The following is a 57,671-nucleotide window of genomic DNA, read 5'->3' as shown; positions in this document are numbered from 1 at the left end:
AAATCCGCGCTAACAACGCCAGTACCAAAACTGTCATCTAGAGCAGCCTGTAACTCAGTTTTAAAGCTTGCTTCATCTGTAACTGTTCCAATAGTAACAGTTTTTGTCATACCATCTTTTGTCATAAGGAAAGATTTTCCTGAAAAATCCGTAGAGTAATCTGTACTATACGTACCATTCAAAGAACCTGTTACTGAGGCATTACTCTCAAATGTCTGGCTAGTTGCCAATTGAGTAATACTGTCAATGGTAATGCTTCCTGAACTTGTGACACTACTGCTTGCAGTTACTGTATAAGCACTAGATGAAGTACTTGCTGCTATCGTATTAAATAAACTTTCGCTTGTAAAATTCGATCCAGACAGAACATCCAGATAAGAACTTTGAAATTCCTTTAATGCCGTGGTAACCGATTGATATGCAGTTTGTTTCCACTCCAACAGTTGCAATTTCTGCTCTTGTTTGGTAATTTTTTGTTGTGTAGCAAGCGTCAAGCTATTAACTATTTCTTCTGTGTCCAGTCCGGACATTAGTCCAGCAATCCCTGTTTTAGCAGATAGAGTCGTTAAAGAAGAGGATGTTGAAGAACTTACTGAATTTGTAGACATTTTAATCCCTCCAAACTTTATTAAAACATCGAAATGACAATTTCCGATATTACATTCTTTTTCTAAACTATTTATCGGACAAAGCCAGATTTTCTTTAATGTCTTAAGAAAGTTTTAAATTTCCTTCTGATAAATGGATGGCTTAACATACTTGAAGGAGTGGGTCACTGCCGACAGTGATTCACTTTGTCCGATAAAGAAGTATCCGCCCGGTTCCAGGGCATCATAATACTTTTTAACGATCTGATTTTTGGTCGGGATATCAAAATAGATCATAACATTACGGCAGAATATCGCCTGAAAAGGTTTTTTGAAACGAAACGGATCTAAAAGATTAAACTTTCGATATGCCACCCCTTGTCGAAGCGACTCAGAAACAATCATATGCTCTTCGTCATAGTCGTTAAAATATTTTCTGATCCATTCTTTGGGAACCTTTGAAAGTTCTTCGTTCGAATAAACTCCTTTTTTGGCAGTTGTTAAAACTTTTTCCGAAATATCTGAAGCCAAAATAGTAGAATCCCAGGAGGATAGCTTAGTACCCAGGTAGTCTCTGGTGATCATGGCCAGGGTATAGGGTTCCTGTCCTGACGAACAACCAGCAGACCAGACCCTTAAGTCTTTCGACTTAAGGGTGTTTTCGATCCAGGGCAATACCGTTTTTTTGTAAAACTCAAAATGTTCATTTTCCCTTAAAAAATAAGTGTGATTAGTCGTTAGTTTATTAATCAGGGTACTGATCTCGTCGGTTTTTTTATCGGTCTTTACAAAGTCCAGGTAGTCCATAAAATTTTCAAATCCCAAGGTCGAGATATGATGACTTAACCGACCTTCAATCAAATGTTTCTTTTTTCGCAGATCCACTCCATAGTTATCGTAAACATAGGCAGTGATCGCCTGAAACTCATTTTCCTTTAATTTTATCACAAATGCCCTCCGGATCAATAATGATCGACAATACTTGGCACATCAATAATTAGACTGATACTGCCATTTCCAAGAATGGTACAGCCAGCAATTCCGGACTGATCTCCAATATAACGCATCAGGTAACGAGGAATGGCTTTGACAACGATCTGATGTTTTTTAATCAGGTCATCCATAAAGAGGCAGGCCAGGGTTTCGCCAGAATCCACAAGCATCAGGATACCATCTTCAATTGGATAAGGTTCTTCCAGAGTATGGAAAACATTATGGAGTCTGATCAGCGGGTAACATACTCCACGAATCATAACCATCTCATTGTTGTCCGGATCTTTAATCAGCTGATCCTGAGTAATCTTGAAAGATTCTCGAATATTGCTAATCGGGATTTCATAAATTTCTTCGCCAACTTTGACTTCCATGCCGGAAATAATTGAAAGGGTTAAGGGGATTTTTAAGAATATATTAGTTCCGGATCCCTTTTCACTTTCAATGGAAATAGAACCGCCAACTTTTTCAATATTCTTCTTAACCACATCCATGCCCACACCACGACCTGAGAACTCAGTAACCTGTTCTTTTGTGGAAAAGCCCGGTGCCATAATTAAGCTGAGGATTTCTTTTTCCGAGTATTCTTCTTCCGGTTTAACCAGGATTCGTTTTTCCCTGGCTTTTTCCAGTATCTTTTGAGGATCCAACCCTTTTCCATCGTCAGAAACAGAAATGACAATGTCTCCACCGACGTTTTGAGCTGAAAGAATGACTTTTCCCACTGGATTTTTACCAGCCGCAATTCGCTCTTCCTTGCTTTCCAGGCCATGATCCATGGCGTTACGCACCAAGTGCATTAACGGATCCGCAATCCCGTCAATGATCGTTTTGTCAACTTCAGTACTCTCACCCATCGTTATAAACTCAACTTCTTTTTTAAGTTTCTTGCCGACATCACGAACAATTCGCTGCATCTTCTTAAAAGTTCCAGCGATCGGGATCATTCGGATTGACATGACGATATCCTGAAGTTCATCAGTTAATTTCTGCAATTGTACTGAAGCTTTTTCATAAACTTCGTCTTTGATGCTATCAACCTGAACACTGCCAAACACCATGGATTCTGTTATAACGATTTCGCCAATTAAGTTGAGTAACGAATCCAATTTGTTAAGATCAACACTGATCAGATTCTGGACTGCTGCTTTCTGAGTATTTTTCTGGTTGGCTTCGGCAGCTTTCTTCTGTTCTTTTTTGGGCTTTGCATCTTCACTTTCTGGTTCTGCTACCGGCTTTTTATCGTCTTCTGTCTCTGGCAGTTTATCGATAAAGCTAACCGTTTCTACTGATAAAATACTATGTGCTGCTGATTCCACCCGTTCCTGACTGCATCGGGTTTCCAGGGAACAGAAAAATCCGTTCTTAAGAATAGTCCCAGCCGCATCAGCATTATCATTAAGCTTTTCCGGAATCGTTTTTAAAACCCTTCCTAATGAGCTTAACTTATTCACCAGCATAAAAGCACGGATGTTTTCCATCTGGCTGTCCAGGGCGAATCGCACATGAAGATGGAAGACCTGCATATCCCCATCACAGCCGTTCTTACCGCCTTCGACTTTTTCTTCCTGGGTAGCCATTTCTTCAAGTTCCATCATCACTTCGGTTTCAATATCAGCTACATCCAAATCAACTTCAAGAATCAGGTCTATTTCTTCCACCACTTCTTCTGCCACAGTTTCAGTTTTCTCAACTTCGACTGGCTGATTTTCAGCTTTATTAACAGGCTCACCATTTAAAGCTGCCAGGAAGCGATCAATTTCTTCGATCAACTCAGGATTTTCTTCTGATAGCTCTTCATTATTTCTGATTTTTTCCACTTCATCTTTCAGGTAACTGGAAAAATTTAGAACCAGATCCATCAGATCTTCAAAAAGACTCTCATCAACACCATTTTCACGAATGGCAAAAAACAAATCTTCCAGTTTGTGAGCAGCATGCGCCAGGGTTTCAAACTCCATCATGGCCGAAGACCCTTTGACCGTGTGCATAATTCGGAAAATTTCGTTGATATCTTCCGGGGTTAGCTCTTCATTTTCTTCAGACTGAAGCAAAATTTCATCCAATTGATCCAGCAGGGTTTCGGATTCAAAAATATACATTTCTAAAATTGAATCATTTCCAGAATCATAACTACTCATCTTAACCATCCTTTTTTCTTACAAATTTTAAATTCACTTAAGTATTCAGTTGTGACATACAGGCTGACAGAACCAGATTGTGCTTCTGCCAGACAGACTGAAGCTAAACATGAATTTTTATTCTGACCGGTAAATCCGCTAGACGGACTTAATGCCTTTATACCCGTATCAATAAAAGCAGATCGGATGTCTTATGAGGGATATACCCATTTTAATCGTAAAATCGCCTCTATAGACTGCAAAATTTCAAAAAACTGAGTTAAAAGTCTGCTTTCCTGAATTTTATTTATTCTGTTCTATTATAGCTTTAATTGATGAGGAATTCAACACCTGAAAATATTGCATCTGCCCTTCAAATCAAGTATAATTTGTTTAAAGTCGGCCTGAATGATAATCAGTCCGGGAAAAATGATATTACGTCAGGAAAGGACTGTCCCTTGGTCGATAGTATAAAAATTACCTCCACCCCTCAAACCCCCAAAGTAACCGATATGCCGGCTAAATCCGGTGGTAGTGATGCAATCTTTGATATCCTTAATCCGGAGATTAATATTAAAGTCGAAAATTTAGGGAGTGATGCCTCAAAAGATAGTTTCAAAGAGGCCCTAATGCAAAATCTCCAGCGGGAGATTTTAAAACCACTCAAGAACAGTACAACTCTTGAAGCAGACACCTTGCGAAAACTGGTGCTGATGGCCAAACTTTTTGAAAGCAGTGCCGGTGCCATCCCCAAAGAGCTCTTAAACGGGATTTTTAAGGATACTCAGGATCTTCTGAGTGAACTCCTGCTGCGCGATAAAACCGAAACAATTTTTAAAGGATCTTTTTTTGACAGTTTACGCACCCTGGCAAAACTTGATGGCTATCCCCAATTAAAAGACTCAATTGTCTCCGTTTTAAAATATTTTGATGCCTATGTCAACAAAGATCAGAGTTTCAAAGCTATTCTCAGCGAGACCATAAAACTGATGGATTCGATGCCTAAAAGTCAGCAGGACGCACTTGCCTCGCAGCTTTCCAAGATATCAATCCTGCTTTCCAGCCAAAATGGTGGCCCTAACTCTCTAAACAGCCATCAGAATCTGATTGAACGTCTGGAATCACTGATCAAAGGACCAAACATTTCCAGTCTGAATAATAATGAATTTTCATCACAATTAGATAAGATTTTAAAGAATGAAACCATCCCCACTCTGGGTAATTTGCTTCGCTCCCCAAACACCAGTGAAAAACAGTATCAGGCGATTAACTCTTTGTTAAACCAAATCGTTCGTTATGATAAAGGGAGTGCTGAAAATCTGGAGTCGGCCATTTTGCGCCTGGCAGATGCCTTAAAACCCTTATCAAACCTGTCAGATACTGAAATAATGGAAATGAAAAACCAGGTGTTCAATCATGCCAAAGAAGCTGAACTGCTGTTTGGTCGGCTCAGCACCTCCCGTTCTCCTGGTATGGATGGGGATCAGATTACCGATAAAAGCGAAGTCGCGCAACTGCTGGAAAAAGCGTTGAGCGATTCTACCCCTTCTAAGCTTCAGGTTACTGCCCAGGCTCTGCTGGAAACCCTTGTGCGTAATGAAAGTCCAGTTTTTCCACTGATGCATTTTCTCATCCCTTTTCGCTTTATGGATAACGATACCTATGGAGAATTCTTTATTGATAAAGATCCGGAATCCGGTGAAGATGGCGGCGGTGAACAGTCCACTGATATATTCTTTACAATTCAGTCTGACCGCTACGGGTCTTTTGAAGTCTTTATGAAGGTTCGCAGTGAAGTGATCCAAATGGAAGTCAAATCACCGGCACCACTGGTTGAAGTATTAGAGCACAATCAGGATAAAATCAGAAATATTATCGAAGAACAGGGATTTCGCCTGTCAAATTATTCAGTGGATGAATTCAAAGAAAGCCAGAGTATCTTAAAACGATTCCCTAAACTGGCTTTAAGAAAGGTGGGCTTAGATGTCAGAATCTGATAATACCATTATAAATCGTGAAGAACCGCTTAAAGTTGCTGCCATCCGCTACGATCCGGACAAGAACAACGCGCCCGTCATCGTCGCTGCCGGCACCGGACCCATCGCCCAGAATATTCTAAGAATCGCCGAAGAAAATGGCATCTCCGTCTATCATGATGACAGCGCCGCCACACTTCTTTCAAAGCTTGAATTGGGACAGGAAGTCCCACCGGAACTCTATCAGGTCGTGGTCAATATCTATGTCGCCCTGCTTAATATGGCTGAAGACAACGATCTTACGGAAAAACTGTTTAAATAAAACAAAGCCATTTCTGAACCCAAAAAGGATGCCTGAAATGGCTTTTATTTTTCATTTAAATTTATTTATCTCTTCACTCAAGACTATCAGATTATTTAAGTTCCGCTTTTTTCTGATAATAAACAGCAAAAACTTTGGCATTCAGCTCCTGTTGTTCAGCAAAGCTTAATAAGCGGCATCGGTTGATCACTGACATTTGACCATTAAACATGACATAGGTGTTTTCCAGCTCATCCAGTGTTTTTCCCGGAATCGAGAGCTGGGACACAATTTCATCGGTCATCAGATACAATCTTTTTTTAATCTCTGCATCTGATAGCTTCTGATCAAGGCTTAAAACGGGTTTTTTAATAAGCTTTACTTCCTTACTATGCTGAGCCTCTTCTGCTGTTTTTATTGGCTGGTCATCTTGTTCTGAACTAACATTTTTAGCCGGCTCCATTTTTTTCTCTTCTTTTAAATACTCTTCTTTAGTTAAACGCATGGTATTTCTCGCTTTCAAACATACTTTCGCTTTTATTATATAAAATTTAACAGGCAGTGTCTACGACTTTTAGGGCTTAATTACATTTATTTTAAATCCAAAATGATTTTAAACAACTAAAGCGGGTATGTATAAAATGTTTAGATATTTTTAAGGAGGAACTATTATGACAGAAATTATTCAGTTAGGGGCTATGGCTCCCGATTTTCAATTACCGAATCAGGAAGGTGATCTTATCAGTCTCAAACAATTCACCGGAAAAAAAGTCCTTTTATCCTTTCATCCCCTTGCTTTTACTTCGGTTTGTACCGACCAGATGCGTTCTTTAGACCGTAATGTGGACCGCTTTACAGAATACAACACCATTGTCCTGGGAATGAGTGTTGATCCCCAGCCCAGTAAATCCGTTTGGGCAAAAGCTCTAAGTTTAAAACACATGAGTGTTTTATCGGATTTTAATCCCTTAGGACAAGTCGCTCAGGATTATGGAGTTTTTAGCTTTGAACACGGAGCTTCCAAACGCGCTAATATTTTGATCAATGAAAATGGCATGGTTATCTGGACCAAAAAATATGCCATCAAAACCTTGCCCTCTGTTGATGAAATCCTGGGAAAGCTAAAATAAATATATACTTATATCTGAGTAAAAAATTTTATACAAACTATCTCGGTAAGCCGGACGATCGCCAATTGTTCGGCTTACCGTTTAAATCTTTATATTCTTGTAAATGGCAAAATAATTATTATTCGCAAACCTGTCTTTCTGATTGTGTTATAATTAAAGCAGCATTTCCCCAGACTAAATAATAGAGGATAAAATGGAAATAAATACAGAACTTTTAGAGAAATACTGGAATGATTTTAATCAAAGCGGAGTAATTAACAAAGGTGTGCGACCAATTATTGGTGATGCCTGGCTCCGATGTCAAAAAAACAGAATCAATCCAGAGGAAGGGATCGGCACAAGACTTAGTGAGAGAGCCTTTGCTCAAACCATAAAAAAGAATCAGCTTCTCATCGATATTTCAGAATCGATTATCCGTCAACTTTATGAAACGCTGCAAAATTCAGATTCAATCATCTTTATCTGTGATCGCAGCGGTTGCATTCTGGATGCTTACCACGATCTTACTCTGGAAGTCCCGATGAGCCAGGCCCGGCTGATTCCCGGCTATCGCTGGCTGGAATCGGAAAACGGTCTGACTTCAATGGATTTAACTATCAGACTCAACCAACCAGTGCAGGTTGTTGGACCTGAGCATTACTGTAAAAATCATCACGAAGCCGTCGGCTCATCTGCACCTATTCACGATGAAAACGGGGTTATCATCGGCAGTGTAAATCTGGTCAGTTTTTTGCACCAATATACCAAACATTCTTTGAGTGTGGTTACCGCCGGAGCAGCTTTAATAGAAAATCAACTGCATTTAAAAGCAACCCTCAACTTATTTGAAAAAGTTTTTCATTCTATGGCCGAAGGGATGATTCTCTTAAATCATCAACTGCAAATTGAAAGAATTAATGAAAACGCCAAAAGAATATTAAAGCTAAGTGATCGTGAGCTTGCAGAGTTCAATGCTTCTGAAATCCTCAGAGAAGTATCCTTTAAAAAGTGTGAAGTTGGTAAAAGTATTAACCTCAACTTTTTTCTTAAAGGAAGAATTATTCACTGCTTTGGTGAGATCGATTGTGTCCAGATCGATCAGGATAAATGTTATTTTTCAATTATTTTTAAAGCCGTAAAAACCATTAATAAAATGATCAATCGGATGACCGGAAATATGGCTTTCTATACTTTTGACGATATGATTACAGAAAACGAAACTATGCAGAACCTGATTCGCTACGCCCAAAAAACGGCTAACATCGACAGTTCGGTTCTGATCACCGGTCCCAGTGGAACAGGTAAGGAGCTTTTTGCCCAGTCCATTCATAATCACAGTAAAAGAAGCAGCGGTCCTTTTATTGCCATCAATTGCGCAGCACTTCCTGCTGATCTGGTGGAAAGTGAAATCTTCGGATATGAAACCGGAGCCTTTACCGGGGCGAAAAAAGAAGGCAAACCCGGTAAATTTGAACTGGCTGATGGCGGGACACTTTTTTTAGATGAAATTGGGGAACTGCCTTTGAGTATCCAATCCAAACTATTAAGAATTTTAGATTCCCACCGGATCACTCGTTTGGGCGGTAAAAGTGAAAAGGAATTCGATGTTAAAATTATTGTTGCCACCAATCGGGATCTGGAAAAAGAAGTGGAGAATAAGAACTTCCGCCTGGATTTATTCTATCGAATCAATATGAGCACCCTCAAACTCCCTGCTTTAGCACAACGTAAAGAGGATATTCTCCCCCTGGCAACTCATTTTCTCAATAAACTGAATTCAGAAAACGAAAAATTAATTGACTCCATGGATCAGGGATTTCTAAACTATCTGCTTAATCATCCATGGGAGGGCAATATCAGACAATTACAGAATGTTATCTCAAGGGCTTATTTTCAATGTGAAGGAGGCATCCTGACGATTAACGCTCTGCCTGAACTGCCTTTCACTAATAAAGCTAACGCTATTCAACCGGAGGATCTGCTAAATCCCAGAGAAGCACTGGAAAAAAAATTAATTATCGAAACGCTTGCTGCAAAAAAAGGCAATGTTACCGAATCAGCCAAAACTTTGAATATGGCTAAATCGACCTTGTATCGCAAATTAAAAGCCTACGATATTAATATACAGAGAGACTTCCGTTCAAATTAACAGTTATATTGTTAAAATCGCAACAAGCTTGTAAACCGTTTCAGTTTGAAACGTTCGTTTCATTCCGTGTTTTAGAATCGTCCGTTTGATTCTCACTGCCACTATCAGAACGCTGAAAATCAGCGTTTTTTTTCGTGTAAATAGTTGGCACACATCTTGCTTTATATTCTATACAAGAATTAGGTAATTGCGAAATGAAAACAAAAATGAAAAAAATGAGAAAGTAGAGCATGAAGAGAGCTGATTAAAAAAGTATGACAAAAAAAGCAGGAAGCGTTGCAAAAAAAAGGCGCAAAAATAAAAGCCTGAGAAAAGCCTGAAAAAAACTTTATTTTAGCAGTTAGGCAATCAGTTTTTTAAGACTGCGGATGTATTGAAGCTGATGAATGTTGTCAGCAAGAATGACAGTAATCAGCTGGGTAATGCCAGCCAGGAGCAGATCCGCGCGAAGCGTCCGAGCATTTCTTGTTTTGCGACCGGCAACACAGAAAGAATCTTTGAAATGATTGAGTGACTGTTCAACAACACCGCGAATTTTATAGATTTGCTGCCACTCGTCAGTACCCCGAAGCGTACCTGGGTAAGCTCTAAGGTTTTTTTCAGGGTAAACATAGAACATCCGGCCACAGGAAGAAGGTGTGCAGGGTTTTTCGCAGAAACACTGACGTTTGGATTTACCGGATTGCTGCCTGACCCATCGGGTTTTGGGACAGGTAAATTTAAAGCGGACGAGACCATTTTTACGCCTGGTTTTACCTTCCGGTTTCATGGGAAGTGAAGGGTTGTCCGGACAACAGGGGATACCATGCTCATTAACCGGGCAATCGGAATAAGAAAGGGAGCCCCGCGAATTGAGGGGAATGAAGGCTTTTTCAAACTTTAAATCAGTCAGCAGCGAGTGATAAATGACTGAGCTGTCAAAAGCGGCATCACCAATAAAAAGTTTGGGAACAATCAGCGGATGCTTTTTAAAAAAGTCGGAAAGAACAGGAATAAGTGCTTTGGTATCATGGAGCGACTTGTCCTCGTCGGGAGAATCAGACTTTTTCTCAACAGCAATATCAGGATGATCAACCAGAAAGTTGGCATCATAAAAAGAGATATCCCGGACAATGCCAAGGCCGTTGGTGATCATGCCGAATTTATAGACATAACAGAAATGACCGTTGATATAAAGCTGTTTAATAGAAGAATTGGCTTTAGCGTGGGTGGGCATGGCGCCATAGGCGGCCTTGTAGGGATCATAGGAATCATTCAGCTGATGGGTTTTCTTGAAAGCTTTGAGCTGTTTGATGATTTTATTGGCAAATTTGGGATTATTTTCAGTAACATAGGCTTCAATTCCCGAAGTATCAAAGATGGTCATCATGGCCTTATGAGCATCGATCTTTTGGCAGATTGGTTCAGTTACATCAACAAGTTGATGAAAAAACGATTGTAAGTCCGGAAGATAATCTTGCTTGAAGCGAGTCAGCTGGGATGCGTGGGGAACTCTGCTGAAACCGCAGAAATCCCTTAATTCGCTGGAAAACTTGAGAAAAGTGATCAGCAGGGTGTCAGTGGGAATGGAAAAAATTCGCTGCAGAATGAATGCCCAAAGAATGGAACAAAGCTCAAAATCACGGTGTCGCCCATTACAAGCATAGTAATGACTGTAAAAAGAATGTGGAACCAGAGCATGAAGGTCAAGTTTTTCTTCCAGCAGTGAAAGAAAGTGATGTTTGTCCTGTTCAAAAAAATGAGTGCAATCAGCATAAATTTCAGCAAACGAAAGCTGTTTTTGTGGTAAAATATCCATATATAACTCCTTTCAGGATGATGGATTGTTGTGGTTGTAACTCAATTTTATCATAATCTGGTGAGGAGTTATATTTTTTTATGTTAAAAATATCCCGCTATTATGCGGGTTATGGCATTTCGCAAATGCCTATATACAAGAATAACTAGGAGGTGAAAGAATGGCCTATCAAATAACTGACCGCTGTATTGGCTGTCAGCTGTGTGCAAAAAATTGTCCAGTAATGGCCATTACCGGCGATAAGAAGAAACAGCATGTTATCAATGAAAAACGCTGTATTGAATGTGGCGTCTGTCAGAAAGGTTGTCCTAAAAGTGCGATTCTTGATGAAAAGGGTCAGGCTGGGGAAAAAATCCCTAAAGCACAGTGGAAAAACCGGTTGTAGACCGCAAACTCTGCAGTGCCTGCGGCGTTTGTGCAGATGTCTGCATCTTTGATGCAATAAAAATTAGTTATCCGCGATTTAAAGGTGATTTAAAAGTTTATGCCAAACTCGAAGAACCCAATAAATGCGTTGGCTGTAATCAGTGTGCCGTAAATTGTCCACTCGGTGCTATCAAGATGGAGGTAAAACAATGAATGGCGTAAATTACATAAGCATCGATCTAAGTACTCGCCAGGTCAAGACTGTTCTGATTCGAAGAGACTTAGTCAAAAACTACTTAGGCGGAAAAGCTCTGGCAGCTAAACTCTTATACGACCTTCTGCCAGAAGGAACTGATCCTTTAGCTGAAGAAAGTATTCTGATTGTTAACACCGGACTGATGAACAATACCGGCGCCCCATCTTCCAGCCGCTTTAATATGACCTTTAAAAATGTGCTGACCGGTGGGATTGCCTCGTCGAACTGCGGTGGTCAATTTGGTGTTATGCTCAAAAAAGCCGGTGTCGATGGTCTGATTATCACTGGAAAAAGTAAAAAACCCTGTCTGATCACTATTCTAGATGGTGAAGTCATTATTCAGGATGCCAAACTTTTATGGGGCCTTGACGCCGAAACGGTTCAGGAGAGCCTGCCTAAAAATTATGGTAAACTGGTAATCGGTCCGGCTGGTGAAAACCTGGTCAAATATGCCGCTGCCGTCTCCGGAGAACGGGTAGCCGGACGTTGTGGCGCTGGAGCTGTAATGGGTTCTAAAAACTTGAAGGGCATCGTTGCCTACGGGTCAAAAAAAACTGAAATAAAGGACCCTGAAGGCTTTAAAGAATATACAAAAAAATGGGTGGCCTTTTCTAAAAATCATCCCATGACCGGAGAAGCTCTAGGCTTGTACGGCTCTGCCGGATTAGTAAACAAGGCCAATATGTCCGGGGCTCTGCCGACCAGAAATTTCCAAAAGGGTCAATGGGAAAAAGCTGACGCAATTTCTGGTGAAACCTTGGCTGATACACTTTTAGTCAGAAACAGCGGCTGCATCTCCTGCCCTATTCGCTGCGAACGACGGGTAATCGTTAATAATAAAGAAGTAAAAGGACCGGAATTTGAAACGCTGGGGCTGTTTGGATCAAACATTGAAAATGATGACCTGCAGCTGATTAACGAAATCAATTATCAGGCTGATATTCTGGGAATGGATACCATCTCCTTAGCTGGTACCATCGCCTTTGCCATGGAACTTTATGAAAAAGGACTGGCCGATTTTGGTCTGCGTTTTGGCAAAACCGATAATCTGCTCGAAGTGATCGAAAAAATAGCCAAACGGGAAAAACCCTACGATGAGCTGGCCGATGGGACTCTGCGTCTGAGTCAGAAATATGGCGGATCAGATTTTGCAATCCATGCCAAGGGTCTGGAGCTGGCCTCCTATGAACCCCGTAAATCTGTGGGTATGGGCCTGGGTTATGCCACCTCCAACCGGGGTGGATGTCATTTAAACGGCGGTTACCTGGCACTGATGGAATCCATCGGGGTTGTGAGTATGGGACAGACTACTACAGAAGGAAAGGCTGAGCTCACGGTATTTTTACAAAATGCTATGGAAGCTGTTTCATCAGCGGGTTTCTGCCTATTCGGCCTGCAATCAATGATCCCCAAGCTCATGTTTGATCTGGGACCTTCACATCCAGTTACCGGTATAACCGGAAAAGCAATGGGGGGTGCTCGCGGTGTGTTGAGAAATATCTGGCCGATGATGCCAAACGCTCTGCCGATCAACTCAATGTTCTTAATTCCCCAGGCCAAAGCCGTTGAACTGGCTACTGGTCTCAAAATGACTACCGGTGAGTTCCTGCAAATTGGAGAGCGTGCCTACAACATCGAGCGGCTCTTCAATTTAAGAGAGGGCTTAAGCCATAAAGACGACAGCTTACCCAAACGTTTAACCGATGAGATTCAGGATCCTGATGACCCGAATTCCAAAGTCGATCTCGATACCATGCTGCCGCTTTATTATCAGACCCGAGGCTGGACTAAAGACGGCGTTCCAGCTGAAAAAACACTGAAGCGGCTGGCAATTGGATAATGGTCCTGGTTGAATACAAAGGGGAGCTGGCAAAATTGACCGGAAAATCTGAGGAAAGTCTCTCTGCCACCTCCCTTGAGGGATTGCTTCTCATGATTAAGAAGAACTACTCAAAAGAAGTCTATCAAACGGCAAAGCGATGTCATATAACCATCAACGGAAAAATCAGCCACCAAAAATTAATTGGCAGACTTTTACTAAATGAAAATGATCGGGTCGTATTTTTCCCGGTCTGCAGCGGCGGCTGAAACAAATAATAAGGAGAATATAATGGAATTAAAAAAATTGGCTTATCGAAGTACACATGTTGTTATGAAAGGGGCTATGGCGGTTATTAAAATGCCAACGCCCTCAGTTTTATCGGGACCGGGAATGATCAAACGCTTTCCGGAAGTCATCAAAGCCTGTAAAGTTGACCATGTTCTGATTGTCACTGACAAACCCTTAATGAACCTGGGCCTTCTTGATACTTTTATGGAAGCTCTGAAAAACGCGGATATTCATTACACCGTATTTGATGGCGTTCAACCAAATCCAACTTTTGAAAATATTGAAGATGGTCTGGCAATCTACAAAAACAATCATTGTAATGGAATTGTCGCTTTCGGCGGCGGCTCTTCAATGGATTGCGCTAAAATCATTGGCGCCCGGATGACCAACAAGAAGTCTATTGAAAAAATGAAAGGCCTGTTTAAACTTACCAAAAAGCTGCCGCCATTTTTTGCTGTTCCAACCACTGCCGGTACCGGATCTGAGGCCACGATTGCAGCTGTTATCACTAACTCTGCCAATCATGAAAAATTTGCGATTAACGATCCTAAACTGGTCCCCATTGCCGCCTGCCTGGATCCGGAACTGACAATTGGTTTGCCAAACTTCTTAACCGCTCATACCGGAATGGATGCCCTGACCCACGCGGTTGAAGCTTATAATGGCTGGTATGACACACCTTTTGTAAAAGAAAAAGCCCTGAATGCCACCAAGATCATCCTAAATGATCTGGAAAAAGTATATGCCGATGGAACAAACCTTGAACTGCGTGAAAATATGCTAAAAGCTTCCTTTGATGCAGGGGTTGCCTTTACCAGGGCTTATGTCGGTTACGTCCACGCCATTGCCCATAACCTGGGTGGTCTATATGGTGTCCCTCACGGCTTTGCCAACGCCGTAATCCTCCCCCATGTACTGGATTTCTCCAAAAACAAAATCGAAAAGAAACTGTCTGAACTGGCTGTTTATTCCGGACTTGGTCATTTGGAAGAAGGAGAAAACGTTCTGGCCAGCCGATTTATTAATAAAGTAAAAGAAATGAATCGTAATATGGATATACCAGAAACCATTGATAAACTTAAACCAGAGGACATCGGGTTTTTAACCGAACGCATCTTAAAAGAAGGAAACCCTACCTATCCAGTACCTAAAATCATGGATTATGATGACTGTTATTCCATGCTAGAAGATCTGGTTACCCCAATCAGTTATCAGGCATAAATTGAAAATAAAAGGAGAAAAAAACATGAAAAGTTCAAATAATAAGAAATTTTTGGGTGGTCTCTTGGTTGGTTCAATTATCGGCGCAGTTCTTGGCGGAATCTGTGTTTCCAAGGGGAACCATGAAGTGGTTGACAATGCTAAAACATTAGTGGCATCGGTGACCGATGGACTTAATGATTATAAGGAAACGATTGATCGCAAGATTCAAGAAATTGAGAAAGACGAAAGCAATAAAAACTAAATCTTAGTGTCCATCTTGTTTTTATCAGCAATAGAGCTGGCTAAATAGATCACAGAATTTATTGCTCCTCATGCATTTAACAAGCATCAAGCATAGTAAATACTTTTCATATACAAAAATGAGAAGTATTTACTTTTATTTTATCATCGTCTATTTAAAGACATCAATATTAACAATTTAAGTTGAAAAAGTTGTTTAACTATCCGAGGATTTTATGGTATTATTATAATGTACAATAATTTTTAAGATAGGTGGTAGCAATGCGCGTTAAGTTAGATAAAGATGTAGATATTCAGGATGCTTTCGATATTCTTTATAATGTTGTCCCCGATAAGGATTCAAAAGAGGCTTTAGATGATGTGTTGGCCCTGGTCAACTCACTTTTGAGGGAAACAATGCGGATTACTCGGTATGATCCGGATATCAAATGCAATTACAGAAGAAAATAATGGTGAGTTATTTCAATAAAGCCAGAAAAGATTACAGGCAGGTGAAGCTTATCAAGAGCTAAGACCTGCCTGATTATTATCTTTATGGTTATATATTGGTGATCGGTACCCTAGCTAAACAATCTATCTTTAAAACGATTGAATTAACCCCTGTACCATTTCCGTATTGATATTATTACTCTGCGCCAGCATTGAGGACGAAGCCTGTACAAGGATATTCGCCTTTGTAAGCGTCATCATCTCCTTAGCCATATCAACATCAGCAATACGACTTTCTGAAGCCCGGAGGTTTTCGGATGTATTATCTACATTGTTGATTATATGTTCAAGACCATTCTGATAAGCGCCATACTTTGATCTTTCTTTCAATACAATGCCAATTGCCTTATCTATGGTGTCAATTGCACCGTTTGCAGCCATTCTTGTAGATAGGTTCAAGTCGCTTACCCCTAATTTCAACGTTCGCACATCAGACAATTCAACTTTAAACTCATTGCCTGAATTAGCACCTGTTTGAAGTATTATATCATATATTCTAGACAAAGATGGTAATGTTGAAGGCTCTGAAATTCCATAGAATGTATTCAGGTCAATTGTAGAACCAGAAACCAGATTGCGTTCATTCCACATCACCGCATAACCACTATCTCCAACAACTTGACCAGTATCTGTCCATGTATACGCTCCCCCCGATATCAGAGTATTGGCCAATCCTTAGCTCATCTGGTTGTAGTACAATACCCGCTCCTGAAATCACCCCATTAGCCTGTATAGCTAATCCTTCGTCATTATATACTGTGAACTCTTCGGGCAAACCTGCACCTGAAAATGATTCTTCAACGGTGATTGTGTTGCCATCAACAATGAACGGGGCTGTATCATTGGCTACTCCATCAATGGCTTTAATGATTTCCTCTACTTCAATCTGAATCATTTCTCTATCAGAATCATTAAGCGTATCATTCGATGATTGAATTACTAATTCTCTTAACCTTTGTAGATATGGTTCATTAATGACCGATAACCCACCTTCAGCGGTTTGCACTAACGATATCCCGTCCTGAGCATTCCGACTAGCCTGATTAAGTCCCCTGATTTGAGAACTCATCTTTTCACTGATCGCCAACCCAGCCGCATTATCTTTAGCGCTGTTTATTCTGAGTCCACTTGACAATTTTGCCAGCGAGTCAGACTGAGCAATGGTGTTTAATTTTAGTTTTCTATAGGTAGTTTCCCCCACCAATGAATTCAATCTCACTGACAAATCCTCCTGAAGTAAAATGCTATAATCTTAGCAGATTATAGCAGAAAAAATAACCACCTACAATATGTGACAACAAGTGTGGCAAGTTTTTTTAACTATTGAAAAAATCCTGGCTACTATGTCAGTCATTGAAAACTAAAATAAAAGCTATACCATCCTAAAGCCTCTAAAATCTGTATTCTTTTTATGATATAAATCTTCTAAAATTTGCCTATTTCTTTCCCTTAGATTATCTATATAATTTTCCAGTAAAACCGAATTTGCCCAATATAGACATTCGTAAAACTCTTCATCCGTCATATCAGTGAAATTACATGTAAGCAGATCTGAGTTCCGATGCTTAACTTCGTAAAAATCCTCAATGTTTTTGATTAATCCCTTTTCTATTGCCAAATTATATAAATCTGTCCCAGGGTATGGCGTAACTGGTCTAATTGTTCGTAATTGAGCATGATCATCATATTTTAGTAAGAATTCAACATCTTTTTCGATTACACTTCGATTCTCACCTAAATTACCAAAAATAATGTTTAATCCAGGGCTGATACCTGCTTCAATTGTATTTTCTATTCCTTTTATGATCATCTCGGTTGTCAAGTTCTTATGCATTAACTTAAGGCATTTGTCATCCATAGACTCAATTCCATAGTTAATAAAAACACACCCCGCTTCTTTCATCAGTACAAGCATTTTTTTGTCTTTAGAAGCAAAGTTGAGTCGCCCGTTACAATACCATTTTATCTTGATACCCTCTTTTAATAACGCTTCGCAGAATTCATAGATTCTGGGAATTGATGACATTAATAACTCATCCCAGAAAATAATATAAGAGACATGAAACTTCTCAACTAAAAACTTTATTTCTACAATGATTGAACTAGCTGATCTTGGTCGAAATCCCTGATCCATACGATAACAGAAATTGCACTTAAAAGGGCAACCGCGCCCACTTAACATCACCATTGATCGATCTTTTCTTGCTTTGTTAGGAGCTGGGTACAAAACATATTGTTCCATCTCAAATAAATCATATGCCGGTATACCTATTTGATCGATATTTTTTATTGGTTCTCGTCTTTCCGTTTGTATAAATTGGCCTTTTTTATCAACATAAGCAATCCCTTTTATCGTTGCGAAATCTATATTTTCATCTTTTAGTTTATTCAAAAGTTCAACAGTAGTTTCTTCACCTTCGCCTAAAACAACAAAATCAGCATTAAATCGTCTTAAGAAAAACTCAGGTTCCGGTGATGGTAAATGACCACCTAAAATAATCGTTGGCTTATTTTTAACTTTATTTATTGCTTCAAGATTTCTCTTTATCATATCATACTGAAAATAGCCACCGCATGCACCTAAACCAACAATATCAAAAATATTGTTATTTATATAGTCGGTTAAATGCTCTGGTGGATAGTGATAGACATCCTGTTGATATATCTCAACCGCATGTCCTGCATCTCTGATTGCAGCTGCCAAATAGCCAAGTCCCAAAGGGAAATATGCTATGCTATTATCATTATCATATGAAATCAATAATACTTTCATGGTAACCCCCTTTCATTATCCTACATTTCTCAGTTATTCTTTTACAATATAACTTGGTGTTAAAGAAAATTTAAATTTTCTTATTTTTACATTTTTCTCTTTAAAGAATTCATCTACAGCTTTTGTTTCACCTGGAAAAACTCCGTAATCGTCCAGCACCAATATCCCACCTTTTACAATTCTTGGCCATAAATTTTCCAAAACAGTGACTGCCGGCTCATATATATCAGTGTCCAAATTAACTAATGATATTTTTAAATAAGGATTGTTTTTAATATATTCAGGAATTGTTTCAGTAATATCGCCCTTTATTAATTCAATATTCTGATCCACTCCTTTTTTATTCAAGACTTCAAATAATTGATTTTCTGATATTGATTCTTCACCTGCAGCTAGAATAAAATTATCTCGAAATGCTTCGTCATCTTTGAAATTCGTCTCAGGAAACTTACCAAAGATATCAAAACCAATAATTTTTCTGGAATCATTGCACTCGAATAAATCCCGGAAACTTGCAAATCGTATTAAACTTGCTCCTTTAAAAACACCACATTCAATGATTGCTCCGGGCAATTCCTGGGTTAATTTAAAAAGCTCATAATGAGCAAGCATCTTTCCAATTCTGCTATTATCACAAGATAATATAAAATTATTTTCATACTCAAATCGTTTTTCATACTCTGGTAATTTAATCAAAACTCCCCTTCACTTTCTGTTATATAATTTAAATAAAATATTTAAATAACAATTACACGTCAGATTTTCTGGCAATTATTACAAGTGTATCAGCACTTAAATTTTCTTTTAGAGTCTTTTTATAATAATTTTCCAACCAATTTAGCGGCCCTTCTAATTCAAATGAGGGTTTGTCAAATTGAGGAGTGCCCTCAATCATCCAGTTAAATGCATTTTCAATACTGTACCTCTGGTTAGTAAACGCATCAACTATTACGTACCCGGCATTTTTAAGTACCATTTTAAGCGTATTTACGTCATAATAGACAAGATGTGCTCTTTGCCAATAAAAGTCATTATACTCTTTCGATACTCGAAGCATATTATCACTTAGATTTGGCACTTCTATCAGCAATAAACTGCTTTCTTTCATATACCTATTCTTAATTTTTTCCAAAAACTGGTTCGGCTCAGAAATATGTTCCAACACCTGAAACATGCAAATTAAGTCGTACATTTTTTCAGAAATTTCTTGTACAGAATCTTCAGTAGTATTGATTAAAAGATTCGTATCTCTTATCTTATTTTTACAAATTGAATTAGCAATCTCCCTGCGCTCAGCACTAATTTCAATTCCTTCTATGTCATAATCCCTTTTGCTTAAATAATCAACAAAAAAGCCGTATCCACAACCAATCTCAAGAATTGTCTCGATCTTATGCATTTTTTTTTCGATTTCTAAAATATAATTATAGCGCCGTTCCAAATCAGGAATTGCATTTTCTCTTAGTTTTTCAATTGAAAAATCCGGGATAATACTTTTCATCTGTTTATCTTTATCATAATACTCCTGATCTTCCGATACATCAGGAATTTTGTCCAACTGGACGATTCCGCAATTACAACATTTTACTACTTTATAGCTTTTTGAATCTCTTAATTCTTGTGCAATGGGCTCAAACTCAACTCCATTACAATATATACATTTAAAACCCATATTAATTACCTCTTATAAACTACTGAATCTCAATTATTCCTGATTATTTAATATAATATCAATGAATTCACGAACCGCTCCGCTTCCGCCATTTACATTAGTAATATAATCAGCATGGCTTCTTACCTCTTCATTTGCATCTCTAACCGCGCAGCTGAATCCCACTTTTTTGATTACTTCCAAGTCATTAAGATCATCACCAATATAGGCTATTTCATCGAAAGTTAAGGCTAATTTATCACATATTTCATTTAGGACAGCAAGTTTATTTTTAATACCTGTATAGATTAAATCCATCTTCAGTTTTTTTGCTCTTTTATATGCTGATGATGAATTCTCACCTGTAATCATCCCAGTGTAATATCCCTTTTCACACAACAACTGAAAGCCCATTCCGTCGCGAGTATTGAATTTTTTTAACTCATCACCATTTTCAGAATAGTACATACCACCATCGGTCAAAACGCCATCACAATCGGTGATAACGCACCTAATATTTTTTAACTTTTCTAAAAAATTATCAGATTCTGAAGTTCTTGCTTTAAGTAAGTTTTCAACTATAATCCAATCACTTATTTCATCAATTTCAAAATATGAGTCTTCAGACATTTCCACCATTGCGATATTTCCAGAAAGCCTGGATTTGGATTCGATTAACAATTCTTTCGAAGTGATATAGAAGGCTCCATTCTCCACATAAAAGCCATCAAATTCCTGACGTCGCGGTCTTGAAACAGGATCATAATTAAGAGGATTGGCAAAACTATTTTCATTTTTTTCCCAAAAAAAGCGCTTCTGTTTAACGACTGAGAGAACACTATCATATTTCTCTTCTGAAAATACTTGTATTCCTTGTCTCAATTCATTTTCGGCTAACAATGGCGATGTCGCCTGAATTAATATTATATTTTCAAACTCATATTCTTCAGCAAATTCAATCATCACAGATTCTGTACTGGCCGTATCAGTTGAAACCTTTTCCGAACGTCCGACGACCAGAACTTTTGAATGGTTATATTCACTGACAACCTGCTTAATTTCTTGATCATCTGTTGAAATAACCACACGATCAATTTCTTCAATATTAATTGCTGCATCTATTACCCAATAGATCAATGGTCGTCCATTAATCTTTTTTATGTTTTTAAAAGGGATCGACTTACTACCGCCTCTTGCCGGAATAAAAGCAATCGTTTTGCCTAAATCTATCATTTTTTGTTCTCTCATTCTAAGCTCTGTATTTCAGTTTTTTTCTTTGAACTTTTTCTATGTCTAGAATTTCTTTCTTTTTATAAGATAAGGCTTTTTCTGTATCCGTCAATTCTTTTTTGAGTTTTTTGATTTCTTCAGGTTCCAATGAAGCTGCATGGTCTGTTCCTTTCCATGTACGATCCAAGGTATAATGTCTTTCAATTGTTGTCGCCCCTAATGTAAGTGCTGCAATATCAATCGCTGTACCTAAGTGATGTCCGGAAAAACCTATTTCCTTTACTTGATTTCCATATTCATTTTTCAAGCGGACAATTTCATATAAACTGACGTCTTCGAAGGGTACAGGATAGCCGGATGTGCAGGCGTAAATTACCAGATCTTTATTTCTTTTATTCTTACTAAATAAATCAACAATTTCTTTTTCCTCTTTTTGCGTTGTCATGCCAAAAGATAAGTGTATTTCACCCTGATAGTTTTTGCAGAGCCATTCAAGCATTTCAAAATGATTATTCGATGCTGAGGGAATTTTTATCAACTCCGGCTTAATTGATGCTATTTCTTGAGCCGATGTCAAATCCCAAACTGAGCTACTATAGACTATTCCGTATTCATCGCACCATTTTTTCAGCTGAATGTGCTCTTGTAAATCAAATTCTAGAAATTCACGATGCGCTCCATAGGTGTCACCATATGAATTAACCGGATTAGGATGGGGAGCATTATACTGCTCTGCAGACAAAAGTTCTCTATTATTTCTCTTTTGAAACTTAATAACATCAGCTTTACAATAAATTGCTGCTATCTGAATCAGTTCTTTAGCAATCTCCAATTCACCTTTATGATTACAACCTGCTTCTGCAATTAATCTTACTTTATTATTATTTCTCATATTGTTCCCTTTCTATTCACTTAAATGCGTCAAAGAATAAATTAATAAGTATTATCATATCTGATGATATCATCCTCGCCGAAATACTCGCCAAGTTGAACTTCTGCTACCATTAAAGCCGTTTGGTCTGAGTTATTTTTGAGTTTGTGTTTGCAACCTTTGGGAATAAATATAAAACTACCGGCTTCAATTTTTTTCCTGGAGGTACCTATTATCACTTCTCCAGTACCACTAATAACTACCCAGTATTCTTCTCGTTTCTGATGTTCCTGCAAACTCAATTCATGCAAAGGCTTAACATTTAAAATTTTAGACTGAGCATATGAATTTAAAAAAGTTGTTTTATAGAATCCCCATGGTCGATCATAAATTTCATGCTCAAGCAAAAGATCATCCAGATCCAAAAAAGAGAAATCCCAATCAAACTCAATGTCTCCCAATAATAGAACATGCATGTTCTTTTTTGTAATAATATTTATTAGTTCCCCGCGCTTGTTGATAATCGGCAGAAACTCAACTCTCGTTTTCTTGAATAGTTCGATTGCTTTGCTGAAATCATCCTGATTGGATAATGTTTTAAAATTCTTATTATAAATAGAACAGACCTTATCAACGGTAGTCAACCCATTAATAAATGCTCTACGCAAATCACCATCAGTCAATGTTCCTAGAACTTTATTGGATTGATCAGTAATTACTAAAAAGCCTTTTCTGTTGTCATCTATTTTTTTTAGAGCTTTTTCAATATTTTCATGTTCTTCCAGGATATAATTGTCTAATTTCATAGCAAAACTCCTTCACAATTCATTAGCTTAAATCCATACTGATAAATGATTCTAACCTTATTTAACATATGTCTACGTCATATAAATATTTATACATATATTATTGCAAAACTACTATCATTCATCTGAGAATTTAGCTTGGATTGCTTTAATTATTTGTAACTTTTCTTCATTTAATTCTTTATCAGCATATAAAATATTAATAAAATGCTTCATTTTGGGCAATAAGAAACTCAATTTTGTAATTGCTCCTGGTTTATCTCTCACTAACTCAATTTCATTGGCTAGAATTGAGTATTCAGTAAAATTCATGGGTTTTGCTACCAGAATGAAAAAAATATTATCATCAAGTTTATAGAAAAGAGTATCTAATTTTATTTGAAGTTTATCCACTTCCTTAAGATTTTTATTTTTCACTAATTTTTGTAATTTCTCTATAGCTCTATCTAAACTTTTCAGATTCTCCAAATAATTTTTATATGCATTTAGAAGTTTATCTATTTGTTGATCTAAATATTTTAAATCATATATACTTTTCTTCTCAATAACTGGAAAATAACTAGCTAATCCTTTATCTTTTTTATCGAGTTCGAGATCTTTTAAGGGAATAAATCTAGTTCCTTCAATTGCTGCACCACCCACAGTCGTATTTATTACCTCGATATCGAAATCTTTAATATAACTCTCCATCACTTCTTTCATTCCTAAGAGGCCACGCGTAGTCTTTACAGTCTTTCCTTCGACATCCTTTGTTTCCAGTAAATTGGAGTCTTCTAAATCCACAGGATCTTTTCGGTATTCAATCCCTTCTGCATAACTTTTATTGTCTAAATAGGCTAAATTTTGCCCCACTAATATTATTTTTGAGAAACCGAGAACATAAAGTAATTCTATCGTCAGATTGGCTACACTTGGTGCATCTCTAAAAACCTTTACTAATTCTTTATCATGGTATTTCAGCAGAAATTGACCCAATCTGTCTTGCGTAGTAATAAAATGGTATTTTGGTCCCAGGTATTGATCCAGCACTTCATAGCCGATAGCCGAGCCAAAAATCATCGGAATATTTTTAATCCTTTTCTCATTAATTTTTTGATACACAAGCTGATTTCTTTCACTAGGGTCAAATGAACAAACTGCATCAGGGAAGATATTATTCTCCACTAACGTATTCACTGAAGATCCAACAGCAAATATCACGGCATCTTTTTCATTTTTAATTTTTCTTAGTGTTTCAATCTCGAAATTTAAGGAAGGACCAGCTGAGACTAAAATAGCAGTTTTCCCTTTAAAAAAATCAAATTTATCCATTGTTATATTTGGAGTTTCGAGTATTTTTTCAAGATTTTTTGTACTATTCAAAGTCCAACGTTTTTTGTATGCAAAAACTGTATTCATTGAAACTCTATTTCTCATAAATTCCTGTTTAAAGAAATTTAAAAACTCCTGATATTCTGTTCTAAAGATCTCTTCATAAATTGGCAACGGTATAATAACGGCATTTTTTCTATAATTAATAATCACACGTCTAATAAGCTGTTGATATGAATTTTCTGAAACACCATCAGATAGAATTTCAAGATTTGTCCATTTTTTTATTTCTTCCCGGTTATTAAAAAACTCACTCATAATTTCTATCGATGGCTCATAAATTGAAAACGATGTGTTAGGGTAGCGTTTTACAAATTCATCAACATGATAACCTAAACCCAAGCCAAAAAATATTACATAGGTATTATCATTAATTTCATTATTTTCTTCAAACCGGTTAATGATAGTTTTCGCTTCCTGCTGAGGATTATATTTACTATGAATATATCTGACCTGTTCACCTTCAATATATTTTATTGTGGGAAATTTTGACTTGGCTTCTTCAACCTCTACTTTCTCAAAAACATTTCCATGCTCTTCCACACTTTTCAAAACTGAAAAAAGTTTAAGATTGTTTTTCTTTAGAAATTTAATATTTTCAGCTAACATAATCATTTTCTCCAACTGTTACAATAAGGCTTAACTTCTCAGCAATCTCCGTAAAAATTGGCATTACCTCATACTGAAGTAAGTCACCAATTAAAACCAGATCCTGATTTTCCATTGCATGATTGATTTCCATAATGTTATTTTTTAATTGACCAATCAAGAAAACAACTTCATTCCATATTGAATAGTCTCTGATTAGTTGGTCTAAATTGCTTATTTCATCGATTTTCTCCTGAACACTTATTATCCACTCTATTCCCTCAAAAAGATTAGCTAATAGACTCCAATCTCGTGAATCCGGCTTCTGATAGAATGATTCTGATAATTCATTTATTAGACTAAAACCATTTTTCACATATTCATAAGTGGAATTTAAGGTTTCACTGATCAATACATCCAAGTGATTAACTACTACTATCACATCTCTAACTGAAAAAAAGTTTTCTTCTATATAATGAAGCCAATCTTCAGCAATATGTTGTCCATCAATAATGAGATAGTCAATTTCCCAATTATTTTTCTGGCAGACTTGATTTATTTCATTTAATAATTTCTGACTTGAACCCTTTTCACTATCGAACTCTAAGACTTGATCTTTTATAGTTATTAACATATTTCCATCCTTATAGTTTATATATTTATATTTTCTACCCATTTATGTGTATATATAAACCATTATACAATACTTTACGATAAAATGCCTGATCAACTTTTTAATGACAAAATAAAAAAACCACCCGAAGGTGGCATTTTTATTTTTATTACTGAAGTAACTGGGTAACTCCCTGTGGTACCTGATTTGCCTGAGCAAGCATTGCTGTAGAAGCCTGAGAAAGAATTTGGTTTTTGGTCAAGTTCATCATTTCTGCAGCCATATCTACGTCACGAATTCCTGATTCAGCAGTAGTCAAGCTTTCAGAAGAAGCAGTTAAGTTATTGATGGTGTGATCCAAACGGTTGGTAACAGCACCTATTTTAGACCGTTCAGCTGAAACTTTTCCAATTGCTTCATCAATAACAGAAATCGCGACATTTGCCTGACCCTGATTACCAACTTGAATGCTTTTAACTCCTAAAGCTGTTGAACTCATGTTTTCAATCGATAACTTCATGTTCTGGCTGGTGTTAGCACCTATCTGAAGGGTAGCCTGACCATCAGCACGATTTTCTTGTGCAGTTTGTGCTTCAGTGAAGCTTGAAAGTGCATTGGTTGCAGAAGCTCTTGTAGTCCCATTAGAATCTGTTACTGTTATTGTAAGTCCATGAATTGCAGAAGAAAAACCTGCAGTCGTTGTTGACAATACAGCTCCAGAAGTCGCGGTAAAAGCCATAGTACCATCAGTTATTAAACTTGTAATGTTAGTCAAATCACTAGTACTTGAAGCAACCGTATATGATCCACTTGTTAACTGACCGTTAACCATATATTGAACAGTTATGGTATCCCCAGCAGTTATTCCTAAACTATTTCCGTCTTTATCTGTTAAAGAAGCCAGAGTGCTTGTTGAAGAAGCAATTACTCCCAAAGCTTCATTCTGATTAATATTGGCACGAGCAGTTGTCCCAGCACCCATAGAACCATCTAAAAGATTTTTTGTATTGAACTGAGTAGTGTCCGAAATACGGTCAATTTCATCTGATAACTGAGTGATTTCCTTTTGAATTTCAGCTCGGTCATCATCAGTATTAGTATCATTGGCAGACTGAACAGCCAGTTCTCTCATTCTCTGTAAAATAGAGTGTGTTTCATTTAAAGCACCTTCAGCCGTTTCTGCCATCGAAATACCATCTGCTGCATTTTTCGATGCCTGATCCAAACCTCGAATCTGACCACGCATTTTTTCAGAAATTGCCAGTCCAGCTGCATCGTCACTAGCTGAGTTAATTCTTAATCCAGAAGATAGTTTTTCAATCGATCCTCCAATAGCCTTATTATTGGCTGTGTATTGACTGTAAGTATTAAGCGCCATAATGTTGTGATTAATTTTCATTGTTTTTTCCTCCGTTTTTTTGTTGTGTAAATTCTTTTTTCTTAATATTTGCGGGGCTTCCTCCGTACGCAAGGCCCGTTAAATATTTAAGCTTTCTTGTTATTAATATCGTCTGCCTTCAATTTAACTTTAGCTTTTTTTTTAAATATTTTAAAACTTTTTAAATTTTTTTAAAGTGACACATTAATAACTAAATTGTTTTAGAGATTTCTTTTTTTAATCTCTTGTTATTAATATCGAATGTTCTTCCAAATACTTTAGTTTTTTTTCTAAATAAATCCAAAATTTTTAAATAAAAAGAGCCATTAATCCGTACTATATGTACAGACTTGATGGCCCTGGAATTCTAAATTCAAATATCCTAAAATTAGACAATTTCATCTATGACTTTCGCTCCACCTGTCAAACTCTCTTCGAATCCAATAGGTGGCTCATAATTAGGGTCGGCACTTCTGGGAAAATAAATAGGACCTCCTACATAGGTGATAATTACATCTGGCTGCTGCGTAACCACCAGCTCCAGATCCGGGGGCATAAATTCTGTACTTGAGTCAACCTTCCCAGCAGAAAGACTTTGAATTGGTATACTTAGTCGCATACTACCCGCTTCGATTTCAGAAGCCTGACTAGCCATGGAGTCAATGCTTCTATTAGCCTGCTTAAATCGAATGGATTTTGCTTCACCATCTTCCAAAGATAGATTCAGCTGCAGATTTCCTTCATTATCCACTTTGGAAGTTGCTGTATAAGTCGAGTTTTCCCAATTATAATTCTGACTGGGTTCAAATGAATCCTGTATGGCTATCCGAATCGGCTTACTCTGAACCTGATTCTGACCACTTTCTTTACTCACTTCAAGCTGTGTGTTTTGTACTGCTGACAGTTTTAAAGGTTCCTTTTCAACAAATTCAACTTGAATAGGTACTACTTCAATGGTTAATAATTGTTCCACCTCTTTCTCCTTTCCTAATTAACTTATAGTGTTAAGACATATAATCAAAAACCGATTGCTGAATAATTTCAGTTCCCATCTTCAGCGCCGCCTGGTAGGCAACCTGTTGGGTCGTATAACTGATATATGCTTCGGCGGTATCGATTCCTTCGATATCATTCTGGCGTGTCTGCTGATTAAGCATTTGGGTATCATAACGCTCGGTCATGAAATCCAGATAATTTGTCTTTGACCCCAGTTCTGTCGTTGTCTGGTAGGAACTTTGTTTAACTGTCTGAAATTGGCCATATAGTGTATCCAGCGTATCAAATGAATAGTTTCCATCATTTTTTTCGAACTCTGTGGCTATTTCTCCCAGTAAATTATAAATATTGTTAGAAGCAACAGTCCCGTCGATGTCAGTCGTACCTGACCCAACAAAACTTATACCAGTAGTTGAATAGTTAAAGACCGTATTGCGATTGACCTGTCCTTCCCGAGGATCAGGCGCTTCATAAAAGTCTACTCCAAGTCCAATATCCACATATAAGGAATCTTCTTTTAAATACTGGTAAACCTCATATTTTGTAGGGGCAGCATTGTTCGGAATAGGAGATGTACCAGCATATAAATCAGTGTTACTTGAATCGCTTGTCAAATCATCCAGATCAACACCATTATAAAGTAGTTTACCGGTCGTATCATCTACTGTAAAGGGTCTTTCCGTTGTGTTACTCCCACCAAATATATAGGTATCTGTTATAGTGGTATTCAAAGTTTCAAGAATTTGCTGTTGAATTGTTCTCAGTTCATTCGCAATAATTTTACGATCATCTTCATTTGTTGTCCCATTCATACCCTGTAAAATCTTATCCATGGCATTCGAAAGAGAATCTTCGACATTATTCATAGTTGATTCGGTATTACTGATAAAATCTCCAGCAAATTCAATATTTTCCTGATAACCTTCAATTTTCGCCATGTCCTTACGAACCTGATATGCCCGAATAGCTCGAGATGTATCTTCTGAAGTCCGAGAAAAACGTCGCCCGGTTGAAACTTGGGTATTTAAGCGATCCAGTTCAACAGACTGTTTGTTTAAATTATCAGTATAATTACCAGTCATCATTTTATATGTTATTCGCATATTACTCACCTCATTTCAATTTATAATCCTGCTCTGCCCATACTATTAATAATTTTATCAACATTTTCATCAATTACTGTAAAGAAACGAACTGCAGCATTGTAGCATTTTTGATAAGCCATCAAATAGGTTCCTTCTTCATTTAAAGAAACTCCGGCGACCGATTCTCGACTAGTAAAGATCGTTGTTAATACCGTATCAGCAGTTTCAGAAAAATCGCCGTTCTGCTCAACATCATTAGCTAGTTCACCAAGAATTCCATTCATATATTCATGGAATGAACCTTCAAAAAAAGTAGTCGTACCATCGTCTTCAAGAAATGTCTGGTCATCAGACATAGCGGCAACCATTCTTAAAACATTATCAGCTTGACCTGCGCCACCTGTTGAACCGTCAGTTGTTACAATAAAACTTCCATCTGCTGTCCATTCATCAGAAATCTGAATATTGGCAGCAGTAATCCCAGTAGTGCTAGTACCATCTTCAGTAGTAAATAAAGGAGCAACTGTTGTATCCCCCAAACCATTAAGTCCATTAAATATATCTGCAAAAGTTTGCGAAAAGATGTTCATTGCTTCTTCGTAGTAGGCAATGCCTCGGAAATCATTTTCTGTTCCGGCAGCAAAACTACCTTTTCCGTTTATAACATCCAGCATCCCCCCCATGGATCCTTCGATAATTTCATCATTGATTGAGGTAGTTGGGTCGTTAATCATCGCCTGTGCTTCTATCGAGGCGTTTGGGTCAGTTGCAATATCATTAGTTACAAATATTTCCTGCTCACCAGTCGTAGCATTTTCTGATAATGACAACTGGTTGTACAGATCATTATAAACCAGATATGTTTTATTGCCACTTTCATCAACTATTGAAATTTCATAGTTTTCAATGGTCAAATCATCAGTAATTTGCTGTGGTGAAGTGGTAACCTTAATGTTGGCATAACCAGAAAGTTCATCAACTAATAGGTTTCGCTGGTCTTTTAGTTCATTGGCGTTATCGCCATAGACTTGGGCCTCTCTGATTTGTTTACTGAGCTGAGCAATATTTTCCAGAACTACATTCACATCATCATTAACTGTATTGGTAAGGTCCTCTACCTGCTGGGTTTTTACCTGTTCAATTTCATTAGCATACATATTGATGATTGAAGTTACCTTCTGAGCAGAAGAGCGTACAACCTGCTCAATATCTGCAGAGGTTGGACTTTGGGAAAGACTTTGCAGATCAGTTAGAAAATCTGACAGCTGCCCCTGCAATGCCTCAGTTGTCGCCTCATCAAAAACATCTTCAAGATTTGATAACGCATTGGAAATTGTACTATATTTGCTTGTTTCACTGTTCTGCGCTCGATATCGGGCATCAAGGTAAGGATCTCTAAGCTGACTGACACCTGTGGCCTTAGAACCCAAACCAGTTTTTAAGGATTTATCAGCATAGCGCGAAGTTGTAGAATTGTACATCGAAACAATATCGACCCGCTGTCTAGTATACCCTTCTGTATTGATATTGGAAATATTGTTTCCTGTTGTATTGATACTAGCCTGACTGGTTTCCATTGACCGGTTGGCCACATAATATGCTAAAAATGTTGCATTCATAAGATTTTCCTTTCTTTGAATAATTCTGTCTTCACTTTAAAGTTTAGATTTATTCAGGTTCTATAGTTGTTTTATATCTTTTTTTCCAAGGTTTTGGGCAAGCTAATATTGGATTCCTTTTTTCCGTCTTGCGAATATAGTTTATTAACATTACGGTTTTCGTAAGTATTGAGTTTTTGTTCCACCGTATGGAGTTTTAAATCAAGCAATGATTTACATTTTTCCTTATAGAAATTCATTTCTTTAACGGTCTCCTCAAACTCCCCGATAAGGCCATAAAAACGCAGGCGGTACTCTTCTGGTAACTGAGCGACCACCTCCGTTATATTGTTGCCTTTTAAATTAAGGGCCTCCATATACTTCTTTACATCCTGGTCAAAGCGACTGGTCTGTAAGACAAAAGACTGCTGTCTGTTGATATTTTCGGTTAAGGCTTCGACACTGCCGCTCTCTATCAGCATCAGCTCATCTTTAAGCTTAGGAATCAGATCGCGATGAAGCTTAATAACTCCGAAAAGATATTGATAAAACTCTTCAATTAGTTGTGACTTCGTTTCAGACATATTAAACCCCCTCGCGATCTGCTAACTTAATAGCGCGTCGGCCAAATCTTCTGATGAAACGTGGTAAGATCCATCGGCAATTGCAGCTTTTAGTTCAGCAATCCGGTCAGACTCTTTAACACTCACATCATAAAGCACTGCCGATTTTGCAACATTTACACGATTGTCTTCAAAGCTGTTGTTTCGACCTGAAGAAATCTCATTACTGTCAGTATGCGCTTTACTTGTGTCTTTTTCTGACTTCTTAACGGCATCCTTTAACTGTTTTTGCTGTATTGGTAAATTATTGTTAAGATAACCTATTTTCATTTTTACGTCCTCCTGTTTCTGATTAATCTTTTCTATATATCTTATCGTCTTTTTGGGGAAGAACTTTAGAAAATATTTAAAAAAAGCTTTAACCGGATTATTAATTTAATTTTATCCGGTTAAAGCACTTTTGTCTAGTATTTATCTGTCTCAGTTTCGTCTAAAAGAATTTCAAAAGAAAAGTCGTCCGACTGACTGGAAGCATCAGTTTGAGAATTTTTTTCTGCTACGTATGACGGGCTTTTTTTACCACCGGACTGCTTTAAGATAAAAGTATCCACCATTGCTTTAAGCATCTGAGCCTGACTCGAAAGTTCCTCACTTGAAGCAGCACTTTCTTGAGCTGTCGCTGAATTTGTCTGGGTCACTTGAGCAATCTGATCAATACCAGTGGTGATTTGAGTAATCTCCGAAGCCTGATCATTAGATGCTCTGGCAATACTTTCTACAAGGACTGTCACCTTCTCGATTTGACCCATAATTTCCGATAGGCTTTCAGCTGTTTCGTCAGCGATTTTACTTCCCACCTCTACTTTATTAATAGACCCTTCTATTAGTTCTGTCGTTTCCCGTGCCGCTTCGGCACTCCTGGCTGCCAGCGTTCTTACTTCTTCTGCTACAACCGCAAAGCCTTTTCCGTGCTGTCCGGCGCGAGCCGCCTCAACTGCCGCATTTAAAGCCAGAATATTGGTCTGGAAAGCGATATCGTCAATAACGCGAATGATCTTGGAAATATCACTGGACGACTGATTAATTTCCGCCATGGCGGTAACCATTTGAGCCATCTGAGCATTACCACTTTCGGCATGGCCGCGGACTTCCATAGCCAGTTCATTTGCAGTATTGGCGTCAGCTGCATTCTTTCTGGTTTCAGCAGCCACTTCGTCAATAGAGGCTGACAATTCTTCAATGGAGCTGGCCTGCTCAGTTGTGCCCTGTGCCAGGGCCTGACCGCCGTCTGAAATCTGTCGCGAACCCGAATCCACCTGCCCTGCAGCGATCTCGATTTCTCGCATTGTTTCACTGAGCCGGCTTGTAATATTGTTAATGGCATTTTTAATACCGATAAAATCACCCATGTATTCACTAGTAATTTCCTGACTTAAATCGCCGGTGCCAACTTTTTCAAGGGTTTCACTGATCTCATAGACATAACGTCTTAAGAAGGCAATGGTTTGATTCATATCCTCTTTTATCTTACCATTATCACCAGAATAATTTCCGTCCATTGAAACTGAAAGATTACCCTGAGCCAATTCGTTAAGGGTAGCTGATGCTTCTTTAATTGGGGCAATTATGGCATCTAGTGTTTGGTTGAAACCATTGATTACTTTGACATATTCTCCCTGGAAGCTCGAAATATCTCCTCGATTATCTAGGTTACCGGCAATTGCCTGTTCTGCCATAATATTCGTTTCTTTTACTAAGGCAGTAATATTTTCCATCATTTTGATCATGCTGGGAATCAGCTCATCAGTTTCACTGAGTTTACCCATATTTTGTAACCTTTCCAGATCCTCAAGGTCTCCGACAGCAATATTATTGCAGGTTGCTACAATGTTTCTGAGCTTATCGTAGATGCCATTGATGGATACCGCAATTTCCTGATAGATCCCAGTGTACTCTACTTCAATTTTATCTGTAAAATCATTTTGACTCATCAGCGCTAAAATACGGTTGCCTTCAACCAGGGCACCCAGTCCATCGATGCTGTCGTTGATGCTGATTTTCATCTCCCCATATTCACCAGGATAGTCTTTAGTGATTTTCTCCGGAATCTGTCCCTTTCCAATCTGTTCCAGATAAGAAGTCGCCAGTCGTAGCGGTTCGACGATGGTATCAATGACAAAATTAAGGCTAACCAAAAAATCCTTAAACTTGCCTGGATGTTTATCAGCATCCCCGCGGAAATCAAGGTCACCGTTAACAGCAGCATTGCCTGTTTCTGTCATCCCATCGTAAACCTGCTGCATTTCATTCACCATACCGATCAGGGAATGAGCCAGGACATCTTTTTCCGATTTTGCTTCAATGACCACATCAAAATCGCCCTTTGACAGTCGCCTGGCTGCCTCCGAGATTTCCTTACGGTTATCCACCATTTCGATAAAGGATTCATTTAGCATTTGCAGTTCATCACGCGTTTTTATTTCAGGAATTTCAATATCGACATTCCCTTGAGCCAAGAGGTCAAGAGAATCTCTAAGCTTAACTACCGGCTTAACAATCTGGTTTGCAAACCAGAGTCCAGTCAATCCAGCAATTCCCAATACAATAGCAGATATTAGAATAATCAGATTTCTTAGATTATTAACCGGTGTCATTAAGTCTGATTCATACACACTAAATGCCAGTACCCAGGACGTTCCAGGAATCGGAGCTATACAAGCCAACTTATTCTCGTTGCCAAAAGTGTAGAAAAACGAACCGGAATTTTCCATCCCAACTTCATTCATCCCCTGGGCAACACCAGTAAAAGACTCCTCTTCAAAAATATTAGTCTGTGCGTTAACTAAATCTGCATTAGGATGGGCAACAAGTGAACCGTTCTGCGATGCGATAAAACCGTATTCCCTTTCACCCTCGGCACCCATAGTAGATACGATTTCCTGAAGGAACGTTGGGTCTCGACGGCCGATCAAAATTCCAACAACCTGTTCACCATCAAATATCGGAGCTATCTCCAAAACACAGGGTTCCTTAGATGCTTTACTGATAACTATATCAGAAATTGTTGTTTCCCCCATCAAACCAATTTCATACCAGGGGTCGCCACCGGATGTAAATTCTTCACCGCCAATAACATATTTTGCATTGCCATCCGCATCCATGACGGCAATATCCTGATAACCAAGTTTATCAACATCTGGCGCAATAGCATCAATCTGGGTTTCCCAATCCATTGAGCTTACCCTATCGTCATCCGCTGTTTCTTCAAGTGTCTTTAAGTCACCTTCAATAATTGAACCCACATGGCGCGCAGCTTCCGTGGCATAATATCCCATATCTGTTTCTGCCTGTTCAAGTACTGTATTAGAACTCATTGATATTGAAACAATCCCCATCAATATTAAAATCAAGCCAAAACCAATCACAATAAACAGTGACAGCCGTTTGGCCAATCCCATTCCGATAGTCTTTTTTTTGACCGCCGTCTCATTCAAATTTTTACTAGTCATTTTACCCCTCTATCAAATTAGCATTTTGATTTATCTAATGGAAATGAACCCCCACTTTTTTAACTAATATTTGTCTGCAGGTTCTATATCGTCCAATAATATTTTAAAATCTTCTGTTTCATAGCTTGCTGCCGCTTCTGCTTCATTCCAGGAAGCTTTTGTGGTCACTGCCGTTACGTCAGCTGTCCTTCTACCTGTTTGTTTTAAACTAAATGCCTCAACCATCCCTTTTAAGATCTGGGCCTGACCGGAAAGTTCTTCACTTGAAGCAGCAGACTGCTGGGCAGTGGCTGAATTGGTTTGAATAACCTGTGATACCTGATCAATTCCAGTTGTAATCTGGGCAATTTCTGAGGCCTGATCATTTGAAGCCTGGGCGATATTAGCAACCAATCCGGTCACTTTTTCAATCTGACCAAGAATCTCTGTCAGACTTTGTGCTGTTTCATCGGCTATTTTTGTTCCGGCTTCAACTTTATCAATCGATCCTTCAATCAGCTCTGTGGTTTCTTGCGCAGCTTCGGCACTTCTGGCTGCCAGGGTTCTGACTTCTTCTGCAACAACAGCGAAGCCTTTACCGTGCTGGCCGGCCCGGGCTGCTTCTACGGCGGCATTCAAGGCTAATATATTGGTCTGGAATGCAATATCATCAATCACTCTAATAATTTTTGATATGCTGTTGGAGGATTCATTGATATCACTCATTGCCGAAACCATCTGTGCCATTTGGCTATTTCCGGTTTCTGCATGGTTTTTGACTGCTACAGCCAGATTGTTTGCTTCATTGGCATCTGTTGCATTTTTACGGGTTTCAGCTGCCACTTCTTCAATAGATGCCGACAGTTCTTCAATCGAGCTTGCCTGTTCGGTGGTACCCTGAGCCAGGGCCTGACCACCGTCAGAAATCTGTCGCGAACCGGAATCCACCTGACTGGCGGCAATTTCGATTTCTTTCATGGTTTCACTGAGTCTGGTTGTGATGTGATTAATAGCATTTTTGATATTAACAAAATCACCCAAATAATCAGATTCAATCTCCTGACTAAGATCCCCGTCAGCTATTTTTTCCAGGGTTTCACTGATTTCATAAACATACTGACGTAAAAATGCAATGGTCGCATTCATATCCTCTTTTATTTGACCATGCTGGCCGGCAAAGTCGCCTTCCATATTAGCACTTAAATGGCCTTGCGACAGCTCTTTCAAAGCCCGCGAAGCTTCGTCAATCGGGGCGATTACGGCATCAAGGGTTTGGTTAAAACCAATGATTACTTTAGAATATTGACCCGGGAACTGGCTGGCATCACCACGGTTTGCAAGATCACCCTGAACAGCTAAAGCGGCCATCTTATCCGTCTCCTGGACCAGCATCTGGATATTCTCCATCATTTTAATCAGGCTGGGAACCAGTTCATCATTATCACTACGTTTACCTGATTCCGAAAGGTCTGCCAAATCTTTCATATCACCAACTGCAATATTGTTACAGATATCAACCACATGAATCAGTTTGCCGTTGATTCGATTGATGGAATTAACAATTTCCTGGTAAATGCCTTCATAAGAACCTTCGATTTTTTGAGTGAAGTCATTATTGGCCATCAATGCCAGTACCTCGTTTCCTTCTACCAAAGCTCCGAGGCCATCAATACAGGCGTTAATATTGTTTTTCATCTCTTCGAAATCACCCTGATAATCCATGGTAATTTTCGGTGGAATTTCACCGCGACCAATCCGTTCAATAGATTTAATAGCAATCTTCAGCGGGTTGACTAAAGCTTTTACTACTCGATTCAGACCGCTAATCAATTCACTGTAAGCACCATTAAACTGTTCCGCATCACCGCGATGTGAAAGATTTCCGGCAAGAATTTCTTTTTCAAAGCGGAGTTCTTCCTCATACAGTTTATTGATAGTCGCAATAATCCCTACCAGGGCAAAACCCATCTCATCCTCTTCAGATAGTGGCTCCACCTGAACGGCCAGATTACCTTCAGCGATACTTCTGACAATCTGCGCCTGGTCACGGCGGTTTTCAACCACATGGCTGAAGGATTCCATCAAATCACCGATTTCATCAGAACGGTCAATTTCAATGTTAACATTGGTAGAACCTCTGCCTACATGATTGGCGACCTCCTTCAATTTAATTATCGGATTGATGACCGATCGTTTGGTGACCAGATAAACCGCCAACAATGAAACGATGATGATACCTATACCGATAATAATCAGTTGATTTCGGAGCGAATAGACCTCTGCAAAGAGGGTTTCATCAGTATCCCCTATCCCCAGCATCCACTCAGTGTTGGGAACCGGCACAACTGCCGCCATTCGATCACCGGTTTCATTACTGTAGCTGATTACACCACCAGTCTCAAAGTCAAGGTCCTGTAAAGCGTGACCAAAACTGACCATGGTGCCGCCATTTTCCATATCTTCAAAAACATTGACTTGATCCAGCACTAGTTGCTCGTTAGTATGGGCGTTAATGGTCCCGTCTTTGGTCATCAGGTAGGCAAAACCGGTCTCTCCAACACTGAAAGAGGCGATCATCTCACTAAGAGCTGTGCCATCCCGCCGCCCCATTAAAATGGCCATGACCCGGTCTCCGGTCCGAATGGGCACCACATCAAGAACAACCGGCTTACCAGTTACAGAACTGATGAGCACGTTAGAAATACCTGATTTTCCATTAAAAGCATCCTCATAAATGTCTCTTTCTGACAGTTGACTGCTCTCACCGCTAACAACATAGTTGGCCATATAGTCTGGGGTAATAACTGCTAAATCTAGGTAACCGAGTTTACTGACATATTCGGAAAGGTACGCCTGCTGTTCCACCCAGTCCATTGACCGCAGAGCCTCGCTGTCAGCCACACCTTCAAGCTTTGCCAGCTGTAATTCGATCTCCGCACTGAGATAGTGTGCTTTGCTTGATGTTGATTCTAACATATATGTGGAGGAGTGTTCCTTCAAATTGTTTGTTCCTGAGCTGATCGAAATAAATCCGACAGTCAGGTTGCTGATTAAAAGTATCGCACCAAACAATAAAACAATTTTAATCAACAAAGATGATTTTTTTTCTTTTTCCATTAATTTTTCCTCTTCATTCATATTAATTATACTTAATTTCTTGTGAATTGCAAGTTAAATTTAGAGTTGTTTTAGTAGACAGTTCACTCTTTTACAGGACTGATTATGTTTTACATGAAACAAGCCACTGCACTCCGATCTATTAAGATGACCGGAATGCAGTGGCTACATCTATTGTTTACTTTGACAAAAAGCGGATTATTTCATCAGGAATCCGTTCAAGCGGTAACTGTTTCTGTACCGCCCCGATATTAAAAGCAACCATAGGCATACCATAAACCACTGAAGACTTTTCATCCTGACCAATGGTATAAGCGCCGTTTTTACGCATTTTTAAAAGTCCATCGGCACCATCTTTGCCCATTCCAGTCATAATTACCCCTATTGCCTTGTCTTTTACGACTTCAGCAACAGAACGAAAGAGGACATCAACTGAGGGACAATGTCCACTGACTTTTTCTTCTTTAGTAACCCGCACATAATAGCCGGACCCACGCTTAGCTACCCGCATCTGAAAATCTCCCGGTGCAATTAATACCCTGCCCGGCCGGAGTTCATCCCCGTCAGCTGCCTCTTTAACTTCCAACTTGCAGGAATTATTTAAACGGTCCGCATAGAGTTTTGTAAATACCGGCGGCATATGCTGAACAATGACAATCGCCGGCATTTCCCGGGGCAAAGCTGAAATAACGCTATATAGTGCATCAGTTCCACCAGTTGAAGCCCCTAAGGCTATCACCTGATTAGACCCTGCTGAACTAACTGAGCCTGAAAAAGCACGACTGGATACTGCCGGAGACTGTTTTTTATTTCCAACCTTTGCCGTTGAAGCAATTTTTACTTTCACCGTCAGCTCATTGACAAAAGATGCCATCCCCCCCTGTCTGGACATATTGGGCTTAGTAACAAATTCCACCGCGCCAGCTTCTAAGGCATCAAAAACATTTTGAGAAGCTGAACTCACCACAATAACTGGCAGCGGGTATTGAGGCATAAGCTTTTTAAGAAACTCAATCCCATTCATTTTCGGCATTTCAACATCCAGGGTCAGCACATCAGGCTTGAGTTTGACAATGAGATCCCGTGCCATATAGGGATCTGATGCCGTTCCAACCACTTCGAGTCCCTCGTCTTTGGCCATTTCACGAGCCAGTGTCTCACGAAATAACAGGGAATCATCGACAATCAGAACTTTAATTTTCTGCTTTGCTCTCACAGCAGTCACCTCGTTATACTTCTTCGATCATATCTTCCAGAATTTCCATCTCATCATTTTTTAAAAGTCTTGATGAATCAAGTAACAGCTGAACCTTACCGCCTACTTTACCGATACCTTTCATAAAACGATTTTCAAAGCCGGTTTTATTTGATGGCGGAGGCGCGATATCTTCATCATCGATAGTCAGAACTTCATCAACATTATCAACTATCAATCCTACTGAAACTGATTCGATATCGATGACAATAATACAGGTTCGATCGTTGTAGGGAATAGGTTCTTTTCCAAATTGCAGACGAACATCAAGAACTGGAATAATCTTTCCGCGAAGATTGATAATTCCCTTAATATATTCAGGAACTTCCGGAACTTTTGTGATCGACTGCATCCCAATGATTTCAGTTACATAACGAATCTCGATACCAAACACTTCTTCTCCCAGTGAAAAGGTTAAAAAACGTCCGTACTGAGTATCTTCCTCAAGATTGTTTCTTACAACACCATTATCTGTCATTTTTCTACTCCTTACTCATCATCAGTATAAATTTATGTTCACCAACTTAGACGGGTCCAGGTAAACACACTTACCCTATTATATGCTACAAGTTTAGCATTAATAGCCGTCAGAAATCAATAAAATTTCTTGATTCCTCCAATAAATTCTTGTGTTTATATAAAAAACCGCCAAACACTTGTGCTTACCGGTTTACTCAAGCACCCGTACTATATATATAACAAAAAAAAGAGTACTTATTTATCATTTATCAATTTTTTTGAAATAATTTTAATATTCCACAATTCTTCGGTTCAGGGATTGAATTTTCATCACTCCGGTTTCCAGGTCAAAATACTGGGTTCGTCCAAAATTTAGTCCTGTATCTTCTGCTATGATAGCAATTTTAAGCCGGGCCAGTTCACGCTTGACACTTTCAATATTTCGTTCCCCTACCGCACCGATTTTACTGCCTGGTTGAACTTCAAACATCTGAGCCCCTCCGGCAATTTTTGCAACGATCCGATTATTCCCCACTCCCATACGCCGCATTTCATTAACCATATCAGGAATTGCCGTATCGGCAAATTTTTTCCGATTGATATCCCGATTTGAAAAGCCGCGGCTGTCTGGCAGCATAATATGAGAAAGTCCTCCTATTTTTGTCATACGGTCATATAAACAGATACCCACACAGGAACCCAGGGCAAAAGTTACAATCGTGTGCGGCGCCTTTGAGGCTTTATAATCTGATATCCCTACGGTGAATTTCTCGCTCATAACTCAATTCCCAATTTTTCCATTATGATTTTTAAGGTATTAATTTCTGCAAACATGATAATATTACTGTCTAAACTGCCCCGCTCACCGATAAAATTTTCTTCAATAAACATCAGTTTATCGCCAATTGCGCCAAACTCAATAATCGGTACACTCATCAGGGCACCAACCATATCAATGGCTACATATGGAACAGATACATCAATTCTTAAACCAGTCAGAGAAGCAATTGAGTTAATATATGAAGCAGCCAGAATATTCCCAATTTCTTTAATAGCTGAGAGCTTCATATCACTGAGCTCATCATCGTCCTCTTCATCCTCGCCACCAATTAAGAGGCTCATAATTCGTTTGGCATCTTCCATATTGATCAGAAAGACAATCATGCCTTCTGCTTCGCCACTGAAACTGACTAATACTGAAACCGTCATGGTTTCTGCTCCACCCAAATCTTCTACAGCCTGATCAAATCCTGTAATCCGCACATTAGGCAGAGTCATATCCACCTTTTCATCTAGGATACTGGCCAGGGCACTGGCAGCATTTCCACCGCCAATATTACCGATCTCCCGCAATACATCTATTTGCATCTCATTTAAATCTTCGTAATTTTCAAACACGCCAAACCTCCCTAAAGCATTCCTAAAATAATTTTATCGTCCATCCAATAGATTCGGCAATGATCCAGATTATCTGATTCAAAGTGAAACAGTTCATCACCAAAGTAAATTTTTACCCCCTGATAAAGCTTTCGCTTGCAGGAAATACTGCCGAAATATTCAATCGGGGTTTTCTTAACGATTTCATCCTTCTTTTCTTCGAACTTGCTGATTTCAGCTTCTATACTCTGTTTCTGCTCACTCAGATCTTTTAACATTAATGCAATTTTCTCAAGCGCCTGTCGATCAGTTTTTTTCATTGCAATACTTTTCTTTTCCTGATCTAAAAGCATCTTATTAACAGATTTTTCATTGATTGAAACCTTGGTCAGTTCCATTTTATTAAGAGAAATCTGCTCGTCACACTCAGCGATCGCATGGAGATCCGGTGTCGGCACCCCAACAATTGTAATCTTTGTCGGCTTCTCTCTATCTGTTCCTATATCTTTAGCTTTTAAGTCACCTGTCAGTTCAATTGAACCACCGACAATTAACTCCTTCTGACCACTTAAGACAATATTGCCTTCACATTGGACCTGACTTTCTATGATATAATCGGCGAAAACATCCCCATGGACTTCAATCAGGGCATTTTCGATATACTTGCTTCTTAGTTCTTTTTGAACCCGGATTTTTTTATCCCTGTTACCATTTATCCCCTGGGCAACCAGTACGTTTCCTCTGGCGTCAATTTCAGCATCCTCGATGACACCTTTGATAACAAGGTCACCACCGCACTTGACCCGAAAGCCACTGCAGACATCGCCATTAACCGTCACGTCTCCAGGAAAATTAATATTTCCGCTTAATATATCAACGTTGCCGGGAACTTGCAACATATCATTAACGTGAATGGTGTTGCCTATAAATTTAACGATCCCATCACATTTGGCAATAAGCTGAGACTGATCATCAGAAAAGTAAGTGTTCTTGCCTTCCTTGATCGCTGCCTTACGACCATCCTTTGCCGGAACCGGGTCTCCCAGCACAGTTTTACCGGCATTTCCTTTGGTTTCTTTGTCAATTCTACACAAAACCTGATTTTCATCGACCATCTGAAAATGACTTGTATTTTTGTAGTCTATTTTTTCCTCATCATCAAAAACCGGCTTGTATTCACCATCCGGTTTTACATAACAGGTGAAGGTTGCATCAGCACCGTCAATCGGCGCCATCCCTTCCGCAACCTTCATTTTCAGGTTAAATATCGGTCGCCCTGCCAGCTTTTCTACCGTTTCCTCTTGAATACCATAAACTACTTTTTGCGCTTCCAGGGCATCAAATATGTCCTGACTGGTTACTTCAATATTTTCTTCATCAGGTTCTTTATTTATCTTAACAAAGCCTGTCATTCCGTCTTCACTGATTAGCACTTCAATCCGTTGCTTCGCTTCTTCAGCACCACCTTTAATTTCATCCATTTATCCACATTCTCCTCAATATAAGCTTAGTTACCGTAATTGATTAATAACCGCTTCCATTTCATCTGCTGTTTGAACAATTCGTGAGCTGAACTGAAATGATCGTTGTGCTTCAATCATTCGTGCCGTTTCCACTCCTACATCGGTCCCCGAACTTTCAAGCATCCCCTGATAAACAGCTGACTGGGTATCAAGTTGAGGGGCACCTGATTGTGGTGTTTCCAGGAAAAAGTTATTTCCTGTCAGTTCCAGGCCATAAGGATTATCAAAGTAAAAAATCCCCAATTGTTCGGCACTAAAACCATCTGTTATATTGATTCGATTTAAATCGGCATCCATAACATAGTATCCACTTCCATCTACCAGAAAGTTTTGATCCCCTTCAACACTAATGCCAAAAGATCCGTCTCGGGTATAATAGATATCTCCATTCTCCGGATTTTGAATGGTGAAAAAACCTTTCCCTTCAATCCCACAATCCAGTTCAGACTCTGACGGCTCCAGGCTGGCCTGTTTGAATATCAAACCATTTTTCATGACTTTCACTCCATGTCCAGTATTAATTTCCGAACCGTTTCCGCCATTGACATCTTCATATAAAAGACTCGTCAAAGCTGTTAATTGAGCTTTAAATCCAGTTGTGTTGGCGTTAGACATATTATTGGCAATTGTATCCAGGGACTGCTGTTGGGCAATCATCCCAGCACGACCCGTATAAAATCCTCGTATCATCTTCTAATTCTCCTTATTTAAGAGGTTTTCCCAACCTGGTTGGCTGAAATCTCATGAATCCGGTCAAATATCTTTATCAATTGCGAACATGAATTATATAAATTCTGTCTGGCAATCAATGAAGACATTTCTTTTGTCAAATCGGTATTGGAAACCTCCAGATATTTTTGTAAAATGTTGAAGTTTTCCACATCTTCCTGGGCAAACCCGTTTGCAGCCTGGAAAAAGCCCTCACCAACTTGGGTTAAATCTTCCTGATTATCAACATTAACAATCCATAAGGTACCTCTGAGCTCGCCATCTACTCTCATATTGCCTGCTCCGTCAACGGTAAAATCACTGGTACCGATATTAATCGGCTGACCGTCAGTTCCCAAAACTTCTCCGGCACCAGGTAAAACCAGGTTTCCCTGATCATCAACTTCGAATTGACCATTTCGGGTCAAAACCTGTCCATTTGCCGCTGTATTGATTACAAAGAAACCGCTGCCCTGAATTGCCATATCCACATTTCGTTCGGTAGCCCGCAGATTGCCCTCACTAAAATCTGTATAATCTTCATCTACAACTGTTATGTAATTTGCGGTTCCAATATCCCAGTCATTAACATTGGGGTCTGTATTAACCCGGGCCAGTACATATTCCGCAAAACTCGATTCCACAGTAGTCTGCGTTTTGTAACCGGCAGTATTAACATTCGCCATGTTATTTGCCAGCACATCTATTGATTTCTGCTGAACAAACAAGCCTGCTGCAGCTGAGTAAAATCCCTGATCCATATTTTTCTCCTTAGTATTGATTCAAATTGTTCTTAAGCTTTAAAATGGCCTGCGAATGGATTTGTGAAATCCTTGATTCAGTTACCCCTAAAACTTCGGCAATTTCCTTCAATTTTAAATTTTCATAATAATATAAAGATATAACCTGACGTTCCTTTTCTTTTAAAGTATCGATCGAGTTAGCCAGCTGATGCTTAAGTTCATCAAATAAAAGTTTTGACTCAGGGCGTTCATCCCTGGTCTCCCGTTCCACTAAAGGCGAAAATTCCATCATCTTTTCATTAGCAGCTTCTTCAAAAGAAAGAATTATTGAATTATGTCGTTGCTGGAAAATCTTCTGCAGGTTGTCTTCAGTAATTTCCATGCTTTCAGCCAATTCCTGATTAGTGGGTTCTCTCCCCAGATCTGCATAAAGTTCTCCATATTTATCTTCCAAAAGTTTGGAAAGACTCCGCTGATTTCTGGGTACCCAATCTTGCTTTCGCATAAAATCTATAATTGAACCCCGAACTTTCAGGGTTGCAAAAGTTTCGAACTTATTCCCCATGTCTGGATTAAATTTCTCTACCGCATCAATCAAAGCAATCATGCCCTGGTTGACCATGTCATCCATCTGACCAAAGCCATTATAACTCCCCTTAAAACGAAGTACAATTCGCCTGACGAGATCAGTATACAATAGAACCAGCTCATTGCGAAGTTCAATGGTCGGATCATTTTGATATCGTCGCCAAAGCTCTATATTCTCCAGTTCCTGATTTTTCTCTTCTGCTAGATTCATTGTATTCTCCTTTAGGGGGAATGCTTAGCCTTCCATTTTCACCATTCCAATTACCTGGATCTGAATATTTGTCTCAATCTCGTTAAATGAAAGGACTGTCAAATCACTTAAAAATTGTTCAATTAGCCTTTTAAAGTATATCCTGACAATTGGTGAAGTTAAAATAATAGAGTGGTCGATAATTTCCTTTAATTTATCCCGCTGCTCAGTAACCTTTTCAACAATAGTCTGAACAACTGAAGGATCAATAGCCAAATAAGTACCATGCTCATTTTTCTTGGCTGAATTGAGAATAATATTTTCAATTTCCTGATCAAGGGCAATTACTTTAATGCTACTGCCATCCGTATATTTACGGGTAATGGTCCGTTTAAGTTTCTGTCTCACATATTCAGTCAGCATATCAGTATCCTTGATGCTGATCCCATGATCGCCGATGCTTTCCAGTATACTTTCCATATCCCTGATCGGAATCCCCTCATTTAAGAGATTAATCAGAATTTTCTGAAAATCGGCGATGCTGACAATTCCCGGGATGACATCTGCTACAATAGCCGGATTCGATTTAGAAACATTTTCAAGCAGGGTGTTGATGTCCTGTCTGCTTAGAAGTTCATGCATATGCTGCTTAATAATTTCCGATAGATGGGTGACTATAACAGAAAGTGCATCAATTACAGTATAGCCGTAAACTTCAGCCATTTCCTTATCATTTTCCGTAACCCATTTACCTTTTATGCCATAGGCCGGCTCAATAGTTTCAATCCCATCGATTTGCTCACAATCGCCGCCAGGATCCAGCGCCAGGAAATACCCCACCAGCACATCACCTTTGGCCACTTCTTCACCTTTTATTTTTATAATATACTGATTGGGGTTAATCAGCCCGTTGTCTCTTAATCGAACAGAAGGGATAACTACTCCCATGTCCAGTGCATATTGCTTTCTGAAAATAACTATTCGGTCAATGAAGTTTCCCGAAGAGCTTTCATCTACCAAAGGCAAGAGTGAGTAACCAAATTCCATTTCAATGGGTTCCACTCCTATGATATCATATACATTATCAATATTCCTGTAAAAATCTACTTCACTGCCTTCCTGCTCCACAAACTGAGTCAGTTCATCGGCTTCTTCAACTTCCACCTGAACCCGCTGGTTTCTGATTAAAATAATGCCAAATGTAACTAACATTATCGCGATAATTAAAATCTGAATGGCCGGTGCTCCAGGGATTAAAGACATGGCAGCAATGGCAATTCCGGCTATAATCAGGACAACTGGCTGTGATAAAAGCTGCCTGCTAACCTCAACATTTAAGTTGTCTTCGGAGGCTGCTCGGGTAACAATCATTGAGGTACCGACTGAAATCATCAGAGCTGGTACCTGGCTGACCAGGCCGTCCCCGACGGTTGCGATAGAATATACAGAAAGGACTTCAGTAAAGCCCAGCCCACCTTGCACCATACCGATTATAGTTCCAGCTACCAGGTTAATAACGGCAATGATAATGGAAGCAATAGCGTCCCCTTTAACAAACTTGGTTGCCCCATCCATAGCACCATAAAACTCAGCTTCCCTTTGGACGTTTTTACGACGCTCCCGGGCTTCAACTTCTGTAATTGTTCCGGAAGACAGGTCGGCATCAATGGCCATCTGTTTACCAGGCATGGCGTCTAAGGTAAATCTGGCTGATACTTCAGAAATTCGCTCGGCCCCTTTGGTAATAACAACAAACTGAACAACGATAATGATTAAGAATACAATAAAACCTACAATGGCGTTTCCTCCCAGAACGAAATTACCAAAGGTGGCAATAACGGCTCCAGCAGAACCCCCATTTGAAAGTATCAGTCGAGTTGAAGAAATATTTAAAGCCAACCGCAACAGCGTGGTAATTAAGAGGGCCGAAGGAAATATCTGAAAATCCAGAGGCCCATTTATAAACATAGTCGTCAAAAGAATAATCATCGACAAGGCCATATTCAGGATAAACATAAAATCCAAAAAAAACGGCGGCAAGGGTATGATTATAAGTGCCAGTGTGACAACGACAAATATGACAACCAGATTATTTATAATTCTCATGAAATCTAGAGTTCCTTCTTCTTAGTATTATAAACCCACGCCATCAGTTCAGCAACAATCTGATACATTTCCGGCGGGATATAGTCATTTACTTCAATGGTCTGATATAGCATTCTGGCCAGAGGTTTATCCTCTTTAATCAGGACGCCATTAGCTTGTCCCAATTCAATGATTTTCAGGGCAATGTAATCCTGACCTTTTGCCAGTACCTGAGGTGCCGGATCTTTATCCATGTCATAGCGAATTGCTACGGCAAAATGGGTCGGATTCCTGACAATCACATCGGCTTCCGGGACCTGGCTCATCATTCTGGCCTGACTCATCTCTCTTTGTTTCTGACGAATCTTTCCTTTGATTTGTGGATCCCCTTCAGTTTGCTTATACTCGTCTTTTACTTCCTGCTTGGTCATCTTCAGCTTTTTCTCATAGTCATACCTCTGATAGAAAAAGTCTGCTGCTGCAACAACAGCAAAAATCATAACCACAGTGTAGACCATGCTCATTACATTTTCACGTAGGAAGCGAATATTTTCATCAAGTGCTGTATTCAACATATCAGGCGCTACCGCCATAATATCTAAAACAACAGAATAAATAATAAAAATTATGAGGGCTACTTTGAGGATTGATTTTATCAGTTCAACAATAGAACGTAGGGAAAAAATACGCTTAATCCCTTCCAGGGGATTAATTTTGTTGGGTTTAAATTTTATCCCTTCACCGGTAATTAAAAAGCCAGTCTGAACTCCGCTCATAATAACCGCCACGACCATCAGCACCGTCACGATTGGCAGAGCCGTTATAAAAATAGTAATAACCATCTCTTTTATAATGTTGGCGCATAAAGCAATTGTCAGTGATTGAACCCCGGCAACCAGTTCCAGCTGAGCAACATAGAACTCTTTTAACTGAATATAAATAAAACCTACCAATTGATTCAGTAAAAAAAATCCCACAAGCAGAACAACCACACTGACTACATCCCTGCTTTGAAAAGTATTACCCTTCTTGCGTTCGTCCCGGCGCTTCTTGGGGGTCGCCTGTTCGGTTTTTTCTGATTGTGCCATTTTTTTCTCCGTAAATTATCAAAACATGGTTAGGGCCTGAGAGATCTTCTCCATCATCAGGGTATCAATTTTTAACATAAAATCGCCAATTGATGGAATAATTGTGATGATTACAATAACCCCTACAATAATCTTAACCTGAAGATTGACAACAAAAACATTGATATTGGGTACCAGTCTCATCAAAATACCAACTGCAAATTCTACAATTAGCTCGGTAATAATTAAAGGAATCGCTAATTGCACTGCATAAAGTAAAATCGAGGTCATCAGTTCGATGAAAAACACCCCAATCTGTGAAGAAATCACTTCTGTACCAACCGGTACAATCTGAAATGACTGGACAACTACGTTAATCAGTGCCAAATGGGTATTAGATACGAAAAACAGCATAGCATACATGGCGGTCAAAAGATTACCTGTGATTGTGGCATTAATATTCGTAGAGGGGTCATACATTGAAGCCATACTTAAACCAATTTGCATATCAATCATCTGACCGGTGATCTGAAAAACGCTTAAAAACATCTGGGTAATAAAACCAATTACAAAACCAATCGCCAGCCCTTGCAGCACGGCCAGCATATATTCAACGGTTGTGAGCGACATGACATCAAAATCACCCATGTAATTAACGGCAAATAAGGCAACCGACATCGAAAATCCAAACTGTATAATCGTCGGAACATTTTTACGTCCCAAAATCGGATTAAACATTATCATCCCCGTAATTCTTGAACCTGCCAGTATAAATAAAAAAATCTGATTTAAGCTGATATCCATAAACTTGGTAAGCGACTAAATCTGAGTCGCGATAAATTCAAAGATTCGCAGCGTAAAATCACTCATCTGCTGCATCATCCAACCCCCAAAAAGAATCAGCATCAGTCCCATGACTAAAAGTTTAGGTACAAATGTCATAGTCTGTTCATTGATTGAAGTAGCTGCCTGAATAATTGAAATCAGCAAGCCAACTGCCATTCCCACCAGGAGAATCGGTGCAGACACTTTTAGACCAGTTGCCACTGCGTCCCGAAATACTTCCATTAATTGACCTGTTCCCATAGTCTCTCCAATCTCTAATTATATGTCATGACCAGTGTTCGAATGAGCAATCCCCAACCATCAACGACAACAAAAAGCATTACCTTAAAAGGCAGTGAAATCATAACTGGCGGGAGCATCATCATCCCCATAGACATTAAAACACTGGCTACAATCATATCAATGATCATAAAAGGGATATATATCAGAAAACCGATAAGAAACGCCCGTTTTAACTCACTGATTACAAATGAAGGAATAACAATGGTCATCGGCAGATCCATTCCGTCAAGTGTCTGAACATTTTCATCACCCGATAAACTTAGGAAAAGATTCACATCTTCTGCAGTGGTCTGCTTGAGCATCCATTCCTGCATTGGGTCGCTGGCCAAAGTTAAAAAAGTTTGGGTATCCACCGTTCCCGCACTATAAGGCTGAAGGGCTACCTGGTTAATTTCGCTAAACACCGGTGACATAATAAATAAGGTCGTCGCCAGCGCTAAACCAACCAGAATCTGGTTGGGTGGCGTCTGCTGAAGACCTAAAGCGTTTCTTAAAAAAGATAAAACAATAATGATACGACCAAAACAGGTCATCATTAGAAGCATTGACGGAATGACGGCGATCAGAGTCATCAGGATGACAATTCTGACGGAATCCGACCCCTCTCCCACCAGCATATCGGCAATCGTTGAAGCATGAACTTGATTCGCCGAAAGAATAAATATTAAACACAGGCCCAGCAGTGTTTTAAAAGAATGTTGTCTGATTGTCTGAGTCATTTGCACTGCTTTTTTCTTCATCCTACTGTTCCTTATTTTTCATTGATTTTAAAATACTGGCAAAGCTATCTTTACTTAACTCTTTTTTTACCGGAATTTCAAGCGGAGTATCCAGTTCTTTTATCAGCGAAATATTCTGTTCACTGATTCCAAGCAACAATTGCTGTCCTTCTATATCTACAATTACCAGGGAACTGGACTTGCTGACTACAATCCGTTCCACCACCTTGATGTGGTTGCCACCAGTGATATTGCCAGAAGCTCTAGCCACACGTTTAGCATACCAGTGACTGCCATAATAGGTTAAGATCAGGACACCAATGGTGCCAAGCAGCGCCAGCACAACCGAAAAAACGTCGTTCACTTTTTTTCCTATGCTTTGCCTAAAGCACTGTTGACGGTCTGGAGCAGGCGATCGGCCTTAAATGGCTTAACAATAAAATCAAGTGCACCATTTTTAATCGCTTCAACAACCATGCCCTCTTGACCCATTGCTGAACACATGACTACTTTTGCCTGTGGGTTATAACCTTTAATTGCCTGAAGCGCCTGAATACCATCCATGATCGGCATTGTAATGTCTAAAAGGACCAAATCAGGAGTATTTTCCTTATAAGCGGCTAGAGCCAGCTCACCATTTTCAGCCTCGATAAATTCCGAGTATCCTCCCTTTTTCAGGCTATCCTTGATCATCATTCGCATAAAAGCTGCGTCGTCAACAATTAAAATTTTATCCATTTTTATTTTCCTTTCTGATGCATCCAATTATTTTTTGTTATTTAATTCTTCTTTTGTTTTTATAATCTCAGTGATTTTAACACTGTAGTTATCATCTACAACAACAACATCTCCCCTGGCTATCAGACGGCCATTGGCAATTACATCAACCTGATCACCTGCCTGACGGTCCAGTTCCACAATATTCCCCAGTGTCAACTCTGCAATATCTTTAATTTTTTTCTGGGTTCTACCCAGTTCAACACTGATTTGAATTGGAACCGACATTATTAGCTCCAGATTATCAGCAGATACTAGATTTCCCTGGTCCTCAGGAGCATCAAATGAACGATAATTATAATTACTGACTTCTACAGGCTGCTGATGCGATACGACATTCTCCGAAGGATGCGGCGGCATCTGCTGATATTGTCCTGGAGGTGCCTGCTGATACTGTCCCGGCGGTACCTGCTGATAGGGCTGCTGGTACTGTCCCGGCGGCGCCTGCTGATATGGTTGCTGGTATTGTCCCGGTGGCGCCTGCTGATATGGCTGCTGATACTGTCCCGGCGGTGCCTGCTGATATGGCTGTTCATATCCCTGAGGAGGTTGCTGATAAGCCTGGTCATAGCCTTGTGGCGGTGCCTGTTGTGGCGGTGCCTGTTGTGGCGGCTGGTCCGGTGTTGGTGCTTGTTGCGGTGGCGGAGTTTGCGGCGGCGGCTCGGGAGGAGGCGTAACAACTTCTTCTTCCTCTTCCATTCCGCTGACACCCATGGACATAGCGACAATTTCCTTAGCCAGACTTGGTTCCATGGCACTGATAAATTCACTGTCTACCAGATCTTCAATGATCAGGTGAAATTTGATACTAACCAGATTATCGCCTTTTAGTGCAAAAAGCTCCCTGACACTGGTTTTACTGGTTGTGTCAAGCATCGACGGTGGCGATATATTAACCACCTTTCCCAGAAAGGAAGCAAGCGCCCCAGCTGCCGACCCCATCATCTGGTTCATAATTTCCCCGATGGCTGATTTACTGATTTCATCAAATTCCATCTCATCACCCGGCTCCATACCAAAGAGCTGAGACAGAATTTTTTTCATATCCTCTTCTTTTAACAGTAAAACATTGGAACCGTCAATACCTTCAACATAATTGATTAGTACGCCAATAACCGGTTCCAGGTAGGTGAATTCAAACTCCTCTACCCCAACAGTTTCAATTCTCGGAGTCGTGATATTGACCTTTGTACCGAGTATGGTCGACATGGCCGTAGCCGCTGAGCCCATACTGATATTCATTACCTCTCCGATTACATCAATTTCCATATCGGTTAATTTTTCGGGGTTCATTTCTGCTGTCATTCGCTTGGCTCACTTCCTCTCTTTAATATCTCTTTTATGGCTATGGCCTTTTTCTTCTTAATGTGTCCCATTTCACCTTTAAACCAGACTTCATCATTTACGACCAGATCCACCATCGTATCCACTGGTTTATTTAAAGTGATGATGTCACCCACTTCCAGCTCCAAAATATCCTGAGACATCACTTCAACTTCTCCCAAAACGCCTCGCAATTCAAGTGTGGTCTTTCTGATTTCATCAACAATATTTTTACGGCGTGCCTCTTCGGCTGCCTGATCACCACGTTTCTGACTTCTCTTTTTTAATGTCTCTCTTTTTTTGAACATCATATCCAGGGTACTGGCAGGAATACAAACATTAATTTTTCCCAAAGTTTCATTAACCTTAATATTCATGACGATAATCACCACATTATCGTCGGTTCCAATCCCCTGCATAATTCGAGAATTTGTTTCCAATTTCATCAGGCGGGGCGATATTTCCAGATAGTCGAACCAGGCATTTTTCATCAGGTTAATCATTCCCTTTAGAAAATATTCCAAAACACCAACTTCTATCTCCGTAAATTCCCGGTCTTCCTCTAATGGTTTTCCCGTCCCTCCCAGCAAACGATCAAAACTGGCAAAACCAATTTCTTTGGAAACGTCCATAATAACCATATCTTCTTCAGCATCACTGTCTTTGACCTGGAAATCAATCAATCCCATTAAGACTGAATCAGGCAAAGCGTTATTAAATTCATAGTACTGCTGTTCTTCAACCTCGATTATTTCAATCAGACTATAAGTCTGCAGGATTCCAGTCATATGGGAAGACAACAACCTGGCGTAAGTTTCATAAATACTGAACAGATGTTTTAACTGTTCACGAGTAAATAGCTTAGGTCTCCTGAAGTCGTAGTCCTTGACTTTTTTACCCGAAGTCGAATCCGCTTCCTGAGACTCCTCCATATCGCCGCCGCCACCAACAAGGCTGCTTAAAAGGCTATCGATTTGACTTTGTGATAAGATTTCTGCCATATTAGTCTCCCGCTATTGTCCTTCCTGAGTCGTTTCTGCGTTTGTTTCTTCTGTTCCCGATGATTCAACAATAGTCTGGAAATCCTGGATAAGATCATTATCTTCGGAAATAATAATTTCAACCCGTCGGTTTTGGGCACGTCCTTCTTCGGTATCATTACTTGCAATGGGATGATACTGACCGTACCCAACTGCCAATAATTTTGCCGGATCACTTACATAGCCAGCCTCCAGAAATTTAAGAACAGTATTTGCTCTGTCAGTGGAAAGGTCACGATCACTAATTGGAGAATCGGCAACTGCCGTATGTCCATCAACACGTATTGCTCTTATACGATCCTGAACATCTCTAATCGCCGCACCAATATCCGTCATAAGTTGACGTCCTTGGGTTGTTAAAACTGCTGAATCAGGCTGAAAGAACATTGAAGACATAAACTGAATTCCCACGACATTCTCCCCCTGGGAGACCTTAATCTGATCTTCCAGACCTTTGTTTTTAACATACTCGCTTAAATACTGATACAACTCCTCTAGATCCACCACATCCTCGACGTCCACATCTTCGGTTGTCGAGGTCGCAGAATCCGCTTCATCTGTTGCTTCCCCTGTGGGATCCAAAAGTGCTGTCGGGTTAAACATTTCAACCAGCAGCTCGTATTTGGCCGCATCAATCGTTGACATAGAAAAAAGAAGCACAAAGAATACAAGAATAAGGGTAATCATGTCCGCATAAGTATTCAACCATGCATCTTTATTGGGGCCATTCCCCCCCCCTTTTTTTCGTCTTCCCATTTTTTATACCCCTTTTTAAATAAATCTAAATGAAAATTATCTACTTCTTCTTTTTCTTTTCTTTTTTGTTGTCTCCGCCTTCTCCATCTTCGCCTTTTTTCTTCTTATTAGAAGCCTCAACAAAGTTCATCAATTTTTCCTCAATGTATTTAGGATTTTCGCCTTCTTTGATGGAAACAACTCCCTCAATAATCAGCTCTTTAATCATGATATCCCGTTCTTGAGCAATAGCTACCTTATTAGAGATTGGGAGGAAAATTACATTTGCAATGACTGACCCATAAAAGGTGGTAATTAAAGCGACTGACATATCCTGACCCAGTTTTTCAGCTCCGCCATCGAGGTTCATACTTTTTAGCATATTAATAAGACCGATCAGTGTTCCGATCATCCCGAAAGCTGGTCCTAAGGCCGCTCCAAAATCATAGAGCTTGCGTTCTTCTTCATTACGCATCTCAATGAGTTCCAACTTTTGATCGAACCAGATTTTAAGCTTATCCGGCTCGATTGCATCGACGATTCGCAGTACTGATTCCTTTAAAAACTCGTCCTCAATTTCAGCGGCTTTAGCTTCCAGGGCCAAAAGCCCTTTTCGTCTGGCTTCTTTAGAAAGTTCGACCAGAGTTTCCACATATTGCATAGGATCTGTCTTATCCTTAAAAAATACCATCTTTAAATGTTTGGGAATTTTTGTGAAGGCCTTAAAAGGGAAGGAGGCCAGCAGTACCATAAAAGTACCACCGATTGTAATAAATATACTTTGAGCATTAAAAAAGTTTGCTAAAGCCCCAATATCAAATCCACTGGAGCCAAAGGTCATCCCAAAAAAAAGTGCCACCACAACTAATACATAGCCGATAATTACTGTAATTTCCATACGTACTTCTCCTGTGAGAATTTGTCATACTACAATCATCGGCTAAAGATATTCCTTTTATAGGTAAGGATTTTGGAGACTACCTGTGATGAACTCTCCACAACAACATAAGTCCGTCCGTTGTTTAGCCGTATTGTAGTATCTGGTTTTTCTTCGATTGTTTCGATTAATTCGCAGTTAAGAATGAACTTCTCGCTTTTTCTTTTATCTAATCTCGTTAATTCTATCATTTTTCATCCCTCATTTAAAGTATTAAATGGCTTCGCCCGAAAATTTTTCTTTTTCGGGCGAAACATTGTCTTTATTTATAACTTTTTAATTGAATTATCGTTTCAGGTTAACCAGTTCTTCAAGAACTCCATCTGATACCGAAACAATTCGGGTATTAGCCTGAAAACCACGCTGAGCGGTGATCATTTCGGTAAACTCTTTGGAAAGGTCAACATTTGACATTTCAAGACCACCGGAGACTATACGGCCAGTACCAAGTTTTTGAGCTTCAGTTGGCTGGGCATCACCTGAGTTATTTGAAGATGTGTAATAACCATTTCCATCCTGTCCAAGAGCATCTGGATTTCCGAAATTTGACAAAGCAATGTATCCTAAGACAACAGGTTCACTATTAATTATCCCTGTAATAGCTCCAGTATAGTCAATTGAAACACCGGTAAGATTATTTAATAAATCTGTAGATAGTGTGATATTTCCTATTGTATCAGAACCATAATCATCATTAGTAGGATCAGTTATATCCGCTACGCTTTGTCCATCCACAATTCTTTCTGCACCTGTTACTGAATCGCCTAATGTCCAACCTAATGTATCCGCCACAGTCCCCTGAACGATACTACCGTTAGAATCAACCAGATTTCCGGCTGAGTCAAAGCTGAAATTACCAACACGAGTGTACTTTAAAATTTTCATGCCAGCATCATCCAAACCTGTATTAACCATGAAAAATCCATCCCCATCAATAAAACAGTCCATAGCACGGCCGGTATCAGCACCTGATGCATTGGTCATAATCAAATCGATTGAGCCGATTTTAACCCCATAACCCATCTGACTGGGGTTAACACCACCAGTAGCCGAATCTGCAGCATCTGCTGAACCAGCAACTGAATTTCTGACATTCTGATATAAAACATCTGAAAAAACTACTCGGCTGGCTTTAAAGCCGTAGGTATTAACATTGGCAATATTATTACCAATTACATTTAATTTTGTCTGATGGGCATTCATCCCCGAAACTGCAGAGTATAAAGATCTTAACATAATTTATCCTTTCTGCGCCAATTGAGCTTATCAATCGTTCAAAGCTCTTAACTTCCTCATCGAGGTCCAGTTATATAAACAAGGCGCCGTCAATATCATTGACAATTTTATCTTTCATATCATTTTTATCCATGACGGTGATTACCCGTCGGTTCTGTGCACTGACAATAAAAGCTGAATCTTTCATCATTATCAGAGCGTTATTGATTCCTTTTTCCTGTGCCTGATCGCAGGCTTCACTTAACTTTTGAAGATCCATTTCGTTGACTTCAATATTGCGCTGCTCACTCCGTATACTGGCGTGTTTGGTAAACGTGACAGTTGAAGAACTTAGATTCTCATTCAGCAGATCTTTAAAACTGCTTTCTTCCGTCTGTTTTCCGACTGTAGCTTGTTTATTCTGATTGGAACCGAGGCGCTCAGTCTGTCTGACAATGGCATCATTCATTCGAAAATATGCATTATTGATAGTGTCTGCCATAAAAACCCTCTTTTCCTGTTATTATCTTATTCAGTTGCAGCCTGTACACTCATGACTGAACTTAAATTATAAGATGTCCCATCTACAACCACCTGGGTTGATCCATTATAGAAATTGACACCTTCAACGGTACCATTAAATGATGTAATATTTCCATCACTATCTACTTCAGCAATGGTCACATCTTTACCGATCAAACTGACCCCATAATTGGTCTGGGATAGCTCCATCATGTCATCCATCGCATCAGTCATTTCATTAATTGCCTCAATCATAGTATATTGCGCCATTTGTGCAATAAATTCGCTGGAATCCTGAGAGCTGTACATATCCTGATTTTGTAGCTGCGCAACCATCATCGCCATAAAATCGTCCATACTGAAAACATCACTTGACAGGCCTGATGAAGTTGTCGCTGCTGTCGTTGATGTTGTTGCTGCAGTCGTTAAATAACTGTTAATACTATCAATTGCCATTTTATCCTCCTTTACACTAATTCTTTAAATAAAATAATCCATCCGATTAAGCTGACTGTTTTGACTGTTAAGCCCTACTAAACCTGTCAAGGTTTCATCTAGGTTTTCACCATCGTCCAGGCCAATTTTACTGAACCGATTGAATCGTCCCTGAATCAGGTCATTCTGCGACTGACTCTGATTCTGTCTAGAGTCCATATTGGAAAGATTGGACTGACTTTGTTGACCAGAATCTGCGGTTTCTTCTACAGTTCGATTAGTCGTTACTGTTTCCACGTTAATTTTCTGCATTGCCAGACCGCGTACCAGCTGGTCAATCTGTTTCGCCAACAGCTCATGGGTTTCCTGGCTGGCTGCTAAAATATTAATAGTCAACTTGCCATTTGAAAAGGCCATCTCCACATCAATCTCACCAAGACACTCCGGATTTAAGGTCACCTTAAAAGTCTTATCAGTGTTCACTTCATAATTCTCAATAATGGCATCCTGAACCTGAGCAGCAATCTGCGTCTTATCCCCAAAGTTGGAAATAGTCTCTGCTGCCTTTGTCCCATTTAAGGCTTGAACATCAATCAACTGTTCACTGTCAATTTCAGCAGCACTGGTATCAGCTGTTTCTGACTCTAACACAATTTCCTGCGTTGCCGCGTTTCCAGTTTTACCCTGCAGTAAGGCATCGGCTTCTGAACCATCTTGCTGAACCGGTACTTTTTCTCCAGCCCCTGTAACAGTTGCGTTTACAGTAAGAACTTCTGAACTTGCTTCTTTTCTCATGAGACCAGAAAACACACCTTTATTCTGACCACTTTCCTCTGTCTCAATCTCTACCTGGTTCTGTCCTAATTCTTTAAGGTTTTCACCTACCTGACCGGAAACAGTTTCCTGTAAATTTAACGCTCCAGTTTCAGCCACTCCAGCTGCCTGTGCTTCACCTAATGCTAATGGTACTGCCACATCAGCTGGCACAGTAGATGCATT

Annotated in this window: 57 protein-coding genes and 1 pseudogene (2 of these 58 running past the window's edge); 11 read left to right on the top strand and 47 right to left on the bottom strand. The window is 39.4% G+C overall.

Translation table 11 applies throughout. The features are described from left to right. From fliD to Q5O24_04475, 3 genes are all read right to left on the bottom strand, one after another. Positions 1-608: the 5' end (the start) of a flagellar filament capping protein FliD gene (gene fliD / locus Q5O24_04485; protein WKY48579.1), read on the bottom strand. Its footprint begins 1,243 nt before the window's first position; only the first 608 of its 1,851 coding nucleotides appear in the window; the start codon lies at positions 606-608; the stop codon falls past the left edge of the window. A 114-nt stretch (positions 609-722) separates the two neighbouring features. Further along, positions 723-1,535 (bottom strand): protein-glutamate O-methyltransferase CheR, encoded by an 813-nt coding sequence (locus tag Q5O24_04480; protein ID WKY48578.1) that lies wholly within the window; start codon positions 1,533-1,535, stop codon positions 723-725. 14 nt (positions 1,536-1,549) lie between these two features. Continuing rightward, positions 1,550-3,721 carry a chemotaxis protein CheA gene (locus Q5O24_04475; GenBank protein WKY48577.1) on the bottom strand — a complete coding sequence of 724 codons (2,172 nt, stop codon included), beginning with the start codon at positions 3,719-3,721 and terminating at the stop codon, positions 1,550-1,552. A gap of 314 nt (positions 3,722-4,035) precedes the next feature. Here Q5O24_04475 and Q5O24_04470 point away from each other — a divergent pair, with 314 nt between their 5' ends. Next, positions 4,036-5,697, top strand: a complete 1,662-nt coding sequence (locus Q5O24_04470) for a hypothetical protein (GenBank protein ID WKY48576.1) — start codon at positions 4,036-4,038, stop codon at positions 5,695-5,697. Next, a complete protein-coding gene (locus Q5O24_04465) occupies positions 5,684-5,998 on the top strand; it encodes an EscU/YscU/HrcU family type III secretion system export apparatus switch protein (GenBank protein ID WKY48575.1) in 315 nt (104 codons plus the stop codon). Before Q5O24_04470 ends, Q5O24_04465 begins: the two co-directional genes overlap by 14 nt. A 91-nt stretch (positions 5,999-6,089) precedes the next feature. Here the strand turns inward: Q5O24_04465 and Q5O24_04460 are convergent, their stop codons facing one another. Continuing rightward, entirely contained in the window at positions 6,090-6,482 is a 393-nt protein-coding gene (locus Q5O24_04460) for a hypothetical protein (protein WKY48574.1), read from the bottom strand. A 166-nt stretch (positions 6,483-6,648) separates the two neighbouring features. Between Q5O24_04460 and Q5O24_04455 the strand changes: the two genes are divergently transcribed. Together Q5O24_04455 and Q5O24_04450 are read left to right on the top strand one after the other, a co-directional pair. Beyond that, entirely contained in the window at positions 6,649-7,107 is a 459-nt protein-coding gene (locus Q5O24_04455; protein ID WKY48573.1) for a redoxin domain-containing protein, read from the top strand. A 193-nt stretch (positions 7,108-7,300) separates the two neighbouring features. Further along, the gene (locus tag Q5O24_04450) at positions 7,301-9,235 is read left to right on the top strand and encodes a sigma-54-dependent Fis family transcriptional regulator (GenBank protein ID WKY48572.1); all 1,935 of its coding nucleotides are present in this window, start codon (positions 7,301-7,303) and stop codon (positions 9,233-9,235) included. A 340-nt stretch (positions 9,236-9,575) separates the two neighbouring features. Here Q5O24_04450 and Q5O24_04445 read toward each other — a convergent pair whose 3' ends face one another. Beyond that, positions 9,576-11,027 (bottom strand): transposase, encoded by a 1,452-nt coding sequence (locus Q5O24_04445; GenBank protein WKY49207.1) that lies wholly within the window; start codon positions 11,025-11,027, stop codon positions 9,576-9,578. A 166-nt stretch (positions 11,028-11,193) separates the two neighbouring features. Here Q5O24_04445 and Q5O24_04440 point away from each other — a divergent pair, with 166 nt between their 5' ends. The 7 genes from Q5O24_04440 to Q5O24_04410 all read left to right on the top strand — a co-directional run bounded on the left by Q5O24_04440 (position 11,194) and on the right by Q5O24_04410 (position 15,679). Beyond that, positions 11,194-11,418, top strand: coding sequence for a 4Fe-4S binding protein (locus tag Q5O24_04440; protein WKY48571.1), 225 nt, complete (start codon positions 11,194-11,196; stop codon positions 11,416-11,418). Beyond that, complete coding sequence (locus Q5O24_04435) at positions 11,400-11,612, top strand: 4Fe-4S binding protein (GenBank protein WKY48570.1); 213 nt, start codon at positions 11,400-11,402, stop codon at positions 11,610-11,612. The genes Q5O24_04440 and Q5O24_04435 overlap by 19 nt, the downstream gene beginning before the upstream one ends. Further along, a complete protein-coding gene (locus Q5O24_04430; protein ID WKY48569.1) occupies positions 11,609-13,495 on the top strand; it encodes an aldehyde ferredoxin oxidoreductase family protein in 1,887 nt (628 codons plus the stop codon). The genes Q5O24_04435 and Q5O24_04430 overlap by 4 nt, the downstream gene beginning before the upstream one ends. Then, positions 13,495-13,743: a MoaD/ThiS family protein gene (locus tag Q5O24_04425; protein ID WKY48568.1), complete on the top strand. Its 249-nt coding sequence runs from the start codon at positions 13,495-13,497 to the stop codon at positions 13,741-13,743. The genes Q5O24_04430 and Q5O24_04425 overlap by 1 nt, the downstream gene beginning before the upstream one ends. A gap of 22 nt (positions 13,744-13,765) precedes the next feature. Next, entirely contained in the window at positions 13,766-14,986 is a 1,221-nt protein-coding gene (locus Q5O24_04420; protein WKY48567.1) for an iron-containing alcohol dehydrogenase, read from the top strand. A gap of 25 nt (positions 14,987-15,011) precedes the next feature. Next, positions 15,012-15,230 (top strand): YtxH domain-containing protein, encoded by a 219-nt coding sequence (locus Q5O24_04415; GenBank protein ID WKY48566.1) that lies wholly within the window; start codon positions 15,012-15,014, stop codon positions 15,228-15,230. 260 nt (positions 15,231-15,490) lie between these two features. Beyond that, positions 15,491-15,679: a hypothetical protein gene (locus tag Q5O24_04410; protein ID WKY48565.1), complete on the top strand. Its 189-nt coding sequence runs from the start codon at positions 15,491-15,493 to the stop codon at positions 15,677-15,679. A 129-nt stretch (positions 15,680-15,808) separates the two neighbouring features. Here Q5O24_04410 and Q5O24_04405 read toward each other — a convergent pair whose 3' ends face one another. From Q5O24_04405 to Q5O24_04200, 42 genes and pseudogenes are all read right to left on the bottom strand, one after another. Further along, positions 15,809-16,309, bottom strand: coding sequence for a flagellin (locus Q5O24_04405; protein ID WKY49206.1), 501 nt, complete (start codon positions 16,307-16,309; stop codon positions 15,809-15,811). 244 nt (positions 16,310-16,553) lie between these two features. Continuing rightward, positions 16,554-16,922 (bottom strand): annotated as a pseudogene (locus tag Q5O24_04400) (hypothetical protein). Between the two features lie 168 nt (positions 16,923-17,090). Next, on the bottom strand, positions 17,091-18,491 hold the full coding sequence (locus tag Q5O24_04395) for a radical SAM protein (protein ID WKY48564.1): 1,401 nt from the start codon (positions 18,489-18,491) through the stop codon (positions 17,091-17,093). Between the two features lie 33 nt (positions 18,492-18,524). Further along, positions 18,525-19,187: a TylF/MycF/NovP-related O-methyltransferase gene (locus tag Q5O24_04390; protein ID WKY48563.1), complete on the bottom strand. Its 663-nt coding sequence runs from the start codon at positions 19,185-19,187 to the stop codon at positions 18,525-18,527. 52 nt (positions 19,188-19,239) lie between these two features. Beyond that, positions 19,240-20,163 carry a class I SAM-dependent methyltransferase gene (locus Q5O24_04385; GenBank protein ID WKY48562.1) on the bottom strand — a complete coding sequence of 308 codons (924 nt, stop codon included), beginning with the start codon at positions 20,161-20,163 and terminating at the stop codon, positions 19,240-19,242. 33 nt (positions 20,164-20,196) lie between these two features. Further along, positions 20,197-21,390: an HAD hydrolase family protein gene (locus Q5O24_04380; GenBank protein ID WKY48561.1), complete on the bottom strand. Its 1,194-nt coding sequence runs from the start codon at positions 21,388-21,390 to the stop codon at positions 20,197-20,199. 1 nt (position 21,391) lies between these two features. Then, entirely contained in the window at positions 21,392-22,264 is an 873-nt protein-coding gene (locus tag Q5O24_04375) for an N-acetylneuraminate synthase family protein (protein WKY48560.1), read from the bottom strand. Positions 22,265-22,305: 41 nt separating this feature from the next. Next, entirely contained in the window at positions 22,306-23,049 is a 744-nt protein-coding gene (locus Q5O24_04370) for a CBS domain-containing protein (protein ID WKY48559.1), read from the bottom strand. A 117-nt stretch (positions 23,050-23,166) separates the two neighbouring features. Continuing rightward, the gene (locus Q5O24_04365; protein ID WKY48558.1) at positions 23,167-25,029 is read right to left on the bottom strand and encodes a DUF115 domain-containing protein; all 1,863 of its coding nucleotides are present in this window, start codon (positions 25,027-25,029) and stop codon (positions 23,167-23,169) included. Continuing rightward, positions 25,019-25,684, bottom strand: coding sequence for a hypothetical protein (locus tag Q5O24_04360; protein WKY48557.1), 666 nt, complete (start codon positions 25,682-25,684; stop codon positions 25,019-25,021). Before Q5O24_04360 ends, Q5O24_04365 begins: the two co-directional genes overlap by 11 nt. A 106-nt stretch (positions 25,685-25,790) precedes the next feature. Then, positions 25,791-27,020, bottom strand: a complete 1,230-nt coding sequence (locus Q5O24_04355) for a flagellin (protein WKY48556.1) — start codon at positions 27,018-27,020, stop codon at positions 25,791-25,793. A 367-nt stretch (positions 27,021-27,387) separates the two neighbouring features. Beyond that, positions 27,388-27,972: a hypothetical protein gene (locus tag Q5O24_04350; GenBank protein ID WKY48555.1), complete on the bottom strand. Its 585-nt coding sequence runs from the start codon at positions 27,970-27,972 to the stop codon at positions 27,388-27,390. A 31-nt stretch (positions 27,973-28,003) separates the two neighbouring features. Further along, on the bottom strand, positions 28,004-29,098 hold the full coding sequence (gene flgL / locus Q5O24_04345) for a flagellar hook-associated protein FlgL (GenBank protein WKY48554.1): 1,095 nt from the start codon (positions 29,096-29,098) through the stop codon (positions 28,004-28,006). Positions 29,099-29,118: 20 nt separating this feature from the next. Further along, the gene (gene flgK / locus Q5O24_04340; GenBank protein WKY48553.1) at positions 29,119-30,699 is read right to left on the bottom strand and encodes a flagellar hook-associated protein FlgK; all 1,581 of its coding nucleotides are present in this window, start codon (positions 30,697-30,699) and stop codon (positions 29,119-29,121) included. A gap of 71 nt (positions 30,700-30,770) precedes the next feature. Continuing rightward, complete coding sequence (gene flgN / locus Q5O24_04335; GenBank protein WKY48552.1) at positions 30,771-31,262, bottom strand: flagellar export chaperone FlgN; 492 nt, start codon at positions 31,260-31,262, stop codon at positions 30,771-30,773. Positions 31,263-31,283: 21 nt separating this feature from the next. After that, positions 31,284-31,571: a flagellar biosynthesis anti-sigma factor FlgM gene (flgM, locus tag Q5O24_04330; protein WKY48551.1), complete on the bottom strand. Its 288-nt coding sequence runs from the start codon at positions 31,569-31,571 to the stop codon at positions 31,284-31,286. A gap of 134 nt (positions 31,572-31,705) precedes the next feature. Further along, a complete protein-coding gene (locus Q5O24_04325) occupies positions 31,706-34,750 on the bottom strand; it encodes a methyl-accepting chemotaxis protein (protein ID WKY48550.1) in 3,045 nt (1,014 codons plus the stop codon). Positions 34,751-34,813: 63 nt separating this feature from the next. Then, on the bottom strand, positions 34,814-37,846 hold the full coding sequence (locus Q5O24_04320) for a methyl-accepting chemotaxis protein (protein ID WKY48549.1): 3,033 nt from the start codon (positions 37,844-37,846) through the stop codon (positions 34,814-34,816). Between the two features lie 178 nt (positions 37,847-38,024). After that, positions 38,025-39,062: a chemotaxis response regulator protein-glutamate methylesterase gene (locus Q5O24_04315; protein WKY48548.1), complete on the bottom strand. Its 1,038-nt coding sequence runs from the start codon at positions 39,060-39,062 to the stop codon at positions 38,025-38,027. A gap of 13 nt (positions 39,063-39,075) precedes the next feature. Continuing rightward, entirely contained in the window at positions 39,076-39,579 is a 504-nt protein-coding gene (locus Q5O24_04310) for a chemotaxis protein CheW (GenBank protein ID WKY48547.1), read from the bottom strand. Between the two features lie 270 nt (positions 39,580-39,849). Further along, entirely contained in the window at positions 39,850-40,338 is a 489-nt protein-coding gene (locus Q5O24_04305) for a chemotaxis protein CheD (protein ID WKY48546.1), read from the bottom strand. Beyond that, positions 40,335-40,958: a chemotaxis protein CheC gene (locus tag Q5O24_04300; protein WKY48545.1), complete on the bottom strand. Its 624-nt coding sequence runs from the start codon at positions 40,956-40,958 to the stop codon at positions 40,335-40,337. The genes Q5O24_04305 and Q5O24_04300 overlap by 4 nt, the downstream gene beginning before the upstream one ends. Positions 40,959-40,969: 11 nt before the next feature. Next, positions 40,970-42,418 (bottom strand): FapA family protein, encoded by a 1,449-nt coding sequence (locus tag Q5O24_04295; protein ID WKY48544.1) that lies wholly within the window; start codon positions 42,416-42,418, stop codon positions 40,970-40,972. 30 nt (positions 42,419-42,448) lie between these two features. After that, positions 42,449-43,150 (bottom strand): flagellar hook-basal body protein, encoded by a 702-nt coding sequence (locus Q5O24_04290; GenBank protein ID WKY48543.1) that lies wholly within the window; start codon positions 43,148-43,150, stop codon positions 42,449-42,451. A 17-nt stretch (positions 43,151-43,167) separates the two neighbouring features. Beyond that, positions 43,168-43,929, bottom strand: coding sequence for a flagellar hook-basal body protein (locus Q5O24_04285; protein ID WKY48542.1), 762 nt, complete (start codon positions 43,927-43,929; stop codon positions 43,168-43,170). Between the two features lie 10 nt (positions 43,930-43,939). Continuing rightward, positions 43,940-44,710, bottom strand: coding sequence for a FliA/WhiG family RNA polymerase sigma factor (locus Q5O24_04280; GenBank protein WKY48541.1), 771 nt, complete (start codon positions 44,708-44,710; stop codon positions 43,940-43,942). A gap of 24 nt (positions 44,711-44,734) precedes the next feature. Further along, positions 44,735-46,795, bottom strand: a complete 2,061-nt coding sequence (gene flhA, locus Q5O24_04275) for a flagellar biosynthesis protein FlhA (protein WKY48540.1) — start codon at positions 46,793-46,795, stop codon at positions 44,735-44,737. A 5-nt stretch (positions 46,796-46,800) separates the two neighbouring features. Beyond that, entirely contained in the window at positions 46,801-47,862 is a 1,062-nt protein-coding gene (gene flhB, locus Q5O24_04270) for a flagellar biosynthesis protein FlhB (protein WKY48539.1), read from the bottom strand. An 18-nt stretch (positions 47,863-47,880) separates the two neighbouring features. Further along, positions 47,881-48,645, bottom strand: a complete 765-nt coding sequence (locus tag Q5O24_04265) for a flagellar biosynthetic protein FliR (protein ID WKY48538.1) — start codon at positions 48,643-48,645, stop codon at positions 47,881-47,883. A 15-nt stretch (positions 48,646-48,660) separates the two neighbouring features. Beyond that, positions 48,661-48,927 carry a flagellar biosynthesis protein FliQ gene (gene fliQ / locus Q5O24_04260; GenBank protein WKY48537.1) on the bottom strand — a complete coding sequence of 89 codons (267 nt, stop codon included), beginning with the start codon at positions 48,925-48,927 and terminating at the stop codon, positions 48,661-48,663. A 14-nt stretch (positions 48,928-48,941) separates the two neighbouring features. Further along, positions 48,942-49,709, bottom strand: a complete 768-nt coding sequence (gene fliP, locus Q5O24_04255) for a flagellar type III secretion system pore protein FliP (GenBank protein ID WKY48536.1) — start codon at positions 49,707-49,709, stop codon at positions 48,942-48,944. Position 49,710: 1 nt separating this feature from the next. Further along, positions 49,711-50,052 (bottom strand): flagellar biosynthetic protein FliO, encoded by a 342-nt coding sequence (gene fliO / locus Q5O24_04250; protein ID WKY48535.1) that lies wholly within the window; start codon positions 50,050-50,052, stop codon positions 49,711-49,713. Between the two features lie 8 nt (positions 50,053-50,060). Beyond that, positions 50,061-50,426, bottom strand: a complete 366-nt coding sequence (locus tag Q5O24_04245; protein WKY48534.1) for a response regulator — start codon at positions 50,424-50,426, stop codon at positions 50,061-50,063. Positions 50,427-50,453: 27 nt separating this feature from the next. Continuing rightward, positions 50,454-51,770, bottom strand: coding sequence for a flagellar motor switch protein FliN (fliN, locus tag Q5O24_04240; protein WKY48533.1), 1,317 nt, complete (start codon positions 51,768-51,770; stop codon positions 50,454-50,456). Next, complete coding sequence (locus Q5O24_04235; GenBank protein ID WKY48532.1) at positions 51,767-52,789, bottom strand: FliM/FliN family flagellar motor switch protein; 1,023 nt, start codon at positions 52,787-52,789, stop codon at positions 51,767-51,769. The genes fliN and Q5O24_04235 overlap by 4 nt, the downstream gene beginning before the upstream one ends. Positions 52,790-52,801: 12 nt before the next feature. Continuing rightward, positions 52,802-53,584 (bottom strand): flagellar motor protein MotB, encoded by a 783-nt coding sequence (locus tag Q5O24_04230; GenBank protein WKY48531.1) that lies wholly within the window; start codon positions 53,582-53,584, stop codon positions 52,802-52,804. Between the two features lie 40 nt (positions 53,585-53,624). Next, positions 53,625-54,461 carry a MotA/TolQ/ExbB proton channel family protein gene (locus Q5O24_04225; protein WKY48530.1) on the bottom strand — a complete coding sequence of 279 codons (837 nt, stop codon included), beginning with the start codon at positions 54,459-54,461 and terminating at the stop codon, positions 53,625-53,627. Positions 54,462-54,496: 35 nt separating this feature from the next. Next, the gene (locus tag Q5O24_04220; GenBank protein WKY48529.1) at positions 54,497-54,691 is read right to left on the bottom strand and encodes a flagellar FlbD family protein; all 195 of its coding nucleotides are present in this window, start codon (positions 54,689-54,691) and stop codon (positions 54,497-54,499) included. A 94-nt stretch (positions 54,692-54,785) separates the two neighbouring features. Next, entirely contained in the window at positions 54,786-55,736 is a 951-nt protein-coding gene (locus Q5O24_04215; GenBank protein WKY48528.1) for a flagellar hook-basal body complex protein, read from the bottom strand. A gap of 70 nt (positions 55,737-55,806) precedes the next feature. After that, the gene (locus Q5O24_04210) at positions 55,807-56,217 is read right to left on the bottom strand and encodes a TIGR02530 family flagellar biosynthesis protein (protein WKY48527.1); all 411 of its coding nucleotides are present in this window, start codon (positions 56,215-56,217) and stop codon (positions 55,807-55,809) included. Between the two features lie 26 nt (positions 56,218-56,243). Next, a complete protein-coding gene (locus tag Q5O24_04205; GenBank protein ID WKY48526.1) occupies positions 56,244-56,693 on the bottom strand; it encodes a flagellar hook capping FlgD N-terminal domain-containing protein in 450 nt (149 codons plus the stop codon). A 24-nt stretch (positions 56,694-56,717) separates the two neighbouring features. Next, positions 56,718-57,671, bottom strand: partial view of a flagellar hook-length control protein FliK gene (locus Q5O24_04200; GenBank protein WKY48525.1) — the 3' portion only. 459 nt of this gene lie beyond the right edge of the window; only the last 954 of its 1,413 coding nucleotides appear in the window; its start codon lies off the right edge, out of view — the gene reads right to left on this strand; its stop codon occupies positions 56,718-56,720.

Source organism: Eubacteriaceae bacterium ES3 (genome assembly GCA_030586155.1).
Lineage (GTDB): Bacteria > Bacillota > Clostridia > Eubacteriales > Eubacteriaceae > Acetobacterium.
The sequence above is the reverse complement of the archived record's forward strand: the minus strand, read 5'-3'. Positions and strand labels throughout refer to the sequence as shown.

Excerpts from the sequence above, each read along its gene's own strand:
- Q5O24_04405 (WKY49206.1), bottom strand. The coding sequence starts at position 16,309 with ATGTGGAATGAACGCAATCTGGTTTCTGGTTCTACAATTGACCTGAAT.
- flgN (WKY48552.1), bottom strand. The coding sequence starts at position 31,262 with ATGTCTGAAACGAAGTCACAACTAATTGAAGAGTTTTATCAATATCTT.
- flhA (WKY48540.1), bottom strand. The coding sequence starts at position 46,795 with ATGAGAATTATAAATAATCTGGTTGTCATATTTGTCGTTGTCACACTG.
- flgL (WKY48554.1), bottom strand. The coding sequence starts at position 29,098 with ATGCGAATAACATATAAAATGATGACTGGTAATTATACTGATAATTTA.
- Q5O24_04355 (WKY48556.1), bottom strand. The coding sequence starts at position 27,020 with ATGAAAATTAATCACAACATTATGGCGCTTAATACTTACAGTCAATAC.
- Q5O24_04310 (WKY48547.1), bottom strand. The coding sequence starts at position 39,579 with ATGACAGATAATGGTGTTGTAAGAAACAATCTTGAGGAAGATACTCAG.
- Q5O24_04225 (WKY48530.1), bottom strand. The coding sequence starts at position 54,461 with ATGGAAATTACAGTAATTATCGGCTATGTATTAGTTGTGGTGGCACTT.
- fliN (WKY48533.1), bottom strand. The coding sequence starts at position 51,770 with ATGACAGCAGAAATGAACCCCGAAAAATTAACCGATATGGAAATTGAT.
- Q5O24_04465 (WKY48575.1), top strand. The coding sequence starts at position 5,684 with ATGTCAGAATCTGATAATACCATTATAAATCGTGAAGAACCGCTTAAA.
- Q5O24_04380 (WKY48561.1), bottom strand. The coding sequence starts at position 21,390 with ATGAGAGAACAAAAAATGATAGATTTAGGCAAAACGATTGCTTTTATT.
- Q5O24_04395 (WKY48564.1), bottom strand. The coding sequence starts at position 18,491 with ATGAAAGTATTATTGATTTCATATGATAATGATAATAGCATAGCATAT.
- Q5O24_04230 (WKY48531.1), bottom strand. The coding sequence starts at position 53,584 with ATGGGAAGACGAAAAAAAGGGGGGGGGAATGGCCCCAATAAAGATGCA.
- flhB (WKY48539.1), bottom strand. The coding sequence starts at position 47,862 with ATGGCACAATCAGAAAAAACCGAACAGGCGACCCCCAAGAAGCGCCGG.
- Q5O24_04475 (WKY48577.1), bottom strand. The coding sequence starts at position 3,721 with ATGAGTAGTTATGATTCTGGAAATGATTCAATTTTAGAAATGTATATT.
- fliQ (WKY48537.1), bottom strand. The coding sequence starts at position 48,927 with ATGGGAACAGGTCAATTAATGGAAGTATTTCGGGACGCAGTGGCAACT.
- Q5O24_04360 (WKY48557.1), bottom strand. The coding sequence starts at position 25,684 with ATGGGTAGAAAATATAAATATATAAACTATAAGGATGGAAATATGTTA.
- Q5O24_04265 (WKY48538.1), bottom strand. The coding sequence starts at position 48,645 with ATGGATATCAGCTTAAATCAGATTTTTTTATTTATACTGGCAGGTTCA.
- Q5O24_04205 (WKY48526.1), bottom strand. The coding sequence starts at position 56,693 with ATGGCAATTGATAGTATTAACAGTTATTTAACGACTGCAGCAACAACA.
- Q5O24_04320 (WKY48549.1), bottom strand. The coding sequence starts at position 37,846 with ATGGAAAAAGAAAAAAAATCATCTTTGTTGATTAAAATTGTTTTATTG.
- Q5O24_04220 (WKY48529.1), bottom strand. The coding sequence starts at position 54,691 with ATGATAGAATTAACGAGATTAGATAAAAGAAAAAGCGAGAAGTTCATT.
- Q5O24_04325 (WKY48550.1), bottom strand. The coding sequence starts at position 34,750 with ATGACTAGTAAAAATTTGAATGAGACGGCGGTCAAAAAAAAGACTATC.
- Q5O24_04420 (WKY48567.1), top strand. The coding sequence starts at position 13,766 with ATGGAATTAAAAAAATTGGCTTATCGAAGTACACATGTTGTTATGAAA.
- Q5O24_04365 (WKY48558.1), bottom strand. The coding sequence starts at position 25,029 with ATGTTAGCTGAAAATATTAAATTTCTAAAGAAAAACAATCTTAAACTT.
- Q5O24_04440 (WKY48571.1), top strand. The coding sequence starts at position 11,194 with ATGGCCTATCAAATAACTGACCGCTGTATTGGCTGTCAGCTGTGTGCA.
- Q5O24_04455 (WKY48573.1), top strand. The coding sequence starts at position 6,649 with ATGACAGAAATTATTCAGTTAGGGGCTATGGCTCCCGATTTTCAATTA.
- Q5O24_04385 (WKY48562.1), bottom strand. The coding sequence starts at position 20,163 with ATGGGTTTTAAATGTATATATTGTAATGGAGTTGAGTTTGAGCCCATT.
- Q5O24_04450 (WKY48572.1), top strand. The coding sequence starts at position 7,301 with ATGGAAATAAATACAGAACTTTTAGAGAAATACTGGAATGATTTTAAT.
- Q5O24_04370 (WKY48559.1), bottom strand. The coding sequence starts at position 23,049 with ATGAAATTAGACAATTATATCCTGGAAGAACATGAAAATATTGAAAAA.
- fliP (WKY48536.1), bottom strand. The coding sequence starts at position 49,709 with ATGAAGAAAAAAGCAGTGCAAATGACTCAGACAATCAGACAACATTCT.
- Q5O24_04215 (WKY48528.1), bottom strand. The coding sequence starts at position 55,736 with ATGTTAAGATCTTTATACTCTGCAGTTTCGGGGATGAATGCCCATCAG.
- Q5O24_04425 (WKY48568.1), top strand. The coding sequence starts at position 13,495 with ATGGTCCTGGTTGAATACAAAGGGGAGCTGGCAAAATTGACCGGAAAA.
- flgK (WKY48553.1), bottom strand. The coding sequence starts at position 30,699 with ATGAATGCAACATTTTTAGCATATTATGTGGCCAACCGGTCAATGGAA.
- Q5O24_04210 (WKY48527.1), bottom strand. The coding sequence starts at position 56,217 with ATGGCAGACACTATCAATAATGCATATTTTCGAATGAATGATGCCATT.
- Q5O24_04245 (WKY48534.1), bottom strand. The coding sequence starts at position 50,426 with ATGGATAAAATTTTAATTGTTGACGACGCAGCTTTTATGCGAATGATG.
- Q5O24_04285 (WKY48542.1), bottom strand. The coding sequence starts at position 43,929 with ATGGATCAGGGATTTTACTCAGCTGCAGCAGGCTTGTTTGTTCAGCAG.
- Q5O24_04295 (WKY48544.1), bottom strand. The coding sequence starts at position 42,418 with ATGGATGAAATTAAAGGTGGTGCTGAAGAAGCGAAGCAACGGATTGAA.
- Q5O24_04375 (WKY48560.1), bottom strand. The coding sequence starts at position 22,264 with ATGAGAAATAATAATAAAGTAAGATTAATTGCAGAAGCAGGTTGTAAT.
- Q5O24_04410 (WKY48565.1), top strand. The coding sequence starts at position 15,491 with ATGCGCGTTAAGTTAGATAAAGATGTAGATATTCAGGATGCTTTCGAT.
- flgM (WKY48551.1), bottom strand. The coding sequence starts at position 31,571 with ATGAAAATAGGTTATCTTAACAATAATTTACCAATACAGCAAAAACAG.
- Q5O24_04235 (WKY48532.1), bottom strand. The coding sequence starts at position 52,789 with ATGGCAGAAATCTTATCACAAAGTCAAATCGATAGCCTTTTAAGCAGC.
- Q5O24_04290 (WKY48543.1), bottom strand. The coding sequence starts at position 43,150 with ATGATACGAGGATTTTATACGGGTCGTGCTGGGATGATTGCCCAACAG.
- Q5O24_04305 (WKY48546.1), bottom strand. The coding sequence starts at position 40,338 with ATGAGCGAGAAATTCACCGTAGGGATATCAGATTATAAAGCCTCAAAG.
- Q5O24_04430 (WKY48569.1), top strand. The coding sequence starts at position 11,609 with ATGAATGGCGTAAATTACATAAGCATCGATCTAAGTACTCGCCAGGTC.
- Q5O24_04280 (WKY48541.1), bottom strand. The coding sequence starts at position 44,710 with ATGAATCTAGCAGAAGAGAAAAATCAGGAACTGGAGAATATAGAGCTT.
- Q5O24_04470 (WKY48576.1), top strand. The coding sequence starts at position 4,036 with ATGAGGAATTCAACACCTGAAAATATTGCATCTGCCCTTCAAATCAAG.
- Q5O24_04460 (WKY48574.1), bottom strand. The coding sequence starts at position 6,482 with ATGCGTTTAACTAAAGAAGAGTATTTAAAAGAAGAGAAAAAAATGGAG.
- Q5O24_04415 (WKY48566.1), top strand. The coding sequence starts at position 15,012 with ATGAAAAGTTCAAATAATAAGAAATTTTTGGGTGGTCTCTTGGTTGGT.